This window comes from Bradyrhizobium sp. CB3481 (assembly GCF_029714305.1).
GTDB lineage: Bacteria > Pseudomonadota > Alphaproteobacteria > Rhizobiales > Xanthobacteraceae > Bradyrhizobium.
Genome location: NZ_CP121647.1, coordinates 6231484 through 6289154 on the forward strand (window position 1 = coordinate 6231484; position 57671 = coordinate 6289154).

The following is a 57671-nucleotide window of genomic DNA, read 5'->3' on the forward strand; positions in this document are numbered from 1 at the left end:
TCGGTGAAATTCCAGTTCAACACGATGCGCTTGCCTTCGGCCTTCGGGCCGTTGAGGCGGACGCCGAGCACGTCCCAGAGCTGCTCGGTGCGCAGCGCAGCGAGCGTCTCGCGCGGCATTGTCGAGCGCGGCGGCGTCTTCGGCATGCCCTGCCGCAATTCCTGCGCGCCGAACAGATAGGCGTTGCGCCAGGTCGCACTCTCCGAGGCATAGCCGAGCTGCTCGAACGTATCGGCCAGCATCGCGCGCGCGGCCTGGTTGTCCGGTTCGGCGAACACCAAATGGCTCAGCGCTTGAGCGACAAAGCGGAATTCGCCCTTGGCAAAATCCGCGCGTGCCCGGGCGAGAATCGCGTCCGCGCCACCCATATACTCGACATATTTCTTGCCTGACTCCAGCGGCGGCAGCCGATCGAGGTTAACGGGATTGGCGTCGTACCAGCCGAGATATTTCTGGTAGATCGCCTTCACATTGTGCCTGATGTGACCGTAATAGCCGCGGCCGTGCCAGGCGCCCTCGAGGCTTTCGGGCAGCCGGATGGTCTCCGCGATTTCGCTCGCCGTCAGCCCGTGGTTCATGAGGCGGATGGTCTGGTCATGCGCGAATTTATAGAGATCGCGCTGCTGGCGGATCATGGTGTCGATCCGCTCCTGCCCCCAGACCGGCCAATGATGCTGACCGCACATCGCATCCGCCTTGCCGCCCCACATCTGCAAGGCCTCGCCGAGATATTTCGACCACGCCAGCGCATCGCGTACGTCGGCACCGCGGAACGGCAGCAGATTGTGGAAATTATGCGTGCAGTTTTCCGCCAGATTGAGCAGCTTGTAGCGGGCGATAAAGAAATGCATCTCCGCCGGCGCTTCGCTGTTCGGCGCCATCTGGAATTCGAACTCGACGCCGTCGATCGTCCGCCTGTCGCCGGTCGTCATGATCAGATCGGTCGGTCGCACCAGCGCGACCCCTCCCGCCGCCATGGTCTTGCCGAGCCCGCAATCGACCTGGCCGCGCACGCCCTTGGCCAGGAACGGCCCGAACTGATATTGCGCGCGCCGCAGCATCGCAGGGCCGGCGATGATGTTTTCGGAGACCGCGTGCTCCATGAACAGGTTGGGCGCGATGATCGGCACCGTGCCGCCGGCTAGCAGCTCATCGCCGAGCACGCCGCGCGCGCCACCCCAATGGTCGGTGTGGGTATGGGTGAAGATGACGGCCGTCACCGGCCGTTCGCCACGATGCTGGAAATAGAGCTCCATCGCGGCCCGCGCGCCTTCGATCGAGGTCAGCGTATCCACCACGATGACGCCGCGCTCGCCCTCGATCAGCGTCATGTTGGCGATGTCGAGCCCGCGGACCTGGTAGACGCCGGGCAACACCTCGAACAGCCCATGATGCATGTTGAGCCGCGACTGCCGCCACAGGCTAGGATCGACCGTCGGCGGCGCCGCTTCCGCCGACAGGAAGCCGTAGGGCTCGAGGCTCCAGACCGTCCTGCCCTGCGGCGAAACGATCTTCGCGTTTTCCACCGTGCCGAGGAAGCCGCGCGCCGCGTCGTCGAAATCGCGCGTGTCGGAGAACGGCAGCGCCTTCAGTGTCGCGGCGTGCTGCGCAACGACGGGAGCAGTCGCTTCCTTCGGCATTTCCTTTGATGCTTCGATCGGGGCTGCCTGGTTCATTGTCGTGTACTCCTTGCACGGAAAACCAAAATCGCCAGATCAGCGAAAGGCGATCCCCTCGAACTGGCCACTGTTGCGCCAGCCCTCGATATATTTGAAATAGGCCATCGGCCCCGCGGGGTAGCCGACATTGAGCTTGGCCGCCGGACCTGGCTCGCGCCCTTCATTGTTATAGTAGCCGGGCGTGCAATCGGGCGAGCCGATCATGCGGCCAGCGCCGGTCATCAGCAATTCGACCCACTGGTTCTCGGCTTCCTTGCTGACTTCGATTTCCTTGAACCCGTTCGCCTGCGCATGCCGCACCATCAGCGCGATCGTCTTTGCGGCATCGGTGAGATTGTGCGGAACGTTGGAGATGAGATTGGCGCCCTGCGCCGGCTGCACGAAGAACGCGTTCGGGAAACCGTGGACATGAACGCCGTGCTTGCTGCGCATGCCCGACGCCCAATGGTCCGACAGCTTGACGCCGCCGCGGCCGACGAGATCGAAGCCGGCGCGCCGCCTGTATTCGGTGCCGACCTCGAAGCCCGATGCGTAGATGATGCAATCGAGTGGATATTCCCTGCCCGCGACGACGATACCGTTCGCGGTGATGCGCTCGACGCCCTTGCCGTCGGTATCGACCAGATGCGTGCCCGGCGTGTTGAAGGCTTGCAGGTAAGCGTCGTGGAAGCAGGGCCGCTTGCAGAGCTGGCGATACCAGGCCTTGAGCTTGGCCGCGGTTTCGCGGTCCTGCACGATGGCGTCGCACCGCGCGCGGATTTCCTCCATCTTCTCGAAATCGGAATCCTCGAACGCCGCCAGCATGTTTTGTGGGGTGCGCTGCTCACGTGGCAGGTCCAAGACCTTGGCGCGGATGCGCCGCGACAGATCGGTCCAGCCATCCTGCACCAGATCCTCTTCCGCCGAGCCGCCGGCCTGGTTCGCGGTGAAATTCTCCAGCCAGCGCTGCTGCCAGCCCGATGTCGCGATCCCCGCAAACCATTCTGGATCGATCGGCGCATTGGCTCTGACGTCGACCGAGGACGGCGTGCGCTGGAAGACGTAGAGCTCCCTGCAGGCGCGCGCGAGGTGCGGCACGCACTGCACGGACGTGGCGCCGGTCCCGATGATGCCGACGCGCTTGTCGGCGAGCTTCTCCATCAGCGCGCCCGACGGATCACCGCCGGTGTAATCATAGTCCCAGCGGCTGGTGTGGAACGAGTGCCCCTTGAACGACTCGATGCCGGCAATGCCCGGAAGTTTTGGCACGTGCAGCGGCCCGGTGCCCATGCCGACGAACTGCGCGGTAAAATCATCGCCGCGGCTGGTGCGGATGCGCCAGCACGATCTTGCTTCGTCCCAATCGAGGCTCACCACCTCGGTATGAAACAGCGCGTTGTCGTAGAGGCCGTATTGCCGGCCGATGCGCTGGCAGTGCGCGAGGATTTCCGGCGCATGCGCGTATTTCTCCGACGGCATGTGCCCGGTTTCCTCGAGCAGCGGCATGTAGACCATCGACGCGGTATCGCATTGCGCACCCGGATAGCGATTCCAGTACCAGGTGCCACCGAAATCGCCGCCCTTTTCGATGATGCGGACATCCTTCACACCGGCTTCCGAGAGCCGCGCTGCGGTAACCAGCCCGGCAAAGCCGCCGCCGACGAAGGCGAAGGTGACGTGATCAGTCTTCGGCTCACGCGGAGCAACGGGCGTATAGGGATCATCGAGATAATGCGCGAGCTGCCCCGCGACGCGCAGATACTGATCGTTGCCGTCGGGACGCAGCCGCTTGTTGCGCTCCTCGAGGTATTTTTGCCGCAGCCGCTCCTTGTCAATCGAGGGTCTTTGCGAGGCCGGGGCTTGTTCGGTCATTGTCATCAGGAGCGCCTTTCGGGAAATTTCGAGAGTGCTGTCATCAGCGCCGCTCAAGCGGCATCATGCCGCGCCGGCTTGCGGTTGCCAACATCTCAGGCAAGCCGATGTCGCTCGCGGATCTCGCAGCGCCGATTAAGGATCGCGACCGCGGGCATGGCGCTGCAGTGAGGCGGCGCTAGTTCAGCGCCCAGAGATAGGCCAATGTCGCCGCAATCCCGAGAGCCGTCCTGACCGCGTGCAGGCCTCCCCACTTCACGATCAGCGCGCGCGATTGCGGGCCGGCATCATCGTCGGCAATTGCCTTCAACGCCTGGTTTGTCGGCATGATGCCGAGCAGCGTATACGGCCAGTTGGCGAGAATCAGCACCGCGCCGACGATCCAGCGCCAATCCCAGGTCGCCCAGGCCGCGATCAGACCGAGCACGCCCGAAATCACCGCGCCAGTCGCTTGCATCTGAAGGCCCCGGTCGTAGCTCGGTTTCCACTGCTTCAGGAGGGCCCGATCATCGAGACCGAGCCGCGCCGGCTGCTCGGCGAAACCGACATAGAACGCGGCCCCGGCGAACGCAGCGGCGACGATCATCGCAAGCTGTCCTGCAAACATGGCCCACTCCTATGGTTCGTCTATACGGGACGACAATGTGCCTTTAACGGCAGGGCTCTATCGTGGTTTCCGGGAGCCCGGCGCGGAGAGCCGAAGTGAATCTATCAGCTCCACCACCGTCATTGCGAGCGAAGCGAAGCAATCCATCTCTCCGCGCGGGGATAGATGGATTGCTTCGTCGCTTCGCTCCTCGCAATAATGGCCGGGAAAGCGGTCGCCCTACTTCTTCACCTTGCTGGCATCCATCTTGACGGACTGATCCAGCATCTTGGTCGAGAACGCCGTGTTCACGTCAAACGGCTTTTCCATGCCGAGATAGGTCTGCACCAGCTCGTAATCCTTCTTCATGCGCTCGGCATCGATCCAGCCTAGCGCCTTGGTCGTGGTGAATTCGTCCGTCATCAGGAACTTGATGCGCTCCCACTGGCGCTGCTGGTTTTCCTTGTCGAGGCCGGAGGCCTGGTCGAGCAGCGCCTTCAGGCAGGGCTCAACGTCGGCGACGCAGGCGGCATAGGCCTTCTGGCTGATCTTGACGAATTCCTCGACCAGCTTCGGGTTCTTCGCCAGATACGCGCCGTTGACGATCAGCGAGTTGCCGTAGGGATTGAGGCCGATGTCCTTCCAGTTGATGTAGCCGAGATCGCCGCCGAACTCGATCACCTTGAGGTCGTGCTCGTTGTAGAAATCGCTGATGATATCCACCGTGTGGGCCTTCAGCGCCGCGATCTTGGCGGTCGGGCCGACATTGACGAAATTCACGGAGTCGGGCGCGATGCCGGCGGCCTTGGCAAAGGCCGGCCACATCACCCGCGAGGCATCGCCGGGCGGATTGCCGATCTTGTGGTTCGGAAAATCCTTCGGCCCGTTCACGCCGTAGCTCTTCAGCCAGTAGAAGGTCTGCCCGGTGTTGGCGTAGATGCTCATCAAAGCCACGACGTCGGCGCCCTTGCTCTTGGCCACCAGGGCGGTTGCGAGATCGGCGATACCGAACGGCGAGCCGCCGGAGCCGACCTTCAGCGAGGAGACGCCGGAGCCCTTGCCGACCTCGATCGTGAGATCGATCCCGGCTTTCTCATACCAGCCCTGCGACTTGGCGTAATAGAACGGCGAATGGTCCGCCGTCGGCGTCCAGTTCAGGATCAGGTTGACGGCCTCGCCCGCCATAGAAGGCGCAGCCGGTAGGGCAAGCGCAAGTGCCAGTCCCGCAATTCGCAAAGCCTTCATTGCACCCTCCTCGTTCTGCAACCGATCTTGTCGCCGCGCATCCGTGACGCTACCAATGCAACTCAGGACAAGACGAGTTGTCAACTATTTGGTTGGAAATGCCCAAAAAACGATCCGATGCCTCAAAGCCGCAGCGGCGCGATCCGGCCGCCACCCGCAGGAAACTATTGACGGCGGCGCGGCGGGAATTTGCCAGTAGCGGCCTTGCCGGGGCCCGGGTCGACGAGATCGCCGCGCGCGCAGGCGTCAACAAGCAGCTCGTCTATCACTATTTCGGCGACAAGGACGCGCTCTATCTGGCCGTGCTGGAATGGGTTTATGAGGAAATCCGCGCCCAGGAACGCAAACTCAACCTCGAGGGATTGCCGCCGGAACAGGCCATCAAGAAGCTGATCGAAAGTTCCTTCGATCACCTTGCTGCGCATCCCGACTTCATCGTGCTGCTGAACGACGAAAACCGCGGCGGTGCCCGCCATGTGCGCGGCTCGCGCAAGCTGGAAGCCATGCATTCGCCGCTGGTCAGCATGGTCTCCACCATCCTCTCCGAGGGCGTCAAGGCCGGAATATTCCGCAAAGGGATCAATCCGGTGCATCTCTATATCTCGATCGCCGGGCTGAGCTACTTCTACTTCTCCAACACGCCGACGCTATCGGCGATCTTCGGCAAGGATCTGTCGAGCAAGGCTGCCCGGCAGGCCCGCCGCAAGCATGTGGTCGATCTGGTGATGCATTCGCTGCGCCCCTAATCAACCAGATGGTTGATTGTCGGAGGAGCCCGCGATAGATTGGCGTCACGCGGCCGGGAACTCAGGCCCCACGCGAAAGGAGCCCCAACGGTGTTCAGCGGAGATGGCGGATCGGCACGATCTTTCGCGATCATCCTGATCGTGCATCTCGCCGTGATCGTGCTCTGGCAGGTGCTGGTCGGTGCCTTCCAGGTGCCGAAATTCATCCTGCCCTCGCCGCTTGCGACCATCAAGACGCTGGCCTCGCCAAGCTATGCCTGGCTTTCCAATCTCGCGGTGACGGCGGCCGAAATTCTCGGCGGCTTCTGCCTCGGCGCACTGGTCGGCGTCGCGCTGGCCGTCATATTCACCTGGTCGCCGCTGGTCAGCCTGTTGCTGCTGCCGCTGTTCGTAACGCTGAACATGATTCCGAAGGTGGCGCTCGGGCCGCTGTTCATCGTCTGGTTCTCCTACGGCATCTTTCCTAACATCCTGATCGCGTTTTCGATCTGCTTCTTTCCGATCCTGCTGACGACCGCGCGCGGCCTGAGCGAGGTCGAGCCTGATCTACTGGATCTCGTGAAATCGCTGCGTGGCTCGCGCTGGACGCTGTTCCGGAAGATCCAGTTGCCGGGCGCGCTGCCTTACGTGTTTTCGGGAATGAAGGTCGGCGCGATCCTGGCGGTTGCCGGCGCCATCGTCGGCGAGTTCATCGCCTCCGAGCGGGGGCTCGGCTATCTCATGATCCAGGTGCAGTCGTCGCTGGATACGCCCGCGATGGTGATGGCGGTGGTGCTGCTGACGCTACTCGGCGTGGCGCTATATGGCCTCGTGCTCGGCCTCGAGCGGATGTTCGTCGTTCGCGACATCCGCCTGCAATAAGACAGGGAATGAACATGCTCTTGAGCCGCGAAAACCTGCCGCAGACGATTGCCGATGTCACCGCACTCGACGACTTGCTCTGCCGCCCGAGCCAGGCACTGATCGATGATCTCCGCAAGGTCGACGGCGACATCATGATCCTGGGTGTTGCCGGCAAGATGGGACCGACGCTGGCGGGCCTCGCCAAAGCGGCCGCGCCAGAGCGCCGCGTGATCGGCGTCGCCCGCTTCAGCGACCCCACCGTAAAGGACTGGCTGCAGGCGCGCGGCGTCGAGACCGTCAATTGCGACCTGCTCGATGAAGCCGCCATCAAGGCGCTGCCGAAGGTTGCGAACATCGTGTTCATGGCGGGCCGCAAATTCGGCGCCGAGGGTGATCTGTCGCTAACCTGGGCGATGAATTCGCACGTTCCTGCCCTGGTCGCGCAGGCCTTTTCATCTTCGCGCATCGTCGCCTTCTCGACCGGCTGCGTCTATCCCTTCGTGCCGGTGGACGGCAAGGGCTCGACCGAAGATATGCCTCCCAATCCGCCCGGCGAATACGCGCAATCCTGCGTCGGGCGCGAGCGCATGTTCGAATATTTCTCGAAGAAGTATTCCACTCCCGGGCGGCTGTTCCGGCTCAATTACGCGATCGACATGCGCTACGGTGTGCTGCACGACATCGCGAGCAAGGTGCTGCAGGGCAAGCCGATCGATGTCAGCCTCGGCCATGTCAATTTCATCTGGCAGGGCGATGCGTCGGCGCAGGCGCTGCGCTGCCTCGCTTATTGCGATACCCCGACCTCGCCGATCAATGTCAGCGGCCATGAAATCCTCGCCGTGCGCGATCTCGCGGCGAAATTCGGTCAGCGCTTTGGCCGTGCGCCCGTGATCGTCGGCAATGAAGAGCCGACGGCCTGGCTAACTGACACATCCCGGGCGGTGAAACTGTTCGGCCTTCCTGTTGTCGATACGGAGCAGCTCATCAGCTGGACCGCCGACTGGGTTGCGCGCTCCATGCCGAGCCTCGGCAAGCCCACCAAGTACGAGGTGCGTGATGGCCGCTATTGAGCCGATCGACATCGTCGAGCTCGGTATCGCCGATGCGCAGGCCGGGCTTGTGCTGTCGACCGAGGCGGGCTGGAACCAGAACGAGGCCGACTGGCGCGTTTTCCTTAGCCACGGAATCGTGTTCGGCGTGCGCGATAGCGGCCGGCTGGTCGCGACCGCAGCGCTATTGCCCTATTCCGCCGGCAACGCCTGGATCAGCATGGTGCTGGTGACGGCGGACTCTCGCCGCCGCGGCATCGCGACGAAGCTCGTCGATGCCTGCCTCGACGCGGCGAAACGGCGCGGCCTGACGACCTGGCTGGATGCAACGCCGGCCGGCGCCACCGTCTATGGTCCACTCGGCTTCATGCCGACCCTGCAATTGCGGCGGCTGCGGCTGGAGCAGCCGCAGACCGACAAGGCGACGCGACCATTATCGGCGGGCAGCCTCGATGCCCTGGCCACGCGCGATAGCCGGGCCATGGGGTTCGACCGCAGCACGTTGCTGTCGGAATTTGCAGCTCGCCCCCGTTCCCGCATTGTGTCTGGCGAGCGAGCCATGGCCCTCGTCCGCGATGGGCGCGCCGCGCGGCACATCGGTCCGGTGCTGGCCGATCGCGCCGATCAGGCGTTAGGACTGGTGGATGCCATCGTCCGCTCCGAGAGCGGGCCCTGGCTGATCGATGCCGTCCACGCTCAGGACGAATTTTTAGAAGGGCTCGTCCACGCCGGCTGGAACATCGAGCGGCCGTTCCAGCGCATGCGCTTTGGCAAAGCGGCCGCCGCGCCCGCACAACTGCCGTTCGCCGTCGCCGGTCCGGAATTTGGATAGGAAGCGCCATGCATCACAGCGAAATCAATGCCGAGGTCCGCAAGCTGATTGCCGATGGCACCGTACTGCCGGCACATCCGCTCGCGCTTGACGCCAATCGCAAGCTCGATGCCAGGCATCAGCGGGCACTGACGCGCTACTACCTCGATGCCGGCGCCGGCGGGCTGGCCGTCGGCGTTCACACCACGCAATTCGCGATCCGCGACGTCGGCCTGTATCGCCCGGTGCTGGAGCTCGCAGCGGAGACGGCAGCTTCGTGGACCAAGCGGCCGGTCGCGATGGTGGCAGGATTGGCCGGCCCGACCCAGCAGGCCATCGCGGAAGCGCAAGCGGCGCGCAGCATCGGCTATCACGCCGGCCTGCTCAGCCTCGCCGCGATGAAATCGGCATCCGAGGACGAGATCATCGCCCATTGCGAGGCGGTCGCGGGCACAATCCCCCTCGTCGGCTTTTACCTGCAGCCAGCCGTCGGCGGCGTCATCCTCAGTGCCGATTTCTGGCGCCGCTTTGCTACCATCGACAACGTCATCGCCATCAAGATTGCGCCGTTCAACCGCTATCGGACGCTGGATGTGCTGCGCGGCGTTTCGGCGGCCGGCGCGCTCGACCGCGTCGCGCTCTATACCGGCAATGACGATCACATCCTGCTCGACCTCACGCTGCCGTTCGATCTGCGCGACAAGGGCGTCACCACCCGCGCCTATTTCAAGGGCGGTCTCCTCGGCCACTGGTCGGTGTGGACGGCGAGCGCGATCAAGCAGTTCGAGATGTGCAAGGCCGCGCGCGGCAGGGACACCGTTCCCGCTGATCTCCTGGCGCTCGACGCCCGCGTCACCGACTGCAACAGCGCATTCTTCGATGTCGCCAATAATTTTCACGGCTGCATCGCCGGCTGCCATGAAGTGCTGCGGCGACAGGGGCTGATGCAGGGCCTCTGGTGCCTCGACCCTGACGAAGGGCTGAGCCCCGGCCAGATGCGAGCGATCGATCGCGTCTGCCGCGAGCATGCCGATCTCTCCGACGACGCCTTCGTGAAGGCGAACTTGCAGAAATGGCTGGCATGAGCGCGGAGGAGCCCTTCATCAGCCTAAGAGGCGTCCGCAAGGTCTATCGCTCCAAGGGCGCCGAATTCCTCGCCGTCTCCGACGTCACGATGGACATCAGCGAAGGCGAATTAGTGTCGCTGGTGGGTCCGTCCGGCTGCGGCAAGACCACCGTGCTGAAGATTTTGGCTGGGCTGCATGCGGCCGATGGCGGCACCATCAAGATCGGCAATTCAAAAACGCCGTTCGACCCGGCCCGCGACATCGGCATGGTGTTCCAGCAGGCCTTGCTGCTGAAATGGCGCACCATTTTGGACAATGTGTTGCTGCCGGCCGAAATCGTCGGCCTGCCGATGAACGCGGCGCGAAGCCGCGCCCGTGACCTGCTCAACCTGGTCGGCCTTGCCGGCTACGAAGACAAATACCCGCAGCAACTGTCCGGCGGCATGCAGCAGCGCACGGCGATCGCGCGCGCTTTCATCCATGATCCAAAACTGATCCTGATGGACGAGCCGTTCGGCGCCCTCGACGCGCTGACGCGCGAACAGATGAACCTCGAAATGCTCAGGATCTGGCGCGAGAGTGGCAAGACTATTTTGTTCGTGACGCACTCGATCCAGGAGGCGGTGTTTCTCGCCTCCCATTGCGCCGTGCTGACCGCCGGCCCGGCGCGGATGGCCGAATATTTCCCGATCGAGCTACCGTTCCCGCGGGCGCTGCCGATCAAGACCACCGATGAATTCGGCGCCTATGCGCGCCGGATCTATGCACGGCTGGGATTGAGCCCGAGCGCGTAGGCGCATAGCGCGGGCGCCTTGTCAGCCCGCTGCATACGCCCATGCAAGGAAACGCCTGTGGCCCACGCCGCGTCCGTAGTACGACGCCGGGAGACGGGCGCGTCCGCGGCCGCGTGGAGAGCCCGACAGAATGTCCGCCGAAATAGCGAAACCAGCCGCCCCTATCGACGGCCTGCCGCCCGACCTCAGACGCTGGGCGGTCGCGGCGATCTTTACCGCGCTGGCGATGGCTTCGCTGGATACGGCGATCGCCAATATTGCGCTTCCGGCGATTGCGGCCGATCTCCACGTCAGCCCGGCGGATGTGGTCTGGGTGGTCAACATCTATCAGATCGCCCTGGTCGCGACGCTGCTGCCGCTTGGCGCGCTCGGCGAGATCGTCGGCCATGAGCGTATCTATATCGGCGGCCTCGTGTTGTTCACGCTGGCCTCGCTCGGCTGCGCGCTGGCGTGGTCGCTACCCAGCCTGACGGCGGCCCGCGCGCTGCAAGGCCTTGGCGCCAGCGGCATCATGAGCGTGAACGCCGCGCTGGTTCGCTTCGTCTATCCGACCCACATGCTGGGCCGCGGCTTCGGTCACAACGCGCTCGTGGTCGGAACGGCCTTCACGTTCGGTCCGAGCATTGCTTCCGCCATCCTCGCGGTCGGGACGTGGCCGTGGCTGTTCGCGATCAACATCCCGTTCGGGGTGATTGCGATCTGGATCGGCCTGAAGACGCTGCCGAAGACGCCGCGCGCAAAGCACGCCTTCGATTTTGCGAGCGCGGGCCTGACAACAAGCTGCCTCGGGCTGTTCATCATCGGCATTGGCGGCGCAGCCCATCAGGTCCCGCCCGCCCTGGTCGGGCTGACGCTCGGCGTGGCACTGGTTCTGGGCTGGATCATCGCCCGCGGGCATGCGGATCACCCGGCGCCGATGTTGCCGATCGATCTGTTCCGGCGGCCGATGTTCGCGCTGTCGGCGGCCACATCGGTCTGCGCCTTCGCCGTACAGGGGCTGGCCTTCGTCTCGCTGCCTTTTTACTTCGAGGATGTGCTGCACCGCTCGCAGGTCGAGACCGGCTTCTTCATGACGCCCTGGCCGCTAGTGGTGGCGGTCATGGCGCCGATCGGCGGCCGGCTTTCCGATCGCTATCCCGTCGGCATCCTCGGCGGCCTGGGCCTGGTATTGCTCGGCATCGGCATGGTCCTGCTGGCGACGCTGCCGCCGGATCCGAGCGTCGCCAATATCGTCTGGCGCACGGTGATCTGCGGCATCGGATTCGGCTTCTTCCAGACGCCTAATTTACGGGCACTGATGTCGAGCGCACCACCGCATCGTAGCGGCAGCGCCAGCGGCATCGTTGCGACCGCGCGGCTGACTGGACAGACCCTCGGCGCGGCGCTGGCCGCCCTGTGCTTTGCACTCGCTGGTCACGACGGCGCGACGGTAGCGTTGGCACTGGGGGCCGGCTTTGCCGCGGTGGGGAGCCTGATGAGCTTCCTTCGTCTGGCGGTGGGTAAAGATCGAGCATGACAGCCATGCAACGGGCGCGTGCCCACGCAACACCGGCCATTTGCATTTCTTCCCATCGATCACCACGCTTTTTCTTGATTTGAACTATTCCAGGTTGCGAGCCATCTTCCCGCGCGCAGCTCACTCGGTGGATTGAGCTAACAGGGGATACGCGATGGCAAACCTCACCATTAACGGCAAAACAATAATCGTGGATGTCGAAGACGACACGCCGCTGCTTTGGGCAATCAGGGAGAACGTCGGACTGACCGGCACCAAATATGGATGCGGCATTGCACAATGCGGCGCCTGCACAGTTCATATCGACGGGGTCGCAATGCGCTCCTGCGGCGTCACCGTCAGCGAGGCGGTCGGCAAGCAGATCACCACCATCGAAGGACTCGCCACTGGCGGCGCCCTGCACAAGGTGCAGCAGGCCTGGATCGCCAACGATGTCCCGCAATGCGGCTATTGCCAGGCCGGCATGATCATGGCGGTTGCGGCGCTTCTGAAGGAGAAGCCGAAGCCGACCGACAAGGACATCGACGAAGCCATCACCAATATCTGCCGATGCGGGACATTCCAGCAGGTCCGCGCGGCGATCCACGACGCCGCAAGCGCTTGAGGGGGATGTCATGAACAAGCACGTCATGCCCAAACTCAATCGCCGCGCCTTCGTGATCGGCACCGCCGCCGCCGGCGCCGGCCTCGCCATCGGCCTCGACATCCCCTTCGGCGGACCGCAGGTCGTCCGCGCCGCCGACGGCTCGCCGGAGGTCAACGTCTGGGTCGTGATCCGGCCCGACAACACGACCGTCATTCGCGTCGCCCGCTCCGAGATGGGCCAGGGCACCCTCACCGGCCTCGCCCAGCTCGTCGCCGAGGAGCTCGAATGCGACTGGTCCAAGGTCGTCACCGAATATCCGACGCCGGGTCAGAGTGTCGCACGCAAGCGGGCCTGGGGCGACTTCTCGACCGGCGGCAGCCGCGGCATCCGCACCAGCCAGGAGTATGTCCGCAAAGGCGGCGCCACCGCGCGCATGATGCTGGTGCAGGCCGCCGCGAACGAATGGAAGGTGCCGGTGACGGAGTGCACCGCATCCAACAGCGTCATCACCCATACGCCGTCGGGCAAGACCACCACCTACGGCCAAGTGGTTGAAGCCGCCGCCAAGCTCACGCCGCCGGCGGACGCCGACGTCAAGCTGAAGGACCCGAAGGACTGGAAGATCGCCGGCAAGGGCGTCAAGCGGCTCGACACCGTCGACAAGACGACCGGCGCGATGATCTATGGCGCCGACGTCAAGCTGCCCGGCATGCTCAACGCCGCGATCAAGGACGCGCCGGTGTTCGGCAGCAAGCTGAAGAGCTATGACGAGGCCAAGATATCAGGCATGAAGGGCGTGAAGAAGGTGATGAAGGTCGGCGACAGCGCGGTCGCCGTCGTCGCCGATACCTGGTGGCACGCCAAGACCGCACTCGACGCGCTGCCGATCGTCTGGGATGAAGGCGAGAACGCAAAAGTCTCCAGCGAGTCGATCGCCAAATGGCTGGCCGAAGGTCTCGATAACAATCAGCCGGCCTATATCGGCAACCAGAACGGCGATGCCAAGGCCGCGATTGCCTCGGCCGTCAAGAAGGTCGAAGCGGTCTACAACTATCCCTACCAGAACCACGCCACGATGGAGCCGCTGAACGCCACGGCGCTCTACACGCCTGATAAATGCGAGGTCTGGTGCGGCACGCAGAACGGCGAAGCGGCGTTCGCCGCCACGCTCGAAGCATCGGGATTGCCGGCCGAAAAATGCGAGGTGCACAAGCTCATCCTTGGCGGCGGTTTCGGCCGCCGCGGCATGACCGACTATGTCCGCCAGGCGGTCTTGATCGCCAAGGAGATGCCGGGCACGCCGGTCAAGCTGTTGTGGTCGCGCGAAGAGGATATGGCGCAAGGCAAATTCCATCCGGTCACGCAGTGCAAGCTGACCGGCGCCTTCGATGCCGACAACAATCTCACGGCACTGCATGTGCGATTGTCGGGACAATCGATCCTCTACACCGTGCGTCCCGCGGCGCTGGTGAACGGGATGGATCCCGCTGCCTTCCAGGGCCTCAGCCCGTCCGGCGATGCGGCGATCGGCTACTCCGTGCCGAACCTGTTGGTCGAGCATTCCATGCGCAATCCGCACGTTCCGCCCGGCTTCTGGCGCGGCGTCAACGTGAACCAGAACGCGATCTACATGGAATGCTTCATGGATGAGCTGGCGCATTCGGTGGGCCAGGATCCGGTGGAATTCCGCCGCAAGCTGATGAGCAAGCATCCGAAGCATCTCGCGGTGCTCAATGCCGTCGCCGAGAAGATCGGCTGGGGCAAGCCGGCGCCGCAAGGCGTCTATCGCGGCATTGCCCAGGTGATGGGCTATGGCAGCTATGTCGCGGGTGCCGCGGAAATCTCCGTGACCGACGGCAGCAAGATCAAGGTGCATCGCATCGTCGCCTCGACCGATCCCGGCTACATCGTCAATCCGGCGCAGGTCGAACGGCAGATCGCCGGCTCCTTCGTCTACGGCCTGTCCGCCCTGTTCTACGGCGGCTGCACGGTGAAGGACGGCAAGATGGAGCAGGCCAATTTCGACACCTACAATTCCATGCGCATCGCCGAGATGCCGAAGGTGGAATGCGTAATGGTGCCGAGCGGCGGTTTCTGGGGCGGCGTCGGCGAGCCGACCATCGGCGTCGCCGCGCCCGCGGTGCTTAACGCCTACTTCGCGGCGACTGGCAAGCGCATCCGTTCGGTCCCCTTGCGGGACCAGAACATCACGTTCGCCTGACAGTGAGAGACGGCGGCCTCGGTTCGGGGCCGCCGCTTCCCTTCTTCCGGATGTTGCCATGGTCGCCACGCGCCTGATGACGCGCAGAGATGTCGTTCGCGGCATCGCCGCGTCTGCGGCTGCAGCATTGCCCTGCCCTTCATTTGCGCAAGGAACGGCGCGTGTCGTCGTGATCGGCGGCGGCTTCGGCGGCGCGAGCTGCGCGCGAGCGCTGCGGCAGCTTGATCAGGCGCTTCAGGTAAGCCTGATCGAGCCAAATCAAACCTTTACCGCCTGCCCGCTCAGCAACGAGGTGATCGCGGGCATGCGGGAGATGCCGGCACAGCAATTTACCTACGATAGAATCGCTGCCGCGGGAGTAACCGTCATTGCCCAAGCCGGCGCCAAGGTCGACGCGCAGGCGCGCACCGTCGGTTTGGCCGACGGGACTTCGCTTCCCTATGATCGCCTGGTGCTGTCGCCCGGCATTGATCTTCGCTTCGACGCCCTGCCCGGCTACGACGAAGCCGCTTCCGCCAAAATGCCCCATGCGTGGAAGGCCGGCGAACAGACGATGCTGCTACGCCGGCAGCTCGAAGCCATGGAGGACGGCGGCACGGTGGTGATCGCGGTCCCTGCGGCGCCGCTGCGCTGTCCACCAGCGCCCTACGAACGCGCCAGCCTCATCGCGCATTATTTGAAAGCCAGGAAGCCGCGCTCAAAAGTCCTGATCCTCGATGCCAAGGACGGCTTTTCGCAGCAGAGACTGTTCGAGGCGGCCTGGAAGGAGCTCTATCCCGACATGATCGAACGGATCGCATTGTCGCAAGGCGGCAGGGTGACTTCGGTGGAGACCGCGACCAGCACCATCGTCACCGATTTCGGCAATTATGTCGCCAATGTCGCGAGCGTAATCCCGTCGCAAAAGGCCGGGCGTATCGCCGAACTCGCCGGCGCCGCCGACAACACCGGCTGGTGCCCGATCGATCCGACGAACTTTGCCTCAAAGCTCGTCCCCAATGTTCACGTCATCGGCGACGCCTGCATTGCCGGGCAAATTCCGAAGGCGGCGTCCGCTGCAAGTGCACAAGGCAAGGCCTGCGCGGCCGCGATCGTCGCCATGCTGTCAGGCAAGGCACCCGAGACGCCGCGGCTGAGCGGCGCCTGCTACAACACCGTCGCGCCGGGTTATGCCTTCTCGCTGTCGGGCGTCTATCAGCCGAAGGACGGCCAGTTCGCCGAAGTAGAAGGCGCGACCAGCCCGGTCAACGCGCCGCGCGAGGTGCGCCAGCGCGAGGCGCAAGGCGCTGAAGACTGGTTCAAAGCGATTACGGTGGAAACGTTTGGCTAGAGCAAGGATCTATATCGGGATGTGGTTGGCCGGCATGGCGCTTGCGCTGCCCGGCCCGGCCGGCGCGCAGGCGCTGCAGCCCTATGCCGTCACGGGCGATGCCATTCTGGAGCCGCTCACGAATGCGCGAGGCGATGCAACACGCGGGCGCGCCCTTGTGGTCGAGCGTTCCAGCACTTGCATCCTCTGCCACTCTGGCCCATTTCCCGAACAGAAATTCCAGGGCGACCTGGCGCCCGACCTTTCCGGTTCCGGCAGCCGCGCCTCGGAGGGCCAGCTCCGGCTCCGCCTGGTGGACGCGTCCCGCCTCAACGCCGCGACTATCATGCCGTCCTACTACCGCACGGACGGCCTTGATCGCGTCGGCACGCCGTGGCGCGGCAAGCCGATCCTGTCAGCGGAACAGATCGAGGATATCGTGGCGTATCTCGTGACGCTGCGCGAATAGGAAGAAACGATGCAGCAACCAGTCCATTCATCCCGCCGCCAGTTCCTCGGTCTCGCCGGTGGAGCCGCCGCGCTTGGCGCCCTCCCGACGGTCACCGTGCGTCCCGCGGAGGCAACGCCGGCCATGCTGGCCGCGGCGATCCAAAGCGTCACAGGCGGCGCGGCGGTGCGCACCGGTAAGGTCAAGCTCGACATCCCGCCGCTGGTCGAGAATGGCAACACGGTGCCGATGACGGTCACCGTCGCGCACCCGATGGCGCCGGAGGATCATGTCCGCAGCATTCACGTCTTCAACGAAAAGAATCCGCAGCCCAATATCGGCAATTTCCATCTCGGCCCGCATAACGGCCGCGCCCAGGTCTCGACCCGCATCCGCCTTGCCGACAGCCAGAAGATCGTCGCCATCGCGAAACTCTCGGACGGCACGTTCTGGTCGGCCAGTGTCGATGTCGTGGTGACGCTCGCCGCCTGCACCGAGGAGTTGATCTGATGGCTTCCGCACTCATCAACGTTCCACCGAAAGCCAAACGCGGCGACATTATCGAGATCAAGACGCTGATGTCGCACATCATGGAAACCGGCTATCGCCATACGGCATCAGGCGAAGTCGTGCCGCGCAACATCATCACCAGCTTTACCTGCCGCTTCAACGGCGCCGAGATCTTTCGCGTCGACCTGTTTCCGGCGATATCAGCCAACCCCTTCATGACCTTCTTCACCACCGCGACCGAGAGCGGCAAGTTCGAGTTCGAATGGATCGGCGACCAGGGATTTTCCGAGCACGCATCCGCATCGATTATCGTCGAATGAGACTTGCCGGCGCCATAGCCGCCGCGCTGCTTGCCGCAAGCACGGTCTTCGCCGCCGAAATCCCGCAAGGCCAGCGACGCTCCGGCTACGATTTCATGAAGCCGGACACAAAGGCGATGCAGGACGACGATACTGCCAATCCCGGCATGCTCTGGGTGCTCGACGGCGAGACACTGTGGAAGCGCAAGCTGGGCGCCGCCAACAAGGCCTGCGCCGATTGCCATGACGATGCGCGCACCAGCATGAGGGGCGTGGCCGCGCGCTACCCCGCCTTCGACAAGATAGCCGGCCGCCCGGTCGACCTGGAGCAGCGCATCAATTCCTGCCGCAGCAATCACCAGCAGGCGGCGCCGCTCGCCTTCGAAAGCCGCGAGCTGCTGGCACTCACCGCCTTCATCGCCCGCCAGTCGCAGGGCGCACCGATCGAGGCCGGCAGCGACCCGCAGCTCGCGCCGTTCGTCGCCAAAGGGCGCGAGCTCTATCTGCAGCGGCAGGGCCAGCTCAATCTCGCCTGCACCAATTGCCATGACGACAATTGGGACAAGCACCTGGCCGGCTCCGCGATCACGCAAGGGCATGCAACCGGCTATCCGCTCTACCGGCTGGAATGGCAGTCGCTGGGCTCGCTGCAGCGGCGCCTGCGCGCCTGCATCACCGGCATCCGCGCGCAGGCCTATGATTACGGCGCGCCGGAACTGGTGGAGCTGGAATTGTACCTGATGTCCCGGGCGCGGGGGATGCCGATGGAAGCGCCGGCGGTGAGGCCTTAACGGGTCGCCTCACCGCGACGCCCGGAGACAAAATCACGAAAACAACCCCATGCACAGTAGAAGGGCCCGGCCGGTAGCACGCGCGCTGCTTGTCGGGACACAAGATGTAGTGTCGTCCCGGCGCCTTACCGCTCCGCGAACGCCTTCTCGACCACGAACTGGGCCGGCTCGCCGTGATTGCCTTCGACAAAGCCGCGGCCGTTCAATAGCGCGCGGGTGTCGGCGACCAGCGCCGGGCTGCCGCAGATCATGACGCGGTCATGGGCGGGCTCGAGCGCGGGCAGACCGATATCGGCAAACAGCTTGCCCGAGGTGATCAGGTCGGTGATGCGGCCGCGGTTGCGGAAGGGGTCGCGGGTCACGGTCGGGTAATAGATCAGCTGGTTGCGGATATAGTCGCCGATCAGTTCGTCGTTCGGCAGCTTTTCGGTGATCATTTCGCCATAGGCGAGTTCGGCGACGCGGCGGCAGCCGTGCAGCAGCACCACCTTCTCGAACCGCTCATAGGTCTCGGGGTCCTTGATCACGGAAAGGAACGGGGCAAGCCCGGTGCCGGTGCCGATCAGATAGAGGTTGCGGCCGTCTTCGAGGTTGTCGATGATGAGCGTGCCGGTCGCCTTGCGGCTGACGATGATCTCGTCGCCCTGCTTGAGGTGCTGTAGGCGCGAGGTCAGCGGGCCGTCCGGCACCTTGATCGAGAAGAATTCGAGCCGGTCCTCGTAATTGGCGCTGGCGACCGAATAGGCGCGGAGCAGCGGCTTCTCGCCGACCTTGAGCCCGATCATCGTGAATTCGCCGTTGCGGAAGCGGAACGAGGGATCGCGCGTGGTGGTGAAGCTGAACAGCGTATCGGTCCAGTGATGGACGCTCAGCACGCTTTCCTGGTTGAAATTGCTCATCGCACCGCTGCCTGACCTCAAGCCGGTTGACCGGCGACATCATTTGTATACGATCGTTCGTATACGAATGAATAATCCAGCTTGATCCGATCGTCAAGCCGGGCAGAATGTCGCCCGAAGGCATTGAAGCAAAAGGAAAAACCATGGCCCACGACGCACCCCAGGCGACCGGTCCGAGCAAGCTGGTGATCCGCAATATCGGGCTGATGCTGTCGGGGGCGCTGGAGAAGCCGATCCTGGACGGCGATACGATCGTGGCCGAGAACGGCAAAATCACAGCGATCGGCCGCTTCAAGGACGTCAACACCGAGGGCGCCACCACGATCGTCGACGCCAACGGCACGACTATCGCGCCGGGCCTGATCGACAGCCATGTCCACCCCGTCGCCGGCGACTGGACGCCGCGGCAGAACCAGATCAACTGGATCGACAGCTATCTGCATGGCGGCGTCACCACCATGATCTCGGCCGGCGAGGTCCACATGCCCGGCCGCCCCCGCGACGTCGTCGGCCTCAAGGCGATGGCGATCTTCGCGCAGCGCGCGTTCTGGACGCTGCGCCCCGGCGGGGTGAAGGTTCATGCCGGCGCGCCGGTGATCGAATGCGAGATGGTGGAGGACGATTTCAAGGAAATGGCCGCGGCCGGCGTCAAGCTGCTCGGCGAAGTCGGGCTTGGCGGCGTCAAGGACGGCCCGACCGCGCGCAAGATGGTGGGCTGGGCGCGCAAATACGGCATCCAGAGCACGATCCACACCGGCGGTCCCTCGATCCCCGGCTCCGGCCTGATCGACAAGGACGTGGTGCTGGAAGCCGACACCGATGTGGTCGGTCACATCAATGGCGGCCACACCGCCCTGCCCGACGACCAGATCCGTTGCATCTGCGAGGGTTGCAAGCGCGGGCTCGAGCTGGTTCACAACGGCAATGAGCGTTCGGCGCTGTTCACGCTGCGCACCGCCCGCGAGATGGGCGATCTGCACCGCGTCATCCTCGGCACCGACGCGCCGGCCGGCTCCGGCGTGCAGCCGCTCGGCATCCTGCGCATGGTCTCGATGCTGTCCTCGCTCGGCGAGCTGCCGGCCGAACTCGCCTTTTGCCTGGCGACCGGCAATACCGCGCGGATGCGCGAGCTCGACTGCGGCCTCATCGAGGTCGGCCGCTCCGCCGATTTCGTCCTCATGGACAAGGCGCAGCACTCACCCGGCAAGAACATCCTGGAAAGCGTCCAGCTCGGCGACCTCCCCGGCATCGGCATGACCATCATCGACGGTATCGTCCGCACCCAGCGCAGCCGCAATACGCCGCCCGCCGGGAAAGTGCCGGAGATCGTCAGCGGGCATTGATAGCTGCTTGGTCATTCGAATAAGTGCTGCTCGGCAAGCCGCCGGCTGACGTACCTATCAATTGGCGCCAGTTCCTTGTGATACGGGCTCCATGCTGATGCACGCTGACGATGGAGGTATCGGCACGTCGGCTCGTGGGGGTAGACCCGACGTAGCTCAGCGCGACTTCAACGCCGGCTTTTGACCCCAAAGCCGACGTCTCAGGGGACAGATTTTAGATTTCTGACCGTAATGGTCTCGCCGATCTCGAAGCTCATCAGGTCTTCGCCGACAACAAGCGGTCCGGCATACGTCTCGCGAGTTGCCGCGATCAGATCGTCAACGTTCGGTGCCGTCACGGAGTCACTGGCGAGCATGACCAGATGCGTGAATACGGCGAGTTTAGGCCGCGTCTTCGCGAACACGCGTCCAGCTTCCTGTGGCGAGGTGTGATGATTGACGATGCGCTGGATGTCGGCTTGACCCAGAAGCCTCGGCGGCGCCATTGCGACCTCATGTACCAGCAAGTCAGCGCCCTCGCCGTTGCGGAGCACGTTTGCGTTATAGCGAGTATCGCCGGAGATGACGGCCATGCGGCCGCGGTATTCGATACGATAGCCATATGCCGGCTTGATGGCGTCGCCATGATCGACCGTGAAAGCTATGACGCGCAGATCGCCGGTCTGATAGACGACGCCATCCTCCGCAAACTCGTTCACCGTGATCGCGACATGCTCGCGTGCCAGCTTCTCATCCTCGACGCGGATCTCGATGTCGTGGGCGTAGGCCGCTTCGAGGTGGTGCATCAGTTTGGCTGTGCCAACCGGGCCGATCACGTTGAACGGGCGCTGGCGGTTGCCGAAATATGAGCTCAGCCAGCCCGTCAGCCAGAGGTCAGGAATGCCGACCGTGTGATCGGAATGAAAATGCGTGAGCAACAGCGCATCGAGCCGACCGATGGGAACGCCGAGCTGAAACAAGCGGATAGCGGCGCCGCGGCCGGCATCGATCAGGATCGTATGCTCGCCCGCCTCGATTAGCGTGCTCGGGCCAAAGCGATCGGGGCGGGGGATTGGCGTCCCCGTCCCGAGCAGCGTCACGCGAAAATCCGATGGCACTATTGCTGGACCTTCATGCCGGCTACGACATCGTGCCAGTGCGCGACCTGATCGCCAACCAGCCGGCCGAATTGCTCAGGCGTGCCGCCCGCCGGCTCGGCACCGATCTTTGCCAGCGCCTCGCGCACCGAGGGTTTCTGCAGTGCCTTGTTGATCGCAGCATTGAGCCGCGCAACTGTTTCCTTCGGAGTGCCATGCCTGACGGCGAAGCCGGTCCAGTCCTCGACGACCAGCGAAGGGTAGCCGGCTTCGACAATAGTCGGCACATCAGGCAGGATCGGCACACGCTTCGGACCGGTAACCGCGAGCGCCCGCAGCTTCCCGCTCTTGATCAGATCAACCACCGGCAACATGGTGATGAACATGAAGGCGTTGGTGCCGTTGAGCAGGTCGCCGATCGCCTGCGGGAATTGCGCGTAGGGAACGTGCTGGGCGCGCGTGCCTGTCTGCAGCTTGAATTGCTCGCCGATCAGATGCGCGGGCGTGCCGAACCCGCCCGAAGAGAACGTCAGCTTGTCGGGCTGGCTTTTCAGCAGCGTCACCAGCTCCGCCACTGTCTTCGCTGGCACCGACGGATTCACCACCAGAACGTTGTAGGAAACCGTCGTCTTGATGACCGGGTCGAAATCCCGGCCGAGATCGAACGAGATGTTAGGCACCAGCGACGGCGCCGCAACCGACGGCACCGACATCGCATAGAGGCTGTTGCCGTCCGCCGGCTGGGTGAGGACGTCGGTCGCCGCGATGGTGGTGACACCGCCCGGCCGGTTCTCGACAATCACCCGCCAGCCTTCCGATTCCGCCAATTCCTTCGATACGATGCGGCTGATGATGTCAGGCGGCGTGCTGGCCGAAAACGGCGCCACGAAGCGTACCGTGCCGGTCGGAAAGGATGTCTGCGCGGATGCTTGCAGGCTCGAGGCGAGCAGGGCCAGCGTCGCGAGCGACAATGAGGTCGTGCGGTGAAACAGGCGGGATCTCATGGAAGTCTCCATCAACGATGAAAATCTCGATTCCAAGTCGCAACCTGCAGGCACCCTACCTTTGAACGTGACGGTGGCGTTTTGCCAGAAGAATCGACGTGCATTCCGCATTGTGGAACGGTACATTCCACAATGTGAAACGAGGCGAGCAGGCAATGGCAGGTCCGAAAGTCATCAAGAGCCTGGAGCGGGGCCTTCTCGTTTTGCAGGCCTTGCAAATGCAGCCCGACTCGTCGCTGCACGAACTGCATGTCTTCACCAACATCTCCAAGCCGAGCCTGCTCCGTATCCTCCACACGCTGGCCCGGTCCGGCTTGGTCACGCGACGGCTTGCCGACGGCCGCTATCGCATCGGCGCGACGCTTTCGCATGCGCCTTCGCGTCGAGAACATCGCGACCGCATCGCGGAAGCCGCGGCTCCGATCCTGGAGCGACTGTGCGAGCGGGTTTCCTGGCCCTCCGACCTGATGGTGCCGGCGGGTGACCACATGGAAATTCGGGAGACAACGCGGGCGCGAAGCCCGATCTTGTTGCAGCAGGAGCGCATCGGGTTGCCGGTTAACTGGCTGCATTCGGCAGTCGGCCGCGCCTATCTCGCGTATTGTCCCGTCAAGGAGCGACAGCGCATTGTCGATCTGTTGCGCAGCTCCAGCAAGCCTGAGGATCGGTTGGCGCGAGAGCCGGCGCGCTTGAGCAGCATCCTCGCCGAGGTTCGCACGCGCGGCTATGGCACCCGCGACGCCACGCATACCGGAGGTTACTATGGTGGTCCCCTGCATGCGGATGGTCTGTTTTCGATCGCGGTTCCCCTGCGCGATGGGCAGCGGGTCCTCGGCGCGATCAACATGCTCTGGCTAAAGACCGCCTTTTCCATCGAGGCCTTTGCGGCCCGGCATCTCGGCGAGCTTCAGGACGCGGCGAAAGAAATTGTCAGTTCAGTCCGAAGTCGGAGAAGACGCTGATGTCGGCTTGTGCTGCGGTGCGCGAGTCCGGATGCGGCCCGTTTGAGACATGCCGACCGGCCCTGGCGATGTCCGTTCACCAGGGTAGACCGGAAGTCTTCGTCGGACGATGAAAACGACGCTTTTGAGACCCACACCCGACGTTCCGGCGGAATCAGTCCATAGCGGGCACTGAGTGATGCTCGTGCGTAATGCGCCAGTTGCCATCGACTTTGCGCAATCCCACAGTGAGCCTGAAAAGAAAACCGTCCTTGTCCATGGGGTTGCTGGACGAATCGGGTCCACACCACACGATGGCTACTGCGAAGGCGACCTCTCCGCCCGCAGTAATGGCGAGTTCTCGGAAGTCAAAGGCTGTGCCGGGTTTGTGGTAGCGAAAAAACAGGTCCCACGTCTGGGCGTACGCTTCAACGCCTCTGCATTGAAGCGGCGGCGGCAGATCGAACATCACCATTTCTTGATCATGATGCGCGAGGATCGTGGGAAGATCGTGACGGCGGACAGCGTCTGCCCAGCCCTCAAGCAGGGCTTTGATCAGGGCTTCTTCGGCATTGGCCTGTTCAGGCATAGTTTGGTCTCCTTGTTGCGACCCTAGGACGCATAGAGGTCCGCCAATCCGACATCGTCTGTGAGCTTTTTTCCTACAGTTGTGAGCTTTGATCCGGTTTGCGCGGCGCGGGGGAGGTCGAGAGTCGAGCGTAGACCGGAAGTCGCCAGCTAAGGCTCAGATCGGCGCTTTTGACCCATCTCGGACATTTCACCCGCTTCATCCAAAATTGAGCATTCGGCCTGATTTCGGTTGACACATCTCTTCTATACAACCATGTGACCGGAGCCGTTTTTGACCCGGGCGGACATCCGACGCAATGCTATCTGGCGATGCCGAGCGGTAAGGAATGCAGATGTCACCTGGTAGAACGAACCGTGCCTTTTCTCGTTTCTGCATTGCAGTGGTTGCCTGGTCCCTCGCAGCGCCGTTGGTTGCCGCAGCCGCGCAGCAGGCGCCGCTCGATCCGGCAGCCTATTTCATCTCCGGGGTAGCTCCGGGCACGCGCTTACAGGGAGTCATCAGTCACGCGCGCCAGGAGTTCCGCGGCTCCGACATCGACATGGACGGTACTGTTAGCCAAGCCGACGCTCGCATTCAGGACGAGGCGTTGCCGGTGGGCGTCTGGCGCCCGGTGCTTGAGGAGTTGGCGCGTTATGATCTCGACTTTGATGGCATAGTCACTCGTGACGAGATCCTTATGGGCGTGAGCCGGCGTATTCGGCGCCATGCCTATATTTTTCCGAGCGGGGGGGGGGATTCCGAGGAATCTTTAAAGCAGCGCATCGAGCAAGATGTCGTGCGACTTGCGCGGGCCGATCGCAATGGCGACGGCCGGATCGAATGGGACGAGATGCTGGCATTCGCCCGTCAAACGCCGGTCCCACCTAACAGCCTCGGCGGTTCGATTATGAGCACGATCCTTTCCATGGATGAAGATCGTGATGGGTCAGTTACGGGCGAAGAGTTCGATAGAGCCATTGAGCGCATCTTCCGACTGGTCGATACAGATCGGGACAACATCTTGTCCAAGGAGGAGATCGACACCTTTCGAGGACGCAAGTAGCTGACTGGACACGATATCCGGAAGTGGCCCAAAGCGTCAGTCTGCTCGGTGCAATGCCATGTCCGGAGCTGGGGGGTAAGCCGACCAGCCGGTCGAACGCCCGGACTTCTCAGTTTGACCCATTGCGATTCTAGCTGCTACGCCGACCGCTTTTCCGCGCAAAGAGGATCAGGAGAGGATAGGTCAGAGCGAGAATGAAGATAATGTCGAACAAGTAGAGCAAAAGCGTGAATTCTCGACCAAACGATGCACTGGCCCCGAAAAGAGTAAATGTTCGCGCGGAGGAGAATAGTATCGGCAGGTTGAGGGCAACTGCGATCGAATGGCCGACCCAACTGTCTCCGCAGGTGAACCTCTGCAGTCCCTCGGTCCAACCGCACCCAGTTGATCTCATTAGAATGGGATAAGCGACAAACTCTAGGAGTGCCACGATAACGGCACCTCCCAAGATGCATAAGCAAATCAGGCACACACCTCGAAAAGCCTTGAGCATTACCGCCCTTGCCATCCACTAAGAGTACCAATGTTGATATCGACATGCGACCATGGCGAGTTGGCTTTCGAAGCGAGATCGAGATGCTGGTAAACGGACCCTTTCACGGGTTGAGCTTCCGCATGTGGCCCTCAGCCGAACTGCCTTTGAGCCGCCTCAAAGGCCGCTCTCAGAGGAGAACCGGACCTGACGAGATGAGCGGCCGGACCGCCGCTTGTGACCCAATTCGGACGTTTCCTTGTACCTTAGTCTTGCACTAGCCACCCGCCTGCAAGTCTATGGTTGCGCTTCGCCTGAACATCCAGTGTAGTTTGCACACCAAGGCCCTAAGGATAGGCCTAAGGGCCGAAACGCCCAAAGGAGCAGCGATGACAAAGATCAACAGGAGATCAGCGCTATCACTGGGTTTTGCAACCGCTGCCGTGCTCGCGGCGGGAACATCAGCCTCCGCACAAACTAAGCTACCACAAGGCGTAAGCATCCAACCTTGGGGTAAGCGCGAGTCGATGATCCCGAGCTACAAAACAGTCTCGATGCGCGATGTCGTTTATCAGCCAGGCGCAAAGACTTCCAACCCGTCCATGCCCAATGACATGGTTTGCCACGTACCCGAGGGCGAACTCCGGGTGAAGCAAACCGAGGGCATGGAATTTGTTGCGAAGAAGGGTGATGTTTGGACTTGCAAGAAAGGCATCGGCGAAGATCTCGAAAATGTCGGTTCAACGGTCGCGATCATGCGTATCGTCGACCTGCTACCGGCATGATTATCCGCGCATCCCGAGTCAGGGATTGAGGTTCGCCGATACGCAGGATTGCGGTAACTTGGGCTGCCCGAATGATCGTCGCAGCTAGCGCTCTCGGGGCTGCGACGACCGAGCAGTGGCGACTTCCGCTCGTGGCCCATCAGCGAAGTGGCCGCAGCTCTCATTGAGGTCTGCTCAGTGGGGCATAGCGGACTAGAATTGCTCAGGTTGAGTTCTTCGCCTGCTGACCCAAAGCGGAATTCGCTGACGAGTTCGGAATAGTTTCCCGATACAGCTTCTTCTTCGCTATCTCCTTAAGGTTGAGATAATCAATCCACGCTATTGTCTCGCCTATGTCCTTCGAGATGATAACAGTCGGCAGCAAGTGCAATGTCAGGTTACTTCCTCACTGCCTGCCTATTCGTTGTAGCCTTGGGTTACGAGGTGTCGTTTCGCCGATCCTGGAATCTATCACGGAACTCTGATCTGCTTGGCCCGGCCCAGAAGCTCGCAGTTCTGCGGCGTGCGTGTTGGCCGGCAGGCTGCGGGCTGATCTGCATGCTGTTGGGGTTGATTGTCTCTCACTTTGTTCAAGACAAGCTTGTTCTCTCTGTGACGGACAGTTTCATGATGGTTAGTTCTTCTTTTTTCACCGGATCGATTATTGGCGCTATGGCCGGGACGCTGAATCGGGTTTGAAGCGCCGCAATCAACGCAAAGCGAAAAAGCGCATCAGGCTGTGGCCTCCGACAAACTGCCATGACTTTGGCATGGTCCTGTTGATTTCCGGTTGTGGCCCTCAGCCGAACTGCCGTTGAGCGGCCGCAAGGGCCGCTCTCAGAGGAAAACCGGACCTGACGAGATGGGCGGCCGGACCGCCGCTTGTGACCCATAGCGGACGGAACGCCAGATTTTACCTATGCAGTTAAAGGTTGATTGAAAGTTTTCATGCCAACTTGCTCACCCGCGCAGGGGGAAGCTGCTGCAGTCGGATCAACCACACGCGAAGCTTATTGGGGTCACACAGAGATGTACGTTTTCAGAGAATTCAACGACGCACATAAGGGGCTGGTGTACCGCTCGATGGTCTTGCATCACATAGCAGTCGCCGCGGTGTGGGGAGGAGCGCTCTTCTCGCTCAATGACGCGCGCGCCGCTCTAATAACGACGCTGGTCGTCTTACTTGCGGTGCACATCATTTATATCGTCAATTTGACAATCTCTTACGATCTTGCCCTTACTGCTAAGCAGTACTTTGCAACATTGTGCATGCTTCTTGTTGTGGGGTTGACGTTACTCTTTGCCTATTTCCGGTCTTCCACCGGAGTCTTCGGCTGGGATACCTTTAAGCCAATTTTTCTTTGGCTGGCGCTTGCCACGTTCCTCGCCGTTTACATTGATTTTGCAGTCGTATCCCTACTGCGATCCGTCGTAAAAACGAAAACCGCGTAGCAGACATTCTGTCGGCGGTTTGAACGGTTTTAGAAAAAGGCGCAACCCGTTGCCGACGTGCGTGACGAGCGCGCAGATGTCCGGTTTATGCGGTCGAGCGGACCAGCACCCGATGGATTGGCGGGGACGCCTGGTTGACCCAAAGCCGAAGTGGACAGTTCGCCTTGCGCCGTGCGAGTGCGTCTGCTTAGTCAGCGACGTCCAACAAAGGAATGGGGATGCGCGGTGATGACAACAGCCGAGGAACAGCGCCTGCCGTTTCGCAGAATCCACGTCGCCGGTGCGCCGGGCGGGGGAACTACGACCATCGGTCGTGCACTCGCCACCCATCTTGCGATACCGCACTTCGACGCCGACGATTTCTATTGGATTCCCACAAACCCGCCTTACCGACAGCCTCGCCCTCGGCAAGATCGTGTCCGACTGATGCAAGAGCTATTTCTGGATCGTGACGCCTGGGTATTTAGCTCCGGTAAGATCCAGGCCTGGGCGCCTGAGATCGTGCCGTCGATCAACCTCATTGCATTCCTAGATGTGCCCACGGGGATTAGGCTAGAGCGCCTCCGACTGCGTCAAGAGCGGCAGTTCGGGCCAAGCGTCGTTGCTCCGAACGGGTGGAACCACGCCAACACGCTGGAGCTATATGCGACTGCTGCGTGATACGACGATGGCACCGCAAACGCGCGCACCCGATCGAGCCACGAAGAATGGTTTAGCACGTTGACGTGCCCCATCCTCCGCATCGATGCAACTCGCCCTATCCAAGACATTGTCTTCGAGATTTGTGCTCATGTGCCGCCGCTATAGGCGAGGCGGCCGTAGTCCGCATGTGGCCCTCAGCCGAACTGCTTATGAGCGGCCGCCACGGCCCCTTTCGGAGGAGAAGCGGACCTGACGAGCTGAGCGGTTGGACCGCCGCTTGTGACCCAAAGTCGCCTTTGCCCCCCAGCGCCGCTCGTGGTCCAGCATTCCGCTATAGTAGCCTTTTCATTGTCGAATATCGGCCAATGGAGCACACGATGCCAAATAGCAAGGAGATCGAGGCGACGTCGCACAACCCGCGGCCGCAGGGCTATGTGCTTGGTGTCGGAGAAGGTGAGCACCTGATCCATTTCCGTGATGGCGGCAACATCTTCATCAAGGTCGACCACGTAGAGGGGTCCAACCATCTTGGACTGGGTACGCAGCAGCTACCCAAGGGCTCTGGCATTCCGGTTCACCGACACCTCGACAGGGAAGAAGCGTTTTACGTTCTGGAAGGCAGTGGCACGGTCACACTCAACGATGTGCCTCATCATTGCGAAAGAGGTGGAACGATTTTCATACCCAGGAACACATGGCATGGCTTCAGTAGTCCAGATCAAGAACTGGTTCTCCTGTGGGTCATGGTGCCGCCGGGCCTCGACGGTTTCTTTCGCGAAACCTGCAGCCGACCCGGCGAACCGCGAAAAGAATTGACGCGGAAGCAAATCAACGCGATCGCTCTCAAATATGGGCAAGAATTCAGGTAGGCGCGCTGTTTCCGGGCGCAGTGACCCATCACATGCGCGTGGGGCGCGTGTGAAAAGTCACATTCAGCCTCGAAAGCGATGAACGAATTACCGCGCATCGCGACCAATGCGGGCTGGCCTGATGGCCGCTGTCCACATCTTCGAGGAAAATTTTGAAAAATTCGCTGCAAGTCGCCGGCGGGGTCGTCGGCGCGGTCACCGGCTTTGTCGCAACGCTGTTGTTGCTCGAGCTGGCCAGCTTCGGCAATCGGGCCGATCCGATCGCATCAGGCATGCTGGCGCTATTGGTGTTTGCGCCATGCGGCGCGATCGGCGGCCTGCTGCTTGGCACGGCGCTGGCAAGACGGCTGCGCGGCGGAGAAAACGGCGACGGACTCTTGCGCAACAGCCTGAACGCATTTGCGGTTTTGATCACGCTCTGCGCCTTGGGAGGCACCGCCTATTATGTCTATGCCGTCACGACGGCGACGCCCTGGCTCAATCCGAACGCGCCGAACCCGCTGCTCGTGTTTGAGGTTCGACTGCCGCCAGGTGCCGCACTGCCCAATTCTCCCCGAGACATCGCGGCCGAGCTGCAGACCGATCTCAACACCATGCCGGGCGAGATACGCCCCGATCTGTTCCGCCGCGATGACGACAGGCCGGTCATCGCGGGCCATGTCGAACTCGCCTTCCGCACCGCGCATCGGCAACTGCAAATCAGGATCAAGGGCCAGCCCGACCGGCTCTATCTCATCGGCCTCTCGGCAAAGGCACCGCATTCGCGGGAGCTCGGGCCGTGGCAGGCCAACAGCGACGGCAGCGAAATCCGTTACCGTGCCAGATGGCCGGGGCAGAGTTGATCACCGCCTGCCACAAGAGAAGCTGGCATCTCTCAGACTGTGCGCCTGTTCACACTTGCGATGATCGCAACGAGGTAGATCTTTAGCTGCCGATGCCCAGCGCTGATTTGGATACGCACCGCAGCGATCCGTCTATTGTTGCGTGATTACACTCACACTCGGTCTTGCCGGCTGGAATGGAACCCGCGTGTGGCGACTTTGCGGCGAACATGCGGCATGATACGCTGCGCGTGCTGGAAAGATTGTTTGCCTAACGCTGGAATTGCAACAGCTCGAGGAAATCAATCCGAACCATGGCCCAGATCCGAGACATCAAGTCGGGCCGCGGTGGTGAGCAACCACGCGAGCCAATGCCGCGGCGTCTTGCCGCCATCGTGGCAGGCGACATCTCCGGCTACAGCCGCCTGATGCAAATCGACGAGGAAGGAACGCACAAGCGCGTCAAGCGGCTCGAGCGCGAAGTCATCGAACCCACTATCAAAGAACACCACGGCAGGCTCGTCAAAACCACGGGCGACGGCTTCATCGCCATCTTCGACAGCCCCGTCGAAGCCGTGCGGGCCAGCATCGTGATCCAGCAAAACCTGGTCGGCCGCAACACATCGCTGCCCAAGCATCACTGGATCGAATATCGGATCGGCGTCAATCTCGGCGACGTCATCATCGAAACCGATGACGTCTATGGCGACGGCGTCAATATCGCGACGCGACTCGAAGGCATAGCCCAGGCCGGCGAAGTCTACATTTCCGGCGGCATCTACGAACAGATCAAGCATAAGCTGGTTTGCGGATACGAGTCGCTCGGTGATCGAAAGGTCAAGAACATCACCGATCCCGTGCGCGTCTATCGCGTGCTTCCCGATCCGGCGGCACTGCAACAACGTCGGAACTGGCGCGAACGTCTCCTGCTCTTCCTGCTCGGCCTTGCACTATTGATTATCGCCGGCGGCGTTGTCTGGTACCTCGTCTGGCAACCGCGCAAGTCAGTGAATCAGGCGTCAGCTCCCGTTTCATCGCCTGCAGAGGTGCCGAAGTCGCCTGTCACGAAATCACCAGCGCAGCCGCCCCAGCCCTCTCGCTCTCCTCCCGCGGCGCCAACTCAACAACAGGCAACGCCTCGTCCGGAGGTGTCTCCAGCACAGAAACAAGCGGCACCGCTTGCGCCGCCCGCATCGCCGGCAGCTCCCGCAACTCCTCCGACGACGCAGGCCGCCGCGCCTATTCCAGAACCCGAGACGATTTCCCTGCGCGGTGGCAGCTTCATGATGGGCAGCAATGAAGACATCTCCGAAAAGCCGGTCCGTCAGGTGATGATCAAGCCGTTTGCAATGGGGAAGTTTCCTGTCTCGGTGCGGGAATGGAATGCCTGCGCCGCCGCAAAGGCATGTGGATTCACAGCAACCGGAAAGGACGATGCACCCGTTACAAACGTCAGTTGGACCGACGCCAGGCAATATGTGACATGGCTCGCGCAAGCCACGCGAAAACAATATCGCCTGCCGAGCGAAGCCGAATGGGAATACGCCGCGCGCGGCGGCACACAAACCAGGTACTGGTGGGGCGATCAGTTTCAGACCGGCATGGTCAATTGCAAGAACTGCAGCGATATCCCGGTCAGCGACCAGCCGGCCAAGGTCGGCAGCCTGAAGCCAAATCCTTTTGGACTGTTTGATATGGGCGGCAGCGTCGACCAATGGGTCGAGGATTGCTGGCACAAGAATTATCAGGGCGCGCCGGCAGACGGGTCAGCGTGGACCGAGAATGATTGTTCCTCGCACGTCATCCGTTCCGGATCCTGGAGGAAAGACTCCAATTACGCCCGGACGGCAAATCGCGGTAGCTACGACACCAACGTGCGATATCCCACGCACGGGTTCCGCGTTGCGCTATCTCCTTGAGGAAATTGCGAGGCAGTCATGAAGGCGTTGCAGTGGATCGCTCTATCGGCAGCGCTCGCTTGCCTGCCGTTCGCCGCCTACGCCCAGGGAAAGCCCGCCCACAAGGATGCCCTTCTGTATTTCGTGTGGCCGCAGAACGGCGCCGTCATCAAAGGCGGATTCTGGTGCCGCTTTGGTCTGCGCAACATGGGCGTTACACACGCCGGCGACAATTACCCGAACGCCGGCCATCATCACCTTCTGATCGACGTCAATGAGCCGCTCAATCCCAATGAGGAGATTCCGCAGGACAAATCGCACCTCCATTTTGGCGCCGGCCAGACCGAAGCCCGGATCGAGCTCCCACCCGGCAAGCATACGCTCCAGCTCGTGCTGGGCGACGCCGGCCACTATCCGTTCAATCCTCCGGTGGTCTCGCAGAAAATTACCATCACGATCAGATAGAGCGGCGCGCACTGTACCGGGATGAATTCTTGCTTCGAACTACCTGTTCTCCGTAATCGGCTGATTGGTGGTCCAGTCGAAGGTGCCCTGGTCGCGCTCGTCGACCGCGTGCTTCCAGCCCATCTCCTCCGAGCGCCGCTTGAAGTTCAGCCCCTCCGGCGAATGCCGGGTGATGCCGTCGAACACGGTGGCGATCATCTGCGTGCCCATCAGGCCCATATTATAGAGCGCCTGGTTGACCATCAGCTTCTGCATCATCAGCTGGTTCTGCGGCACGGTGGCGATGCGATGCGCCAGCGCATCGACCTCCTCGTCCAGCCTATCAGCCGGGACGGCTTTCAGCACGAGGCCGAGCGCCGCGGCTTCAATGCCGGTGATCTTATCGCCGGTGAACAGCATCCGCTTGGCCTTTTCGGCCCCGAGCCGATAGACCCACATCGCCGTGGTCGGGCAGCCCCAGACCCGGACCGGCGGATAACCGATGCGGGCGTCTTCCGCCATCACGATCATGTCCGAGCAGAGCGCGATGTCCGAGCCGCCGGCGACCGCAAAGCCCTGCACCTTGCAGATGACGGGACGCTTCGAGCGGAACAGGCTCATGAACTTGGTGGTGTTGTCGGACATGGCCGAGTAATCCTTCATCGGATCCCACGGCATTTCCTGGGTGTAGCGGTTGGCCTTATCGCCCGAGGCATAGGCGGTCAGGTCGTAGCCGGCGCAGAAGGCGCGGCCGGCGCCCGCCAATACAATGACATGCGCGCCCGGATCATTGTCGGCGCGCGAGACCGCATCCGCAAGTGCGGCGGGCAGCTCGTCGTCGATCGCATTCATCACTTCCGGCCGGTTCAGCGTGATACGCGCGATGCGGCCGTCGCGCTCGTAAAGGACTTTGGCCATGGCGGCCTCCCTCTTGATCGGATTTAGATCTTGGCGAAATCGCCGTGGCGGCCACGGCCGGCGGCAAAGCGCGCGGCGCCGGCGGCGCCTTCCTTGAAGATGGCTTCGACGCCGTTGGTCCATTCCTGCCGGAGCGCATCGCGGACCGGCAGGCCATAGGTCTCGACCACGGAGCGGCGATCGGCCCGCACGGCGGCCTGCGGGAACCGCGCGATCTCCCGCGCCATCGCTTCCGCCGCGGCACGCGCACCACCGGTCTCGACCACCTGTTCGCACATGCCGATGCGCAGCGCCTCATCCGCCGCGACCTTGCGGCCGGTCAAAATGATTTCCATCGCGCGTCCCTGCCCGACCAGCCGCGCCAGCCGCACGCTGCCGCCGTCCAGCAGCGGAATTCCCCAGCGCCGGCAATAGACGCCGAAATAGGCGCTATCGGCCATCACGCGGATATCGCACCACAGCGCCAGCTCCATGCCGCCGGCAACCGCAGGTCCTTCCACCGCGGCGATCACCGGCTTGGACAGCTCCAACCGTGTCGGCCCGAGCGGGCCGCGCGGTGCCGGATTGGCGCCGGTCGGAAACGCCAGGCCGTCGACGACATGGCGCTGAAAGGCTTCGCGATCCGAAAGCGTGCTGGCGAATTTGAGATCCCAGCCGGCGCAGAACGCGCCACCCTCGCCCCACAGCACGGCGACGCTGGCTGAAGCGTCGGCGTCGAATTCCTTGAGAGCTGCCGCCAGCGCGTCCGCGCTGTCGGGGTCCATCGCATTGCGCGCCTCGGCAAACCGGCTGTGAATGACGGTCCACACAGCGCCCTGCTTCTCGATCCGAACCATGTCGCCACCTCCCTTACTGTTTCTTGGTACGTGAGACCTTTCTGCCCTTTGACGCGGCGCCATCGGATAAGCATTGCGCCAGCATCATGCGAAGCAGCGCCTGCGCGCCCGTATCGAGAAAATCGAGCCGGCCCGCGATCTGCAGCACCAGCGCGCCGATCATCTGGCTGGTGAGCAACGCCACCCATGGCCGAACCTCCGCGGGCTTGAGGCCGCGGACTTCGGTCAGCGGCACCGCGATGCGTTCCAACACCTTCCAGAGCGCCTGGTTGAGCTCGTCATCCGACGGCTTGCCGACGCCCTGCCGCTTGAGGCCACGAAAGGCGTAGAGGCCGAGATTTATCTCGAAGCGATGGTCGAGGTAGTAGCCCAGGAAGGCGCCGCAGGCCGCCTCGACCTGCGCTTCCGGCGTCGGCGCGGCCGCGACAGCCGCGGCGACGAAAGCATCGAGTGCTGCGAGCGACTGCTTCAGCAGCTCGGCATAGATCGCCTCCTTGCTGTCGAACAGCGGATAGATCGCCCCCGTGGTGCAGCCGGCACGAAGTGCGATGCCGCGCATGGTGGCGCCTTCAAGCCCCTGCTCGGCGAATTCGTCGCGCGCGGCGCGCAGCAAAAGCTCGCGCTTGGCGCCCTTCACGACGTCCGACCAGTCTTTTGGCGAAGCTGCGGGTTTGTTCATGATAACGATGTTATCAAACCATTCCGTGTGCGGTCAACCGTAACAATATTTCCGCTCGTCTCCCGGTCTCAGGCTCCAGGACGAGCGATCTCCGCATCCGGCCGTTGAATTCGCCGAAGGTTCCGATGCAGCGCACAGCCGCGTCGGACGCGCGGCTGGGCGCCGACGCGTCGTTATTTCGCCTCGCCTTGTTGCGATGTATTGTCGATCGGCAAACCCCGGCCGGCGGCACTCGCGAGAGAAGGTCTAGCGCCCGGTGATTTCCTGCCGCCAGCGTGCCGCTGCGCCGTGTTGCTGACCATGAGGCAAACAGGGAGGCAGTACGATGAACATTCGGCCCGACCCCACGTTTCACGCTTCGCCAAAACTTGCCATGGAAGCTCCGCCGGAGAGCTTCGCCTACACCGTGCTGCTCAGCCCGGACGCTTCGAAGCCGGACGCGCTTGCCGTGATCGACGTCAAGCCGGGCTCTTCGAGCTATGGCAAAGTCGTTCACACCGTGACGATGCCCAACAAGGGCGACGAGTTTCACCATTTCGGCTGGAACGCCTGCTCGTCGTCGCTGTCGCCGCTGACCGGACACGCCTTCCTCGAACGCCGCTACCTCATCATTCCCGGCATGCGCTCGTCCCGCATCTACATTGTCGACACCAAGCCCGATCCCACCAAGGCGGCCATTCACAAGATCATCGAGCCCGAGGAGATTTTCCGGAAGACCGGATATTCGCGGCCGCACACCGTTCATTGCGGCCCGGAGGGCATCTATATCTCCACGCTCGGCGGCGCCGGCAAGAACGGCACTGACGGACCGCCCGGCGTCTTCATCATGGATTGCGAGACGTTCGAGGTACTCGGACGGTGGGAGCTCGATCGCGGTCCGCAAACCCTGCACTATGATTTCTGGTGGAATCTGCCACGCGACTACATGGTGACGAGCGAGTGGGCGTTGCCGCCGCAGTTCGAGAACGGCATCGTGCCGGAGGATCTGCTGTCCAACAAATACGGCCATCGCATCCACTTCTGGGATCTGCGCGCCCGCCGCAACGTCCAGACCATCGATCTCGGCGCAAACCACCAGATGGCGCTGGAGGTGCGTCCCGCGCACGATCCGGCACGCGAATACGGCTTCCTCGGCGTCGTCGTCGACACCACCAATCTCGAAGGCTCGATCTGGACCTGGTGGCGCGAGGGCGGCAAGTTTCACATCGAGAAAACGGCAACGATCCCGCCCGAGCCGGCGGAGAAGGACCAACTGCCGCCGCTGCTGCAGGGCTTCGGCGCCGTGCCGCCGCTTGTAACCGACATCGACCTGTCGATGGACGACAAGTTCCTTTACGTCGCCTGCTGGGCCACCGGCGAGATGCGGCAATATGATGTGCGCGACCCGCGCAAGCCGAAGCTCGCCGGCTCGGTGCATATCGGCGGCATCGCGCGACGCACGCCGCATCCAAACGGCAAGGCGTTTGGCGGCGGTCCGCAGATGGTCGAGATCAGCCGTGACGGCAAGCGGGTGTACTGGACCAACTCGCTATATTCGACGTGGGATGACCAGTTCTATCCCGGTGGCGTTCCCGGCGCGCAGGTGATGGCCAATGCGTCGCCGGACGGCGGCCTCGAACTGGCGAAAGACTACTGGGTGAGTTTCCCCGACGGTTACCGCGCGCATCAGATCCGGCTCGACGGCGGCGACTGTTCGACGGATTCGTTCTGCTATCCATCGGCCTGACGTTGAGCGCAGCCGACTGGACACCGGCCTGGCTCTGGCTGGCCGTGATCGCGAGCGGCCTCTATCACGGCGTCAACCCGGGAATGGGCTGGCCGCTCGCCGTTTCCGCCGGACTGATGGAAAGGAGCCCGCGGGCGCTGGCATCGGCGCTGTTGCCGCTCGCGGCCGGCCATCTGCTGGCGATGCTGCTGGTGCTGCTTCCCTTCGCGCTGCTGATAGCCCTCGTCGAATGGCAGCGCATCATCCAGATCAGCGCCGGCCTGCTCGTCATCGGATTTGGCCTCTATAGGTTGGCCAACCGGCGCCATCCAAAAGCGCTGGCGCGGATCTCGCCGGCGCAACTGGGGCTGTGGTCGTTCGCGGTGGCGCTCGCGCATGGCGCGGCGCTGATGCTGGTGCCGATCTATCTCGGGCTTTGCCGGGAAACCGATCTCGACCGCGGCCATGCGGCTGCCGGCACGCTCATCAACGCCAATCTCAGCATGGCCGTGCTGGTCGCCATCGTCCACGCCGCCGCGATGATCGCCGCCGGCGGATGCTGCGCCTGGCTCGCTTACCGCTATCTCGGTCTCAAATTCATTTCGCAGAGCTGGTTCAATCTGGATACCATCTGGGCAGTCAGCCTGATCCTGGTGGGCGCGATCGCGCTGGTGCTCAGCCTGATCTAGCTAGCGCGTGATAATTTTTGGTTAGATGAATTTAGCCGCAGCCGCGCTTCACCTCTCCCGCTTGCGGGGAGGTCGGCGCGAAGCGCCGGGTGGGGGCTCTCTCCACTCGGGCAGTGTCGCCCGCAGAGGCACCCCCACCCCAGCCCTCCCCCGCAAGCGGGAGAGGGAGCGCAGCTTCTTCGCGGTCGCAATCAAGTCTACGTCAAGCTCTAGCGCGGACCTTCACCGCAGCTTGTCGAGCAGTGCGATTAGCGTCTCGCGTTCCTTGGCATCCAGCGGGGCCAGCGTCTCGCGCGTGATCGCGAGCGCGTTCGGCGCGGCCTTCTCGGCGAGCTGCTGGCCAGCGCGCGTGAGGCTCACCAGCAGGCGGCGGCCGTCGTCGGGGTCGGGGCCGGTCTCGGTCAGCCCGCGCGCGGTGAGACGGTCGATCACGCCCTTGATGGTGGCGACGTCCATCGCCGTCAGCCGCCCGAGCAGGTTCTGCGAGCACGGCCCGGTCTCGGCAAGCTTCGAGACGGCCGCCCATTGCGTCGGCGTCAGGTTGATGCCGATTTCGCGGGCGAAGATGGTGGCATGGCGCTGCCAGACCTGGCGCAGGATGAAGCCGATCTGCTCGTCGAGAATGTAGGACGGCCGCGGCGGCTTGACCGATCGTTTCGGCGAAACACCCCTTCCCATCGATTCCGCCCCCCTTGCGCCCGGCTATAGCGACAGATGCGCGTCGCGGATGTCCGGCCGCGCATCGAGTTCGGCCATCGTGCCACCGAAACAGATCTTGCCACGCTCGATGATGTAGGCGCGGTCCGAGATCAGCCGCGCGAAATGCAGGTTCTGCTCGGAGACCACGATGCTGACGCCTTCCTTCTTCATGGCGAGGATGGCGTCGACCATCTGCTCGACGATTTTTGGCGACAGCCCTTCGGAGGGCTCATCGAGCAGCACGAGCGATGGATTGCCCATCAGGGTCCGCGCGATGGTCAGCATCTGCTGCTCGCCACCGCTCATCCGCCCGCCCGGGCGGCTCCGCATCTCGCCGAGATTGGGAAACAGCGTGAACAGCTTCTCGCGGGTCCAGTGCGGCGCGTTCGGCCGTTTCGGCTGGCGGCCGACTTCGAGATTTTCCTCGACCGTCAGATCGGTGAAGATGCGCCGCTCTTCCGGCACATAGCCGAGCCCGCCGCGCACGATCGCATGCGTCGGTTCGCGCGAGAGGTCCTTGCCCTCGAACACGATCTTTCCCGAGCGGTTCTCGACCAGGCCGACGATGGAACGGAACGTGGTCGACTTGCCGGCGCCGTTGCGGCCGAGCAGCGCCACCACCTCGCCCTCGCCGACTTCGAGCGCGATATCGAACAGGATATGCGCCGGGCCGTAAAAGCTGTTGAGATCGGCGACCTGCAGCTTCATGCGCCGGCTCCCTCGCGGTGACGTGCATCGTAGACCAGGCCCTCGCCGAGATAGATCGCGCGCACCTCGCGGTTGCCCCGCACTTCCTCCGGCGAGCCCTCCGCGATCAGGCTGCCGCGGTTCAAGACCAGGATGCGGTCGGCATGTTCGAACACCACGTCCATGTCGTGTTCGGTGAAGAGCACGCCGATCGACTGTTCGCGGGCAATGCGCGCGGTGAGCCGCATCAGTTCGATCCGCTCGCGCGGCGCCATTCCCGCGGTCGGTTCATCCATCAGCAGCAGCTTTGGCTGGTTGGCGAGCGCAATCGCAAGCTCGAGCCGCTTGAGATCGCCGTAGGCCAGTTCGCCGCAGGGCCGCTCGGCATAGGCGTCCATGCCGACGAGATCGAGCAGCCGCCCCGCCTCGGCGCGCGCGTAAGCCGCGGTCGAACCCCAGAGATTGAACAACTGCCGGCCATAGGACACCAGCGCGACCTGCACGTTCTCGCGCACCGTCATGGTCGGAAATGTTGCCGTGATCTGGAACGTGCGCCCGACACCGAGCCGCCAGATCGCACGTGGTTTCCGCCCGACGGTATCTTCGCCGAGTAGCGTGATGCGGCCGCTATCCGGCATGTTCTGGCCGTTGAGCATGTCAAAGCAGGTGCTCTTGCCCGCGCCATTGGGCCCGATCAGCGCCAGGATTTCGCCTGCCCGCAATTCGAACGACACGCTGCGCACGGCATGGACGCCGCCATAGGATTTGCTGAGGTTCTCGACCGACAGCAATGTAGGGACCATGCTCATTCGGCCACCTCCACGCGGGAGGTCACAAGCGCGGATTTCGGATCAGACGGCCGGTGGCGATTCCGAAGCGTCTCCAGCGTGCCGACGATGCCTTTCGGGAATGCCACCACCATCAACACGATGAAGCCGCCCAATACCAGCTTGGAGAGATCGGTCTGGCTGACGAGCCAGATGTTGGCCGCCTTGAACACGATGGCACCGATCACGGCGCCCGAAACCGTCTCGACGCCGCCGAGCAGTACCATGACCAGCGCATCCACCGACAGCGAGATGCCGACACTGTCTGGGAACACGCTGCCCTTCAGATAGGCGAACAGCGCACCGCCAATCCCTGCGGCGGTGCCCGCGATCACGAACGCCGTCCACTGCACGCGCTTGCCATTGATCCCGATCGCCTCGCTGCGCAGCGGCGAGTCCCGCGTCGCGCGCAGTGCGAAGCCGAAGGGAGAGAACACGATCACGCGCAGCACAGTCACTACGAGCGCCGCAATGCCGAGCGACAGCCAGTAGAAGCTGGTCGGGCTCGCTGCCCATTTGTCAGGCCAGACGCCGAGGATGCCGTTGTCGCCACCGGTCACGCTCACCCACTGGAACGCGATCGACCAGACGATCTGCGCAAAGGCCAGCGTCAGCATCGCGAAATAGACGCCGGAGAGTTGCACCGCGAAGAAGCCGAACAAGGCCGCACCCAACAGGCCCAGCACCGGGCCTGATAGCAGCGAGACGATCATCGGCAATCCCGCCGCCTTGGCGAGGAACGCGACGCCATAGGCGCCGAGCCCGAAATAGGCGGCGTGGCCGAACGAGGCGAGCCCGCCGACCGACATCAGGAAATGCAGGCTGGCGGCGAAGATCACGTAGATGGCGATCTCCGATCCAACGGTAAGCGCATAATTGCCGGCGAACAGCGGCAGCACGGCCGCAAGCACGAGTGCGCCGATCGACATCATCCGCTCAACGGAAGTCAACGGCCGCCATGGATTGACCGTCAGCCCCGGCGTGCGCCGCGCGGCGCCTTCCGGCTTGCCGAACAGGCCCCAGGGACGCACGATCAGCACCACCGCCATCACCAGGAACACCAGGATGATGGAGATCTTCGGGAAGATCAAAATGCCGAAGGCGTTGAGTTCGGACACCAGCACGGCGGCCACGAAGGCGCCGATGATGCTGCCGAGCCCGCCGATCACGACGACTACGAACACTTCGACGATGATGCGCAGATCCAGCGCGTGGTGTACGGCATCGCGCGGGATCTGCAGCGCGCCGCCGAGCGCGGCGAGGAAGACGCCGAGTGCGAACACGCTGGTGAACAGCCACTTCTGATTGACGCCGAGCGCCGCCACCATGTCGCGGTCCTGCGTCGCCGCGCGCACCAAGACGCCCCAGCGGGTGCGCTGGAACAACAGCCAGAGCACGCCGAGCACGACCGGGCTGAGCGCAATCAGGAACAGGTCGTAGCTCGGGATGTTCTGGCCGAAGAAATCAACCGCGCCCTTGAAGCCCGGCGCGCGGCGGCCGAGCAGATCGTCCGGCCCCCAGATCAGCACCACGATATCCTGGACCATCAGCGTGAGGCCGAAGGTTGCCAGCAACTGAAACAACTCCGGCGCATGATAGATCCGCCGCAGCAGCACCATCTCCACCAGCACGCCGACGGCGGCAACCACCAGCGCCGCGACGACGATGCCGCTCCAGAAGCCGAGCGCGCCGGAGAAGCGCTCGGTCAGCGTGAACGCGACATAGGCGCCGAGCATGTAGAACGCGCCATGGGCAAAATTCACGATCCGCGTCACGCCGAAGATGATCGACAGCCCTGATGCCACCAGAAACAGCGACGCTGCGCTGGCGAGACCGGTCAGGAACTGAACGAAGTAAAAGGCCATTGGCGGTCCGGGTTGTGGTTTGCCTCGCCCACTTGTGGGAAAGGGCCGAAGTTCGTAGGGCGGGTTAGCGCAGCGTAACCCGCCATTTGTCCGCGCGAAGTGGTGGGTTACGCCTGCGGCTAACCCACCCTACGCACCGGGTGCGGGCGAGACAGTAGCGCCTCAATCCTTCGGACGAAGCTTTTCCACTTCTGCATCACTCGGCAGATAATCCGAGCCTTTGCGATAGGCCGAACCCGTCATCACGCCCTTGCCGTCCTTCAGCGCCGTTTTGCCGACAAAGGCCCCTAACGTCGACTGGTGATCGATCTTGCGGAAGGTGATCTCGCCGAATGGCGAGGGCATCGATAGGCCCTCGGTCGCCGCGATCAGCTTCTCCGGATCGGTGGAATTGGCCTTCGCCAGGATCGCCGCCGCCGCCTTGATGGTCTGATAGCCGACGATCGAGCCGAGACGCGGATAGTCGTTGTACTTGGCCTGGTAGGCCTTCAGGAACTTGTCGTGGTCAGGCGTCTTGATGTCGTACCAGGGATAGCCCGTGACGATCCATCCCTCGGGCGTCTCGTCCTTCAGGGGATCGAGATACTCCGGCTCGCCAGTGAGGAACGAGACGACGGCGCGGTTCTTGAACAGGCCTCGCGTATTGCCTTCGCGCACGAGCTTGACGAGGTCGGCACCGAAGGTGACGTTGAGGATCGCTTCCGGGTTGGCAGCGGCAACCGCCTGCACCACGGGGCCCGCGTCGATCTTGCCCTGCGGCGGCCACTGCTCGTCGACCCACTGGATATCAGGCCGCTTTGCCGACATCAGCTTCTTGAACACCGCGACCGCCGACTGGCCGTATTCATAGTTCGGCGCAATCGTCGCCCAGCGCTTGGCCGGAAGTTTCGCGGCTTCTTCCACCAGCATCGCCGCCTGCATGTAGTTGGAGGGGCGCAGGCGGAACGTGTAGCGGTTGCCCTTCGACCAGGTGATGGCGTCGGTCAGGGGCTCAGCCGCCAGGAAGAACACTTTCTTCTGGTTGGCGAAGTCGGAGACCGCAAGGCCGATATTGGACAGGAACGTGCCGGCCAGCATCGCGACGTTCTCGCTCGACACCAGTTCGTTGGCTGCGGTCTGCGCGTCCGCCGGCTTGCCACCGTCATCCTTGGAGATGACGACGAGCTTCTTGCCGTTGATGCCGCCGGCGGCATTGACCTCTTCGACCGCGAGCTGCCAACCCTTGCGATAGGGCTCAGTGAAAGCTGGCAACAGCGAATAGCTGTTGATCTCGCCGATCTTGATTTCACTCTGCGCCATGGCGTTGCCGGCCATGCCGGCCACCACGATTGCCAGTCCCGCGCCCAGTAAGTGTCTCCGTCGCATCCCGACCTCCAATTTATTGTGAACTATCGCAAACCGTCTTCGCCTTTGACTTCAGAAACCGTGAGGCCGCCGACGCGCGGCAACGGCCGGCCGCTATCGGTGACCGCCACCGCGACCATGATCTCGTTGGCGCGCGGCGCGTCGTTGATCTGCACTTCCATGCCGTCGAAATGGCTGCGCACGAAGGCTGCGTCCTTGTGGCCGAGTGGAATGTCCAGTGTCGTCCCGGGGCCGCTGCGCTTCTTCGATGAGGGGATCAATGCCGCGCCCTTGCTCAGGACTTTCCGTACCGGCGCGCCCATCTTGGGATGCAGGATCGCCGCCGCGTGCTCGAGTTCGCCATTCTCGCCGACCGCTGCCGCCTTGCCGTAGCTGTGTGCCTTGGCGCCGTCGATGCCGAGCGCGGCAACCGCCTTCTTCGAAAGGAGGTCACCGAGTTCCTCGCCGATCTCGATCAGGGGTGAGAGGTCCTCGACATACCTGCCGGCAAACGGATTTTCGATGACGGCGATGGCCGCGGCCCGCCGGGTCGGCGGCGCAACCTTCTGTCCCATCTCGAGGTGGGTCTCCTCGACCACCGTGACGATCTTGCGAATGATCGCGCTCATGCTACTCGCCTCGCTTCCGATCCATCATGCGCTGCTTCTTCTACCGCGCTTCCGTGAAACGCCGGCAACGTCCCTGCCCTGATCCCTGTTGAGCCCACCACGGCGGTCTCGCCTAGTAGACGCAAGGCCGCACCTTCGATCAATCCTGCCGCAAGCAATTGCTGTGCCCGGCTCACCCCGGCGCGCAGCGCCTCGTCGATCTCGCTTTCCTGGAGCATGCCGACGTCACGGGTGACGAGGCGCGGGCCGAGGTCGTTGTCGGGCTGCAATTCGTTGGCCGGACAGCGGGCGATCGCGGGATGACCGGGCAAGTCGACGGCATTGGCGATGATGGTGGCGGCAGCATCAGCCTGCGACGCCGTTCGCGCCAATACGGTAACAGCGTCGGCGATGCCAAGCGAAAAGCTGCGGCCATGCCGTCCGCTGGTCGCAATGCCGCGCGCCGGATCATCGGCATCGATACGGATGGTTTGCATCACGCCATAATGGTCCGGCCGATCCATCAGCCCAATGGTAAACTGTTCGCCACCGATCAAATGCAGCGCGATGTCGCCGCCATTGTTGGCGTAGGCACGATCAAGCCGCGCCGCGCCCAGCATCGCGCCAAGAATTTCTTCCGCGACGCTGCCTGCTACCGCCGCCATCGGCGTGATGAAGTGATCGGCCGCAAACGGCGCGACTGCCGCATGCATGCGGCGCGCAACGACACCGTTCAGGACACATCGGGCGGGATCGGCGGCCTTTCGAAGCTCGACCAACTCGTCGCAGAGTTCATCGAGCAGGCCGGTGAAGCGCCGCGCTGCAGCTTCATAAGCCGCGCGCACCTCGTTCTCACTTCCCTTTGCCTCGATGATCAGGTCGATCGGACCGTCCTGCAAATGCAGCCGCTTGCCGTCCGGAAGAAGCGCGATTTGCGGGAGCCGTTTCATGCGCGCCGCCCCGGAATGAATGGCATCGGGCGGGTTTCGGTATTGTCCCGCAGCGACGCCAGCGGGCGGACGTGATCCATGTGGCCGCCTAGCGCGGCGTAATCGGACAGTTTCAGTGTGAACTCGATCGGCGCCACCAGCGCCGGCGTCGGCACATAGCCGAACGCGCCGGCCGGCATCTGCGTAACGTCGACCATGAAGGTGATGCCGCCGCCCGGCCAGACGTAGACCGGCGCACCGCCGCTGGTCACCCGCGTCAGCGCATCCTTGACCGAGCGCGTCAGCCGGACCGGGTTGTCGGTGACGCCGGCGCGCAGCGAGCCGCCGGCGCCGCCCATGAACAGCACCGTGCACAGTGCCGGCTCGCAATTCTCCTGGATACGTTCGACCGAAAACTGCAGATCGGGCGGTATCTGCTTCTCGACCGGCCGGAGCGCCTCGTCGAGCTCGTAATAGGCGGCGTGCTCGCCCGTGGTCGAAACCATCAGCATGGTCAGGCCGGGCCGCGCCTCCTTCGGATTGAACGGCCCAAGCACCGACAGCGGATCGGAAATATTGGTGCCGCCCCACCCGGTTCCTGGATCGGCGACCTGGAAGTAACGGCCGGGCGTCGAGCGCCGCCCCTTCATCTTGATCCCGGTATCGGGAATATCGAGCAGCTTGCCGGCCTGGTGTTCCGAGAGCACGCCGGTGATGTGGTCGTCGACGACCACGACCTCATCCACCTTGCCGTGCCATTGCTTGGCGAACATGCCGATGGTCGCCGAGCCGCAGCCTACGCGCATACGCTCCTCGGCCACGCCGTTAACGATCGGCGGGCGGCCGGCCTGCACCACGACCGTAGCGCCGCCATCGATCGTCAGTTCCACCGCCTTGCAGTTGGAGAGGTCCATCAGCGCATCGCAGGTGACGCGGCCTTCCTTCTTGGAGCCGCCGGTCAGATGATGCACGCCGCCGAGCGACAGCATCTGCGAGCCGTATTCGCTCGTCGTCACATGGCCGATCGCCTCGCCTTCCGCACGCACCGTTGCCGTTTCGGGCCCGAGATAGCGGTCGGTGTCGATCTTCACCTTGACGCCGCAATAGCTGAAAATGCCTTCGGTCACGACCGTGACCATATCGACGCCTTCGACTTCCGACGACACGATAAAGGGCGCGGGCTTGTAGTCGGGATAAGTCGTGCCGGCACCGATCGCGGTGACGAACACGCTGGGCTCATGGACGAGCTTGCCGTCCCAATCACCGCCGGCCTGGAACGGCACCAGCCTCCCGCCATGCGACACCGTTCGCTCCAGCACGATGTGCGGATCGACCCGCACCAGCTCGCCATTGTTGTTGGCATAACGATCGCACGCGCCAGCCGCGCCCGGCTTGATGTAGCACATCACCGGACAGGCATCGCAGCGGATCTTGTCGCCACCGGCGGCGGCCATCGTATCTGTCATGAACAGACCTGCGATCGAGAAGGCGCCGGTCGTGCTCCGCCTCCTCGCGGACCCGACCGTTTGTTCGTATACGAACGATGTTGCGCGCGGACGGAAATCCTGTCAAGCGGCCCGGCGGGCGAAAATCCCCGCTTGCCGCATAATACCGCATTTGCCTCGCTCTTTGTTCATAAAGCAGGCAGCGCGCTGCGGCGCGAGACGGCGCGGCTTGCACGTTTGTACACAAACGGTATCTTTCGAAAGCCCAGAGCAAAGTTTGCAATGCAGCGAGGGGCTTGAGGGAGCATGACGCAAAGCACGATGCGCCTGACCGTCAACGGCAAGACTCATGACGTCGATGCCGCACCCGATACCGCATTGCTGTATGTGCTGCGCAACGACCTCGCGCTGAACGGACCGAAATACGGTTGCGGGCTCGGTGAATGCGGTGCCTGCGCGGTGCTGATCGACGGCGTCGCCGCGCGCTCCTGCGTGATCCCGATCGAAGGCTGCGCCGGACGCGACATCGTGACGCTCGAAGGCCTCGGCACGCGTGAGCATCCTGATCCGGTGCAGCAGGCCTTCATCAGCGAACAGGCGGCGCAATGCGGCTACTGCCTCAACGGCATGATCATCACGACGAAGGCGCTGTTGCTGCGCTCCCCTCACCCCTCCGAAGACGAGGTGCTCGAAGCGCTGCGTCATCACCTTTGCCGCTGCGGCGCGCATGTCGAAATCATGCGCGCCGCAATGCGCGCGGCCGGCCATGCGGTTGAGGTGCAGGCGTGATGGCTGCGCCTCACACGCCCGAGCGGTTACAGGGCACGCTGAGCGTCGTTCGGCGCGCTTCGCCGGTCGAAGCCGTTACGTTCGAAACCTTCATCAAGATCACATCGGACGGATCGGTCACCGCCTATAATGGCCATGTCGATCTCGGCACCGGCATTCGCACCGCGCTCGGCCAGATCGTCGCGGAAGAGCTTGACGTGTCGTTTGCGCGCGTCGTGGTCGTGCTCGGCGATACGGCGCTCGTCCCCAATCAAGGCGCGACGATCGCGAGCGAGACGATCCAGATCACGGCTGTGCCGCTGCGCAAGGCTGCGGCCCAGGCGCGGCAGTTCCTCGTCAAGCGCGCGGCCGAGCGGCTGGAGCTTGCGCTCGAAGACCTCGTCATCGAAGACGGCCTGATCCGCGGAAAGGACAATCGCAGTGTCAGCTATGGCGAACTGATCGCGGGCGAAACCATCCAGCTTGAACTGGCAGACGATGTTCCGGTGAAATCCCCCGATGCCTACAGCATCGTCGGGCAGTCGGTGCCGCGCGTCGATTTGCCGGCAAAGGCCACCGGCGAGCTGGTCTATGTGCACGACGTACGCATCCCCGGCATGCTGCACGGCCGCGTCGTCCGTCCGCCCTATGCCGGCGTCGATGTCGGCGACTTCATCGGCAACAGTTTGATCGCGATCGATGAGAGTTCGGTCAGCGATATTCCCGGGCTCGTCGCCGTCGTAAGGCACGGCGATTTCGTCGGCGTCGTCGCCGAGCGCGAGGAGAACGCAATCAAGGCTGCCGCGCAGCTCAAGGTGAGCTGGAAACCGACACCGACCCTCCCCGATCTCAAGGACATCGAAACCGCGTTGCGCGCCAATCCCGCGACGCCGCGCAAGCTGATCGACAAGGGTGATGTCGAGGCCGCGATTGCCGGTGCGGCCAAGCCGATGCCGCGCACCTACATTTGGCCCTACCAGATGCATGCCTCGATCGGCCCATCCTGCGCGGTCGCGGACTACCAGGAGGATCTGACGCGGGTCTGGTCCGGCACGCAAAACCCGCATCATCTGCGCACCGATCTGGCGCGGCTGATCCGCCGGCGCGAAGCCGAGATCGAGGTGATCCGGCTGGAAGCCGCCGGCTGCTACGGCCGAAATTGCGCCGACGACGTCTCCGCCGATGCGGTGCTGCTCTCGCGCGCCGTCGGCCGCCCCGTCCGCGTGCAATTGACGCGCGAGCAGGAGCACGCCTGGGAGCCGAAGGGCACCGCCCAGTTGATGGACGTCAATGGCGGACTGAATGCCGACGGCAGTGTCGCCGGGTATGATTTTGCGACGCGCTATCCTTCGAACGGCGCGCCGACGCTGGCGCTGCTGTTGACCGGCGCCGTGCCGCACACGCCCGCGGTGTTCGAGATGGGCGATCGCACCGCGATCCCGCCTTACGACTACGAAAATCTGCGCGTGGTCGCGAACGACATGCCGCCGATCGTGCGCGCGTCGTGGCTGCGCGGCGTCTCGGCGCTGCCGAACACCTTTGCACATGAATCCTGGATCGACGAATGCGCCAGCGAAACCGGCGTCGACCCGATCGAATACCGCCTGCGCTATCTGAAGGACCCGCGCGCTATCGACCTCGTCAATGCGGTGGCCGAGCGCGCCGGCTGGAAGCCGCGGCCGGTTCGCGAGGACAAGCAGGCCGAAGACGACATTGTGCGCGGGCGCGGCTTTGCCTATGCGCTCTATGTGCACAGCAAGTTTCCGGGCTATGGCGCGGCGTGGTCGGCATGGATCGCCGACGTCGCGGTCAACAAGGCGACCGGCGATGTCAGCGTGACGCGCGTCGTGGCGGGTCAGGATTCCGGCCTGATGATCAATCCGGATGGCGTCCGCCACCAGATCCACGGCAACGTCATCCAGTCGACCAGCCGCGCGCTGATGGAGGAAGTCTCGTTCGACCGCACCTCCGTGACGGCGCGCGAATGGGGCGCCTACCCCATCATCAGGTTTCCCGAGGTGCCCAAGATCGACGTCTTGATGCTGCCGCGGCAGGACCAACCGCCGCTCGGCGTCGGCGAGTCCGCCTCCGTTCCCAGCGCGGCGGCGATCGCCAATGCGATCTATGATGCGACCGGTGTGCGTTTTCGCGAATTGCCGTTCACGCCGGAGCGCATCTTGCGCGGGCTGCGCGGCGAGGAGCAGGCAGCGCCGGAGGCATTGCCCGCACCGCCGCCTCAACCCGCTGCTGCGCGCGCATGGCCAAATCCGTTCGCCATACGCGGCAATGTGTTTGCAACCGCCGCCGCCCTGTGCGCCGCGGCCATCGGAATCGGCGCCGCCACGCTACCGCGCGCCATCGCGCCGATTGCGCGGCCGGATGCCTCGGTCTATTCGGCCGCCACCATCGCCCGCGGCCAGCAACTCGCCGCGCTCGGCGATTGCGCGGTGTGCCATACCTCGGCGAGCGGCTTTCTCAACGCCGGCGGACGACCGCTGCCGACGCCGTTCGGGACTATCTATTCCACCAACATCACGCCCGATGTCGAGACCGGCATCGGCGCGTGGTCCTATCCTGCCTTCGAGCGCGCGATGCGCGAGGGCATCCATCGCGACGGGCGGCAGCTCTATCCGGCGTTTCCGTACACCCATTTCGCGAAAACGACCGATGCCGACATGCAGGCGCTCTATGCCTACCTGATGGCGCAGCCGGCCGTGCGCGCGGAGACGCCGCCGAATGCGCTGGCATTTCCGTTCAACCAGCGTCCGTTGATGGCGGGCTGGAACGCGCTGTTCCACAAAACAGGCACATTCCAGCCTGACCCGGCGAAATCAGAGGCATGGAATCGCGGCGCCTATCTGGTCGAAGGGCTCGGCCATTGCAGCGCCTGCCATTCGCCGCGCAACGCGCTCGGCGCGGAAATCGCTGGTTCCCACCTTGCCGGCGGCTTCGCGGAAGGCTGGGAAGCGCCGGCGCTGACCTCGCTGTCGCAGGCGCCGATCCCATGGAGCGAGGACGAGCTTTTCGCTTATTTGCGAACCGGCGAATCGCGCTTTCACGGCGTCGCGGCCGGGCCGATGGCGCCGGTCGTGAAGGAACTCGCGCCGCTGCCGGATTCCGATATCCGTGCCATGGCAGTCTATCTCGCTTCCTTCAACGCAACCGCGATGGACCGGGCGGCACAGGAGGCGCTCGCTGCGCGGCTCGAATCCGCGACCGGCACCCGCGCCTCGGCGGCCTCCGGCATCGGCGCCCGGATCTACCAGGGCGCCTGCGCCGTGTGCCACGAGGTCGGCGGTGCGCCGCTGTTCGGCAGCCGGCCGTCGCTGGCGCTGAACAGCAACCTGCACAGCACCGCGCCCGACAATCTGATCCAGGTCATCCTGCACGGCATCAGCAAACCGGCCATCACCGACCTCGGCTATATGCCGGCCTTCAGGGACAGCCTGACCGACGGCCAGATCGCGGAGCTCGTCACCTATCTCAGGCAACAATTTGCTCCGGGCAAGCCGGTCTGGAAGGATATTCATGCTGCGATTAACCGTATCCGGCGGGAACAGGCCCGCTGAGCTGCCATGCCGGGGTCAAAATCCCCTAGTTGGGCGGCTTTCGGCACGGTAGAGTTCCGCCATGGCAGTTACCGATATTGCATCCCGAACCTATAATCACGGCTGGCGGCTCGATCCGATCGTGCGCAGCCTGCTCGATACGGATTTCTACAAGCTCTTGATGCTGCAGATGATCCGGGACCTCTACCCGGCTCAGCGCGTCACCTTCTCGGTCATCAACCGCTCCAAGCACGTCCGCCTTGCCGAGATCATCGACGAGGGCGAACTGCGCGCGCAGCTCGATCATGCGCGGACCATCCGCTTCACCAAGAAGGAGATGATCTGGCTCGCCGGTAACACGTTCTACGGCAAGACCCAGATGTTCTCGCCGGACTTCATCAACTGGCTGGCGAACTTCCGCCTGCCCGAATACGAGCTCAACAAGGTCGACGGCCAGTACGAGCTGCACTTCCATGGTCCCTGGACCCACACGACGATGTGGGAGATCCCGGCGCTTGCGATCATGAACGAGTTGCGCTCGCGCCAGGCGACCAAGGGCCAGGGCCGCTTCGTGCTCGACGTGCTCTATGCGCGCGCCAAGGCGAAGCTGTGGGCCAAGGTCGAGCGGCTGCGCAAGCTCGAAGGCTTGCGGTTATCGGACTTCGGCACCCGCCGCCGCCACGGCCACCTCTGGCAACGCTGGTGCGTCGAGGCGGTCAAGGAGGGCCTCGGTCCTTCCTTCACCGGCACGTCCAACGTGCTGCTCGCGATGGACAACGATCTCGAAGCGATCGGCACCAATGCGCATGAGCTGCCGATGGTCGCCGCAGCACTGGCCAACTCGGACGAAGAGCTGCGCTGGGCGCCCTATCGCATCCTCGATCAATGGCGCCACACCTACGGCGGCAACCTTTTGATCGCCCTGCCCGACGCCTTCGGCACCAAGACATTCCTGCGCGACGCGCCCGAATGGGTCGCCGATTGGACCGGCTTTCGACCGGACAGCGCGCCGCCGATCGCGGCGGGCGAGGACATCATCAAATGGTGGAAGCAGAAGGGCCGCGATCCCAAGGACAAGCTGCTGGTGTTCTCCGACGGCATGGATGTCGACTCGATCGAGGAGACCTATCGTCACTTCGCCGGGCGCGTCCGCATTTCGTTCGGCTGGGGTACCAACCTCACCAATGATTTCGTCGGCTGCGCGCCTGATGGTTCCGCCGATCTCGATCCGATCTCGCTGGTCTGCAAGGTGACGTCGGTCGACGGCCGGCCGGCGGTCAAGCTGTCGGATAACCCTGAAAAGGCGACCGGCAGCCCATCCGAGGTCGAACGTTATCTGCGCGTGTTCGGCGATGCCGGCCGCGTCCGCACGCCCGTGCACGTCTGAGCCACCCAATTCCTTCCACCTGTTGACCTGACGAGTCCCGCATGCCCGCACCCAAGCCGCCTGCCTTCGAGACCCTCAGCCTGCATGCCGGCCAGCGGCCGGATCCTGCGACCGGCGCGCGCGCCGTCCCGATCTACCAGACCACCTCCTACGTGTTCCAGGATTCCGATCACGCCGCGGCGCTGTTCAACCTGGAGCGCGCCGGCCACATCTATACCCGCATCTCCAACCCGACGACGGCCGTGCTCGAAGAACGGCTGGCTGCGCTCGAAGCCGGCGTCGGCGCGATCTGCACGGCGAGCGGCATGGCTGCGCTGCATCTGGCCATCGCGACGATCCTCAATGCCGGCGATCATATCGTCGCCTCCTCTTCGCTCTATGGCGGCACGATCAACCTGCTGGCCCACACGCTGCCCCGCTTCGGCATCACGACGACCTTCGTCAAGCCGCGCGCGCTCGACGAATTCCGCGCCGCGATCAGGCCCAACACGCGCCTCGTGATCGGCGAGACCATCGGCAATCCCGGACTTGAGGTGCTGGATATTCCGGAGGTCGCCCGGATCGCGCATGACGCCAGGATTCCGCTTTTGATCGACAACACTTTTGCGACACCGTTCCTCAGCCGCCCGATCGAGCTCGGCGCCGATCTCGTGATGAACTCGGCGACCAAATGGATCGGCGGCCACGGCATTGCGATCGGCGGCGTCATCGTCGATGGCGGCCGGTTCGACTGGCACGCCTCAGGCAAATTCCCGCAGCTCACCGAACCCTATGCCGGCTATCACGGCATCGTCTTCGACGAGCAGTTCGGCCAAGCCGCCTTCATCATGCGCGCGCGCACCGAAGGCCTGCGCGACTTCGGCGCCTGCCTGTCGCCGACCAATGCGTTCCAGCTGCTGCAGGGCGTCGAGACGCTGGGCGTGCGCATGGAGCGTCACATGAGCAACACGCTAGCGGTGCTGGAAGCGCTGACTTCCAACAAAGCGGTCGACTGGGTGCTGCATCCGGCGCTGGAAAATCATCCCGATTATCAGCTCGCGAAGCGGTTGCTGCCGCGCGGCGCGGGATCGATTGTCTCGTTCGGCATCAAGGGTGGACGGGCCGCGGGCAAGAAGTTCATTGAATCCCTGCGCATGATCAGCCATCTCGCCAATGTCGGCGACGCCAAGACGCTGGTGATTCACCCGGCGAGCACCACGCATCAACAGATGGACGCAGACCAGCTCAAGGCCGCCGGGATCGGCGAGGAGCTGGTGCGGCTGTCGGTCGGCATCGAAACCGTGTCCGACATCATCGACGATCTCGGCCAGGCGCTCCGCGCATCGCAGAAGGTTTGATCCATGCAGCTTTCCGTCAATGGCGTTGATACCTTTGTCGCGACCGGCGGCCGGCCGTTCGATCCGTCGCTACCCACGGTGGTGATGCTGCATGGCGCGGGCTTCGACCACTCCACCTGGGCGCTGCATAGCCGCTGGTTCGCCCACCACGGCTATTCCGTGCTGGCGCCCGATTTGCCCGGCCATGGCCGTTCGGGCGGCGAGCCACTGCCGACGATTGCCGACATGGCGGACTGGACGGCCGCGCTGCTCGACGCGGTGCATGCGCCGAAGGCGAAGCTCATCGGGCATTCGATGGGATCGCTGATCGCGCTGGAGACCTCGGGGCGGCATCCGGACAAGGTTTCCGGCCTCTGCCTGATCGGCACGGCCGCGACGATGACGGTGGGCCCCGATCTGCTCAAGGCCGCCGAGATCAACAACCCCGATGCGATCGACATGGTCTCGATCTGGGGCCTCGGCTTCAAGGCCGAGCTCGGCGGCAGCCTCGCGCCGGGACTGTGGATGCACCAGGGCGCGCAGCGCGTGCTGCAGCAGACCCGGCCGGGCGTGCTCTACAACGATCTCAACGCCTGCAACACCTATCAGAACGCGCTAGCAGCCGCCGCGCAGGTCAAGGTGCCCGCGACCTTCATCCTCGGCGAGCGTGACATGATGACGCCGGCGAAGGCCGGCAAGACTCTCGCCGCGGCGACGCCGAATTCGCGCACGATCGTGGTGCCCGGCGCCGGCCACATGATCATGACTGAGGCGCCCGACGAGTTGCTGGCGGCGCTCAGGCAGTAGCGGCGAAACGCACCGGTCTCGTGACCCGCCCCCTCGAGGGGCGGGTGAAGCAGCAGCGTCACTGCCGCGCCGGCTTCCGCTCCACCGGGTGAATATCGATCGCCCGCAGCCGTCCCAGTCGCAACACGTCCATCGACAGCGTGCGGCCGATGCGGTCGCGGTCGAGGGCGCGGATCAAATCGTCGACGCCGTTGATGTTGGCGCCATCGAGCCTGATCACGACATCGCCCGGCAACAGGCCCGCCTTCGCAGCCGGACTGTCCGGCTCGATCTGCGCCAGCAATGCGCCCATCGTGTTGTCGACGCCGGCGACCACCGCATGCCGACGCGGGACCGGCGCAGTCTGGCCGGCGACGCCGATATAGGCGCGGCGGACATAGCCGTGGCGGATGATTTCCGACAGCACGAACTGCGCGGTGTTGCTGGCGACCGCAAAGCAGATGCCCTGCGCGCCGCTGATGATCGCGGTGTTGATGCCGATCACCTCCGCGGCCGACGACACCAGCGGCCCGCCGGAATTGCCGGGATTGAGCGCGGCATCGGTCTGGATCACGTCCTCGATGGTGCGCCCGCTGACTGAGCGGATCGAGCGTCCCAGCGCCGACACCACGCCGGCGGTCACCGTCGATTCGAATCCGAGCGGATTGCCGATCGCGACCACGAGCTGGCCGCGGCGCAGGCTCTTGGAGTTGCCGAGCGAGGCGTAGGCGAGATCGCGCGCACCGTCGGCGCGCAGCAGCGCCAGATCGGTGTCGGGATCGACGCCGAGCACATGCGCATCGCTGACAAAACCCTCGGTGTCGCGCAGGCGAATCTCTTTCGCCGCGCCGACCACATGGCTGTTGGTCAGCACAAGGCCGTCGGGCGAGATCACGATGCCCGAGCCTAGCCCGCCACGCTCACGCGCGTTCCGCACTTTCGGTCCGGTTTCGACGCGCACGACGGCGGGACCGACGCGCTCGGTCACGTCGATCACGGCATTGGAATAGGCATCGAGCAAAACCCGATCAGCGGGGGCAGGCTCGGCCGTTCGCGATGGCGCGACGTCATCGGCGATATCTGAGGTAAAATCCAACATGGCGAGAATCCTTCGGCTTTCTCAGATGGTGGCCGGGAACCGCCTGCGCAAGGTGGGGGCGCAATGGCCGCAGAGCTGGGCCGTCCACGCTCTAACCCCTCATGGTGAGGAGCGCGAAGCGCGTCTCCGGACGATGCTTCGCATCGCCGGGAGAACCATGAGGCCCCGTCTGTGGCCTGCATCCTTCGAGACGCCCGCGTTGCGGGCTCCTCAGGATGAGGGGTGGAAGCGGCTATGACGCCCTGAATTAGGGCAGCCGTCTCAGCTTGCCACCGCGTTCCTTCACCGGATCCAGCAGCGACCAGTCGCCCTCGGGCAGCACATGGCCCTTCGGGAACGGCGCGCGCAGCTCAATTCCGAGCGAGCGCAGCACGCGGTCGTCGCGGTAGTAGCATTGCAGCACGACGCGGACGAGCGTTGCCGCCGCGGCGCCGCCGGTGGCGCGGAACTCCTTTGCGACTTCATCGCGCCTCGCTGCGTCGAGCTCGGCTAGCGACTTGCCGGCAAGGCGGGCGAGACGATCCAGCGCGGCACGCACCAGCAACGTGTCGCGGCCGAGCGTCGCCAGCATGTCGGCCTGAATTGCGGGATCGTCGGCGCCCGGGACTTTGTATTCGTCGCTGGCGGGAACGATCATCGCCGCGATCGTGCGGAGATCGCTGCGCTGGGCGGCGGTCAGTTCATTGCTTGTGGACATGGCAGTCTCAGTCGAAGAGGTTGGCAAGGCGTTGCTTCATCTGGTCGGCGATGAAGAGCGCGATCGCCTGGATGGTCGAGGTCGGGTTGACGCCGCCGGAGGTGACGAACACGCTGCCATCGACGATGAATAGATTCTTCACATCGTGCGAGCGGCCCCATTCGTTGACCACGGAGCGCGCCGGATCGGTGCCCATCCGCGCGGTGCCGAGCAGGTGCCAGCCGCCCCAAGGGATCGGATCGTTGATGCAGATATCGGTGGCGCCGGCAGCCTCGAGGATCTCCCGGCCGCGCGCCAACCCGTGGTCCATCATCTTCCGGCTGTTCGCGCTGATCGTATAGTCGATCTTCGGCGCGGGAATGCCGTGGCTATCCCTGAGCACGGGATCGAGCGTGACGCGGTTGTGCTCCTCAGGCAGGTCCTCGCAGATCGCCGACACCGCGAGGCGATGGCCGTTCAACCGGCGGAACACGCGGTGATGATCCTCGCCCCATGGCAGAATGCCCTTCTGCTCGCTGGCGACCGCTTCGAACACGGGCCCTGCACCGCGGGTGAACTGGATGCCGTAGCCGCGGACGAAGCCGCGCGACAGGTCGGTGTCATAAAACTCCTTGCTCCACAGGCAGGTCGGCGGCGCTCGGTTACTGTCGGTCGGCTCTTTCACAAAACCGTAGATCTGCGCATAGGGATGAAACATCAGGTTTTTGCCGACCAGGCCGGATGAATTGGCGAGGCCGTTCGGGAAGCGGCCGGACACCGAGTTCAGCAGCAGCCGCGGCGTGCCGACGCCGTTGCAGGCGATGATGACGACCTCGGCCGGCTGAAACTGCTCGACGCCCTGCTCGTCGTAATAGACGACGCCGGAGGCCATGCCGTGCTCATTGGTCAGGATCTCGCGCACGCGGCAATGGGTCTTGAGTTCGACGCCGGCGCGGATCGCCTGCGGCCAATAGGTGATGTCGGTCGAGGCCTTGGCGCCCTGCGCGCAGGCCGGCGTGCAATGGCCGAGATTGATGCAGCGCGCCCTGCCCTCGTAATCCATTGTCGCGACCGTGGTATCCGACGGCCACCAGTGCCAGCCGAGCTTGTTCATCGCCTTGCCGATCAGCGGACCGGAGAGACCGAGCGGCTGCGGCGGCATCGGCGGGTATGTCAGCGGCGAGCGCGGATCGCCCGATAGGCCGGAGACGCCCATGATCCGGTCGTTCTCTTCGAAGAACGGGATCAGCGCGTCGTAATCGATCGGCCAGTCGTCGGCGACGCCGTCCAGCGTCTTCACCTTGAAATCGGAAGGATGCAGCCGCGGCCAGTGCGCGGTGTACATCACCGTCGAGCCGCCGACGCCGTTGAAGTTCACGACCTTGATCGGCGAGTTGTCGTCGTTGATTGGGTAATCCTCGGGCCGGGCCCGGACGTTCGGGCTGGTCGACCACTCGCCATAAAACTTCGCCTCCCAGTCGCGCCCTGTGCTCGGATATTCCGACGGCTTCATCCAGCCGCCCTGATCGAGGCAGAGGATATGCATCTTGGTTTCGGCCAAACTCCACGCCACCGCCGCGCCGGACGCGCCGGCGCCGATGATGAGGACGTCAACGGGATCGTGTTTGTTCATTATTGGTCTCAACTCTCTCAGCCGTCATTGCGAGCGTAGCGAAGCAATCCATGCCTCCGCAAGCCGTGAGATGGATTGCTTCGCTTCGCTCGCAATGACGGGGATAGGTTCGGGCAAAATCACGCTAATGACTCGTAGAGGTCTTTCCATCCCGGATTCAGCGCTTCAATCAAAGCCAGCTTTTTGACCCGGCTGCCCGCCTTGATCTGCTTTTCGCGGGTGATCGCGTCGATCATCGTCTCGTGAAGCTCGTACCACACCAGCACCTTGCATCCATACTTTCTTGAGAAGCCGCTCACCAGTCCCTCTCGATGCTCGAAAGCCCGCTTTGGCAGATTAGACGTGACACCAGTGTATAACGTACCGTGACGACGGCTCGCCATGATGTACACGCAAGGTTGCTTCATCGGCGTTCCTCAGACGGCTCCACTGTCATTGCGAGGAGCGCAGCGACGAAGCAATCCATATCTCCGCAAGTGGCGAGATGGATTGCTTCGCTTCGCTCGCAATGACGCGGATAGTTCAACTCACAATCCTCACCGGCAGCGAGCGGATGCCGCGGATGAAATTCGAATAGAGGCGCTGCGGCGGCCCCATGATTTCGAAGCGAAGGTCGC

54 protein-coding genes and 1 pseudogene (2 of these 55 only partly in view) are annotated in these 57671 nt (G+C 63.5%); 30 read left to right on the forward strand and 25 right to left on the reverse strand.

The window, feature by feature from the left end; translation table 11 throughout:
- The 4 genes from QA643_RS30305 to QA643_RS30320 all read right to left on the reverse strand — a co-directional run.
- Positions 1-1676, reverse strand: the 5' portion of a protein-coding gene (locus QA643_RS30305; protein ID WP_283029328.1) for an alkyl sulfatase dimerization domain-containing protein. 271 nt of this gene lie to the left of the window's left edge; 1676 of the gene's 1947 nt are visible here — the first part of the coding sequence; its start codon is at positions 1674-1676; the stop codon falls past the left edge of the window.
- A gap of 39 nt (positions 1677-1715) precedes the next feature.
- On the reverse strand, positions 1716-3536 hold the full coding sequence (locus tag QA643_RS30310; RefSeq protein ID WP_283029329.1) for an NAD(P)/FAD-dependent oxidoreductase: 1821 nt from the start codon (positions 3534-3536) through the stop codon (positions 1716-1718).
- A 172-nt stretch (positions 3537-3708) separates the two neighbouring features.
- Positions 3709-4137 (reverse strand): DUF1772 domain-containing protein, encoded by a 429-nt coding sequence (locus QA643_RS30315; RefSeq protein WP_283029330.1) that lies wholly within the window; start codon positions 4135-4137, stop codon positions 3709-3711.
- A 219-nt stretch (positions 4138-4356) separates the two neighbouring features.
- Positions 4357-5361, reverse strand: coding sequence for an ABC transporter substrate-binding protein (locus QA643_RS30320; protein WP_283029331.1), 1005 nt, complete (start codon positions 5359-5361; stop codon positions 4357-4359).
- Positions 5362-5459: 98 nt separating this feature from the next.
- Between QA643_RS30320 and QA643_RS30325 the strand changes: the two genes are divergently transcribed.
- The 14 genes from QA643_RS30325 to soxA all read left to right on the forward strand — a co-directional run bounded on the left by QA643_RS30325 (position 5460) and on the right by soxA (position 18351).
- A complete protein-coding gene (locus QA643_RS30325) occupies positions 5460-6107 on the forward strand; it encodes a TetR/AcrR family transcriptional regulator (protein ID WP_283029332.1) in 648 nt (215 codons plus the stop codon).
- A 90-nt stretch (positions 6108-6197) separates the two neighbouring features.
- Positions 6198-6968, forward strand: coding sequence for an ABC transporter permease (locus QA643_RS30330; protein ID WP_283029333.1), 771 nt, complete (start codon positions 6198-6200; stop codon positions 6966-6968).
- Between the two features lie 14 nt (positions 6969-6982).
- Positions 6983-8020 carry an NAD(P)-dependent oxidoreductase gene (locus QA643_RS30335; RefSeq protein ID WP_349253303.1) on the forward strand — a complete coding sequence of 346 codons (1038 nt, stop codon included), beginning with the start codon at positions 6983-6985 and terminating at the stop codon, positions 8018-8020.
- The gene (locus QA643_RS30340) at positions 8007-8831 is read left to right on the forward strand and encodes a GNAT family N-acetyltransferase (RefSeq protein WP_283029335.1); all 825 of its coding nucleotides are present in this window, start codon (positions 8007-8009) and stop codon (positions 8829-8831) included. The genes QA643_RS30335 and QA643_RS30340 overlap by 14 nt, the downstream gene beginning before the upstream one ends.
- Positions 8832-8839: 8 nt before the next feature.
- Positions 8840-9895, forward strand: a complete 1056-nt coding sequence (locus QA643_RS30345; protein ID WP_283029336.1) for a dihydrodipicolinate synthase family protein — start codon at positions 8840-8842, stop codon at positions 9893-9895.
- Entirely contained in the window at positions 9883-10671 is a 789-nt protein-coding gene (locus QA643_RS30350; protein ID WP_283029337.1) for an ABC transporter ATP-binding protein, read from the forward strand. The genes QA643_RS30345 and QA643_RS30350 overlap by 13 nt, the downstream gene beginning before the upstream one ends.
- Positions 10672-10801: 130 nt before the next feature.
- A complete protein-coding gene (locus QA643_RS30355) occupies positions 10802-12187 on the forward strand; it encodes an MFS transporter (protein WP_283029338.1) in 1386 nt (461 codons plus the stop codon).
- Positions 12188-12341: 154 nt separating this feature from the next.
- Positions 12342-12791 (forward strand): (2Fe-2S)-binding protein, encoded by a 450-nt coding sequence (locus tag QA643_RS30360; RefSeq protein WP_283029339.1) that lies wholly within the window; start codon positions 12342-12344, stop codon positions 12789-12791.
- 10 nt (positions 12792-12801) lie between these two features.
- Entirely contained in the window at positions 12802-14994 is a 2193-nt protein-coding gene (locus tag QA643_RS30365; RefSeq protein ID WP_283029340.1) for a molybdopterin cofactor-binding domain-containing protein, read from the forward strand.
- A 58-nt stretch (positions 14995-15052) separates the two neighbouring features.
- Positions 15053-16324: an NAD(P)/FAD-dependent oxidoreductase gene (locus tag QA643_RS30370; RefSeq protein ID WP_283029341.1), complete on the forward strand. Its 1272-nt coding sequence runs from the start codon at positions 15053-15055 to the stop codon at positions 16322-16324.
- A 34-nt stretch (positions 16325-16358) separates the two neighbouring features.
- Positions 16359-16772, forward strand: a complete 414-nt coding sequence (gene soxX, locus QA643_RS30375) for a sulfur oxidation c-type cytochrome SoxX (RefSeq protein ID WP_283034977.1) — start codon at positions 16359-16361, stop codon at positions 16770-16772.
- A 9-nt stretch (positions 16773-16781) separates the two neighbouring features.
- Positions 16782-17261, forward strand: coding sequence for a SoxY-related AACIE arm protein (locus tag QA643_RS30380; protein WP_283029342.1), 480 nt, complete (start codon positions 16782-16784; stop codon positions 17259-17261).
- Positions 17261-17581, forward strand: coding sequence for a thiosulfate oxidation carrier complex protein SoxZ (soxZ, locus tag QA643_RS30385; RefSeq protein ID WP_283029343.1), 321 nt, complete (start codon positions 17261-17263; stop codon positions 17579-17581). The genes QA643_RS30380 and soxZ overlap by 1 nt, the downstream gene beginning before the upstream one ends.
- Positions 17578-18351 carry a sulfur oxidation c-type cytochrome SoxA gene (gene soxA, locus QA643_RS30390; RefSeq protein ID WP_283029344.1) on the forward strand — a complete coding sequence of 258 codons (774 nt, stop codon included), beginning with the start codon at positions 17578-17580 and terminating at the stop codon, positions 18349-18351. The genes soxZ and soxA overlap by 4 nt, the downstream gene beginning before the upstream one ends.
- 125 nt (positions 18352-18476) lie before the next feature.
- On the opposite strand, the gene QA643_RS30395 is transcribed toward soxA, so the two are convergent.
- On the reverse strand, positions 18477-19250 hold the full coding sequence (locus QA643_RS30395; protein WP_283029345.1) for a ferredoxin--NADP reductase: 774 nt from the start codon (positions 19248-19250) through the stop codon (positions 18477-18479).
- Between the two features lie 143 nt (positions 19251-19393).
- Between QA643_RS30395 and QA643_RS30400 the strand changes: the two genes are divergently transcribed.
- Positions 19394-20593, forward strand: a complete 1200-nt coding sequence (locus QA643_RS30400; protein ID WP_283029346.1) for an amidohydrolase family protein — start codon at positions 19394-19396, stop codon at positions 20591-20593.
- Between the two features lie 16 nt (positions 20594-20609).
- Here QA643_RS30400 and QA643_RS30405 read toward each other — a convergent pair.
- From QA643_RS30405 to QA643_RS30415, 3 genes and pseudogenes are all read right to left on the reverse strand, one after another.
- Positions 20610-20714, reverse strand: a pseudogene (locus tag QA643_RS30405) (IS5/IS1182 family transposase); the annotation flags it as partial.
- 79 nt (positions 20715-20793) lie between these two features.
- A complete protein-coding gene (locus QA643_RS30410; RefSeq protein ID WP_283029347.1) occupies positions 20794-21672 on the reverse strand; it encodes an MBL fold metallo-hydrolase in 879 nt (292 codons plus the stop codon).
- Between the two features lie 17 nt (positions 21673-21689).
- Complete coding sequence (locus QA643_RS30415; protein ID WP_283029348.1) at positions 21690-22673, reverse strand: tripartite tricarboxylate transporter substrate binding protein; 984 nt, start codon at positions 22671-22673, stop codon at positions 21690-21692.
- Between the two features lie 134 nt (positions 22674-22807).
- Here QA643_RS30415 and QA643_RS30420 point away from each other — a divergent pair, with 134 nt between their 5' ends.
- Positions 22808-23635, forward strand: coding sequence for an IclR family transcriptional regulator C-terminal domain-containing protein (locus QA643_RS30420; RefSeq protein WP_283029350.1), 828 nt, complete (start codon positions 22808-22810; stop codon positions 23633-23635).
- Positions 23636-23789: 154 nt separating this feature from the next.
- Here QA643_RS30420 and QA643_RS30425 read toward each other — a convergent pair whose 3' ends face one another.
- Complete coding sequence (locus QA643_RS30425) at positions 23790-24203, reverse strand: nuclear transport factor 2 family protein (protein ID WP_283029351.1); 414 nt, start codon at positions 24201-24203, stop codon at positions 23790-23792.
- Between the two features lie 328 nt (positions 24204-24531).
- On the opposite strand from QA643_RS30425, the gene QA643_RS30430 reads away from it, so the two are divergent.
- The 7 genes from QA643_RS30430 (at position 24532) to QA643_RS30460 (ending at position 32631) form a co-directional block, all read left to right on the forward strand.
- Positions 24532-25248 (forward strand): hypothetical protein, encoded by a 717-nt coding sequence (locus QA643_RS30430; protein ID WP_283029352.1) that lies wholly within the window; start codon positions 24532-24534, stop codon positions 25246-25248.
- Positions 25249-26109: 861 nt separating this feature from the next.
- A complete protein-coding gene (locus tag QA643_RS30435) occupies positions 26110-26505 on the forward strand; it encodes a hypothetical protein (protein ID WP_283029353.1) in 396 nt (131 codons plus the stop codon).
- 915 nt (positions 26506-27420) lie between these two features.
- Positions 27421-27936 carry a hypothetical protein gene (locus QA643_RS30440; protein ID WP_283029354.1) on the forward strand — a complete coding sequence of 172 codons (516 nt, stop codon included), beginning with the start codon at positions 27421-27423 and terminating at the stop codon, positions 27934-27936.
- Between the two features lie 1019 nt (positions 27937-28955).
- On the forward strand, positions 28956-29447 hold the full coding sequence (locus QA643_RS30445) for a cupin domain-containing protein (RefSeq protein ID WP_283029355.1): 492 nt from the start codon (positions 28956-28958) through the stop codon (positions 29445-29447).
- A gap of 152 nt (positions 29448-29599) precedes the next feature.
- Complete coding sequence (locus QA643_RS30450; protein ID WP_283029356.1) at positions 29600-30289, forward strand: hypothetical protein; 690 nt, start codon at positions 29600-29602, stop codon at positions 30287-30289.
- Between the two features lie 293 nt (positions 30290-30582).
- Positions 30583-32187: an SUMF1/EgtB/PvdO family nonheme iron enzyme gene (locus tag QA643_RS30455; protein ID WP_283029357.1), complete on the forward strand. Its 1605-nt coding sequence runs from the start codon at positions 30583-30585 to the stop codon at positions 32185-32187.
- Positions 32188-32205: 18 nt separating this feature from the next.
- Positions 32206-32631 (forward strand): DUF4399 domain-containing protein, encoded by a 426-nt coding sequence (locus QA643_RS30460; RefSeq protein WP_283029358.1) that lies wholly within the window; start codon positions 32206-32208, stop codon positions 32629-32631.
- 39 nt (positions 32632-32670) lie between these two features.
- Here the strand turns inward: QA643_RS30460 and QA643_RS30465 are convergent, their stop codons facing one another.
- Genes QA643_RS30465 through QA643_RS30475 form a run of 3 tightly spaced genes read right to left on the reverse strand, consistent with a single transcriptional unit; the run spans position 32671 to position 35043 of the window.
- On the reverse strand, positions 32671-33528 hold the full coding sequence (locus QA643_RS30465) for a crotonase/enoyl-CoA hydratase family protein (RefSeq protein ID WP_283029359.1): 858 nt from the start codon (positions 33526-33528) through the stop codon (positions 32671-32673).
- Positions 33529-33551: 23 nt separating this feature from the next.
- On the reverse strand, positions 33552-34364 hold the full coding sequence (locus QA643_RS30470) for a crotonase/enoyl-CoA hydratase family protein (RefSeq protein WP_283029360.1): 813 nt from the start codon (positions 34362-34364) through the stop codon (positions 33552-33554).
- Positions 34365-34377: 13 nt separating this feature from the next.
- Positions 34378-35043: a TetR/AcrR family transcriptional regulator gene (locus QA643_RS30475; protein WP_283029361.1), complete on the reverse strand. Its 666-nt coding sequence runs from the start codon at positions 35041-35043 to the stop codon at positions 34378-34380.
- A gap of 325 nt (positions 35044-35368) precedes the next feature.
- Between QA643_RS30475 and QA643_RS30480 the strand changes: the two genes are divergently transcribed.
- Positions 35369-36769 (forward strand): selenium-binding protein SBP56-related protein, encoded by a 1401-nt coding sequence (locus QA643_RS30480; protein ID WP_283029362.1) that lies wholly within the window; start codon positions 35369-35371, stop codon positions 36767-36769.
- 2 nt (positions 36770-36771) lie between these two features.
- Complete coding sequence (locus QA643_RS30485; RefSeq protein ID WP_283029363.1) at positions 36772-37437, forward strand: hypothetical protein; 666 nt, start codon at positions 36772-36774, stop codon at positions 37435-37437.
- A gap of 222 nt (positions 37438-37659) precedes the next feature.
- Here the strand turns inward: QA643_RS30485 and QA643_RS30490 are convergent, their stop codons facing one another.
- From QA643_RS30490 to QA643_RS30525, 8 genes are all read right to left on the reverse strand, one after another.
- The gene (locus tag QA643_RS30490) at positions 37660-38115 is read right to left on the reverse strand and encodes a MarR family winged helix-turn-helix transcriptional regulator (RefSeq protein ID WP_283029364.1); all 456 of its coding nucleotides are present in this window, start codon (positions 38113-38115) and stop codon (positions 37660-37662) included.
- Positions 38116-38139: 24 nt separating this feature from the next.
- Positions 38140-38844 (reverse strand): ABC transporter ATP-binding protein, encoded by a 705-nt coding sequence (locus QA643_RS30495; RefSeq protein ID WP_283029365.1) that lies wholly within the window; start codon positions 38842-38844, stop codon positions 38140-38142.
- On the reverse strand, positions 38841-39632 hold the full coding sequence (locus tag QA643_RS30500) for an ABC transporter ATP-binding protein (protein ID WP_283029366.1): 792 nt from the start codon (positions 39630-39632) through the stop codon (positions 38841-38843). Before QA643_RS30500 ends, QA643_RS30495 begins: the two co-directional genes overlap by 4 nt.
- Positions 39629-41515 carry an ABC transporter permease gene (locus tag QA643_RS30505; protein WP_283029367.1) on the reverse strand — a complete coding sequence of 629 codons (1887 nt, stop codon included), beginning with the start codon at positions 41513-41515 and terminating at the stop codon, positions 39629-39631. The genes QA643_RS30500 and QA643_RS30505 overlap by 4 nt, the downstream gene beginning before the upstream one ends.
- A 162-nt stretch (positions 41516-41677) precedes the next feature.
- The gene (locus QA643_RS30510) at positions 41678-42880 is read right to left on the reverse strand and encodes an ABC transporter substrate-binding protein (protein ID WP_283029368.1); all 1203 of its coding nucleotides are present in this window, start codon (positions 42878-42880) and stop codon (positions 41678-41680) included.
- 23 nt (positions 42881-42903) lie between these two features.
- Positions 42904-43488, reverse strand: coding sequence for an amino acid synthesis family protein (locus tag QA643_RS30515; RefSeq protein WP_283029369.1), 585 nt, complete (start codon positions 43486-43488; stop codon positions 42904-42906).
- Positions 43485-44417 carry a UPF0280 family protein gene (locus QA643_RS30520; protein WP_283029370.1) on the reverse strand — a complete coding sequence of 311 codons (933 nt, stop codon included), beginning with the start codon at positions 44415-44417 and terminating at the stop codon, positions 43485-43487. The genes QA643_RS30515 and QA643_RS30520 overlap by 4 nt, the downstream gene beginning before the upstream one ends.
- Positions 44414-45862: a 6-hydroxynicotinate reductase gene (locus QA643_RS30525; RefSeq protein WP_283029371.1), complete on the reverse strand. Its 1449-nt coding sequence runs from the start codon at positions 45860-45862 to the stop codon at positions 44414-44416. Before QA643_RS30525 ends, QA643_RS30520 begins: the two co-directional genes overlap by 4 nt.
- A gap of 285 nt (positions 45863-46147) precedes the next feature.
- On the opposite strand from QA643_RS30525, the gene QA643_RS30530 reads away from it, so the two are divergent.
- The 5 genes from QA643_RS30530 to QA643_RS30550 all read left to right on the forward strand — a co-directional run bounded on the left by QA643_RS30530 (position 46148) and on the right by QA643_RS30550 (position 53667).
- Entirely contained in the window at positions 46148-46630 is a 483-nt protein-coding gene (locus tag QA643_RS30530; RefSeq protein WP_283029372.1) for a (2Fe-2S)-binding protein, read from the forward strand.
- Positions 46630-50178: a molybdopterin cofactor-binding domain-containing protein gene (locus QA643_RS30535; protein ID WP_283029373.1), complete on the forward strand. Its 3549-nt coding sequence runs from the start codon at positions 46630-46632 to the stop codon at positions 50176-50178. The genes QA643_RS30530 and QA643_RS30535 overlap by 1 nt, the downstream gene beginning before the upstream one ends.
- A gap of 61 nt (positions 50179-50239) precedes the next feature.
- Positions 50240-51544, forward strand: a complete 1305-nt coding sequence (gene pncB / locus QA643_RS30540) for a nicotinate phosphoribosyltransferase (protein ID WP_283029374.1) — start codon at positions 50240-50242, stop codon at positions 51542-51544.
- Between the two features lie 41 nt (positions 51545-51585).
- Positions 51586-52881 (forward strand): O-acetylhomoserine aminocarboxypropyltransferase, encoded by a 1296-nt coding sequence (locus QA643_RS30545; RefSeq protein WP_283029375.1) that lies wholly within the window; start codon positions 51586-51588, stop codon positions 52879-52881.
- Positions 52882-52884: 3 nt separating this feature from the next.
- Positions 52885-53667: an alpha/beta hydrolase gene (locus QA643_RS30550; protein ID WP_283029376.1), complete on the forward strand. Its 783-nt coding sequence runs from the start codon at positions 52885-52887 to the stop codon at positions 53665-53667.
- A 58-nt stretch (positions 53668-53725) separates the two neighbouring features.
- Here QA643_RS30550 and QA643_RS30555 read toward each other — a convergent pair whose 3' ends face one another.
- The 5 genes from QA643_RS30555 to QA643_RS30575 all read right to left on the reverse strand — a co-directional run.
- Positions 53726-54745, reverse strand: a complete 1020-nt coding sequence (locus QA643_RS30555; RefSeq protein ID WP_283029377.1) for a trypsin-like peptidase domain-containing protein — start codon at positions 54743-54745, stop codon at positions 53726-53728.
- 247 nt (positions 54746-54992) lie between these two features.
- Positions 54993-55442, reverse strand: a complete 450-nt coding sequence (locus QA643_RS30560; protein WP_283029378.1) for a hypothetical protein — start codon at positions 55440-55442, stop codon at positions 54993-54995.
- Between the two features lie 7 nt (positions 55443-55449).
- Positions 55450-57054, reverse strand: coding sequence for a GMC family oxidoreductase (locus tag QA643_RS30565; RefSeq protein WP_283029379.1), 1605 nt, complete (start codon positions 57052-57054; stop codon positions 55450-55452).
- Between the two features lie 119 nt (positions 57055-57173).
- Entirely contained in the window at positions 57174-57461 is a 288-nt protein-coding gene (locus tag QA643_RS30570) for a GIY-YIG nuclease family protein (protein WP_283029380.1), read from the reverse strand.
- Positions 57462-57576: 115 nt separating this feature from the next.
- A protein-coding gene (locus tag QA643_RS30575) for a cytochrome P450 (protein ID WP_283029381.1) crosses the window boundary here: on the reverse strand, positions 57577-57671 show its 3' end. It continues 1132 nt past the right edge of the window; the window shows 95 of its 1227 coding nt (coding positions 1133-1227); the start codon falls outside the window, past its right edge — the gene reads right to left on this strand; the stop codon is at positions 57577-57579.

Bases quoted from the DNA above. Each gene is read 5' to 3' on its own strand.
- QA643_RS30400 (WP_283029346.1), top strand. From the start codon at position 19,394: ATGGCCCACGACGCACCCCAGGCGACCGGTCCGAGCAAGCTGGTGATC.
- QA643_RS30310 (WP_283029329.1), bottom strand. From the start codon at position 3,536: ATGACAATGACCGAACAAGCCCCGGCCTCGCAAAGACCCTCGATTGAC.
- QA643_RS30435 (WP_283029353.1), top strand. From the start codon at position 26,110: ATGACAAAGATCAACAGGAGATCAGCGCTATCACTGGGTTTTGCAACC.
- QA643_RS30565 (WP_283029379.1), bottom strand. From the start codon at position 57,054: ATGAACAAACACGATCCCGTTGACGTCCTCATCATCGGCGCCGGCGCG.
- QA643_RS30560 (WP_283029378.1), bottom strand. From the start codon at position 55,442: ATGTCCACAAGCAATGAACTGACCGCCGCCCAGCGCAGCGATCTCCGC.
- QA643_RS30315 (WP_283029330.1), bottom strand. From the start codon at position 4,137: ATGTTTGCAGGACAGCTTGCGATGATCGTCGCCGCTGCGTTCGCCGGG.
- QA643_RS30520 (WP_283029370.1), bottom strand. From the start codon at position 44,417: ATGAAACGGCTCCCGCAAATCGCGCTTCTTCCGGACGGCAAGCGGCTG.
- QA643_RS30345 (WP_283029336.1), top strand. From the start codon at position 8,840: ATGCATCACAGCGAAATCAATGCCGAGGTCCGCAAGCTGATTGCCGAT.
- soxX (WP_283034977.1), top strand. From the start codon at position 16,359: ATGGCGCTTGCGCTGCCCGGCCCGGCCGGCGCGCAGGCGCTGCAGCCC.
- QA643_RS30525 (WP_283029371.1), bottom strand. From the start codon at position 45,862: ATGACAGATACGATGGCCGCCGCCGGTGGCGACAAGATCCGCTGCGAT.
- pncB (WP_283029374.1), top strand. From the start codon at position 50,240: ATGGCAGTTACCGATATTGCATCCCGAACCTATAATCACGGCTGGCGG.
- QA643_RS30320 (WP_283029331.1), bottom strand. From the start codon at position 5,361: ATGAAGGCTTTGCGAATTGCGGGACTGGCACTTGCGCTTGCCCTACCG.
- QA643_RS30370 (WP_283029341.1), top strand. From the start codon at position 15,053: ATGGTCGCCACGCGCCTGATGACGCGCAGAGATGTCGTTCGCGGCATC.
- QA643_RS30360 (WP_283029339.1), top strand. From the start codon at position 12,342: ATGGCAAACCTCACCATTAACGGCAAAACAATAATCGTGGATGTCGAA.
- QA643_RS30555 (WP_283029377.1), bottom strand. From the start codon at position 54,745: ATGTTGGATTTTACCTCAGATATCGCCGATGACGTCGCGCCATCGCGA.
- QA643_RS30325 (WP_283029332.1), top strand. From the start codon at position 5,460: ATGCCCAAAAAACGATCCGATGCCTCAAAGCCGCAGCGGCGCGATCCG.
- QA643_RS30460 (WP_283029358.1), top strand. From the start codon at position 32,206: ATGAAGGCGTTGCAGTGGATCGCTCTATCGGCAGCGCTCGCTTGCCTG.
- QA643_RS30335 (WP_349253303.1), top strand. From the start codon at position 6,983: ATGCTCTTGAGCCGCGAAAACCTGCCGCAGACGATTGCCGATGTCACC.
- QA643_RS30500 (WP_283029366.1), bottom strand. From the start codon at position 39,632: ATGAGCATGGTCCCTACATTGCTGTCGGTCGAGAACCTCAGCAAATCC.
- QA643_RS30550 (WP_283029376.1), top strand. From the start codon at position 52,885: ATGCAGCTTTCCGTCAATGGCGTTGATACCTTTGTCGCGACCGGCGGC.
- QA643_RS30535 (WP_283029373.1), top strand. From the start codon at position 46,630: ATGGCTGCGCCTCACACGCCCGAGCGGTTACAGGGCACGCTGAGCGTC.
- QA643_RS30530 (WP_283029372.1), top strand. From the start codon at position 46,148: ATGACGCAAAGCACGATGCGCCTGACCGTCAACGGCAAGACTCATGAC.
- QA643_RS30445 (WP_283029355.1), top strand. From the start codon at position 28,956: ATGCCAAATAGCAAGGAGATCGAGGCGACGTCGCACAACCCGCGGCCG.
- QA643_RS30490 (WP_283029364.1), bottom strand. From the start codon at position 38,115: ATGGGAAGGGGTGTTTCGCCGAAACGATCGGTCAAGCCGCCGCGGCCG.
- QA643_RS30365 (WP_283029340.1), top strand. From the start codon at position 12,802: ATGAACAAGCACGTCATGCCCAAACTCAATCGCCGCGCCTTCGTGATC.
- QA643_RS30515 (WP_283029369.1), bottom strand. From the start codon at position 43,488: ATGAGCGCGATCATTCGCAAGATCGTCACGGTGGTCGAGGAGACCCAC.
- QA643_RS30545 (WP_283029375.1), top strand. From the start codon at position 51,586: ATGCCCGCACCCAAGCCGCCTGCCTTCGAGACCCTCAGCCTGCATGCC.
- QA643_RS30425 (WP_283029351.1), bottom strand. From the start codon at position 24,203: ATGCCTGAACAGGCCAATGCCGAAGAAGCCCTGATCAAAGCCCTGCTT.
- QA643_RS30510 (WP_283029368.1), bottom strand. From the start codon at position 42,880: ATGCGACGGAGACACTTACTGGGCGCGGGACTGGCAATCGTGGTGGCC.
- QA643_RS30505 (WP_283029367.1), bottom strand. From the start codon at position 41,515: ATGGCCTTTTACTTCGTTCAGTTCCTGACCGGTCTCGCCAGCGCAGCG.
- QA643_RS30355 (WP_283029338.1), top strand. From the start codon at position 10,802: ATGTCCGCCGAAATAGCGAAACCAGCCGCCCCTATCGACGGCCTGCCG.
- QA643_RS30350 (WP_283029337.1), top strand. From the start codon at position 9,883: ATGGCTGGCATGAGCGCGGAGGAGCCCTTCATCAGCCTAAGAGGCGTC.
- QA643_RS30475 (WP_283029361.1), bottom strand. From the start codon at position 35,043: ATGAACAAACCCGCAGCTTCGCCAAAAGACTGGTCGGACGTCGTGAAG.
- QA643_RS30455 (WP_283029357.1), top strand. From the start codon at position 30,583: ATGGCCCAGATCCGAGACATCAAGTCGGGCCGCGGTGGTGAGCAACCA.
- QA643_RS30395 (WP_283029345.1), bottom strand. From the start codon at position 19,250: ATGAGCAATTTCAACCAGGAAAGCGTGCTGAGCGTCCATCACTGGACC.
- soxA (WP_283029344.1), top strand. From the start codon at position 17,578: ATGAGACTTGCCGGCGCCATAGCCGCCGCGCTGCTTGCCGCAAGCACG.
- QA643_RS30495 (WP_283029365.1), bottom strand. From the start codon at position 38,844: ATGAAGCTGCAGGTCGCCGATCTCAACAGCTTTTACGGCCCGGCGCAT.
- QA643_RS30380 (WP_283029342.1), top strand. From the start codon at position 16,782: ATGCAGCAACCAGTCCATTCATCCCGCCGCCAGTTCCTCGGTCTCGCC.
- QA643_RS30570 (WP_283029380.1), bottom strand. From the start codon at position 57,461: ATGAAGCAACCTTGCGTGTACATCATGGCGAGCCGTCGTCACGGTACG.
- soxZ (WP_283029343.1), top strand. From the start codon at position 17,261: ATGGCTTCCGCACTCATCAACGTTCCACCGAAAGCCAAACGCGGCGAC.
- QA643_RS30430 (WP_283029352.1), top strand. From the start codon at position 24,532: ATGCAGATGTCACCTGGTAGAACGAACCGTGCCTTTTCTCGTTTCTGC.
- QA643_RS30415 (WP_283029348.1), bottom strand. From the start codon at position 22,673: ATGAGATCCCGCCTGTTTCACCGCACGACCTCATTGTCGCTCGCGACG.
- QA643_RS30480 (WP_283029362.1), top strand. From the start codon at position 35,369: ATGAACATTCGGCCCGACCCCACGTTTCACGCTTCGCCAAAACTTGCC.
- QA643_RS30465 (WP_283029359.1), bottom strand. From the start codon at position 33,528: ATGGCCAAAGTCCTTTACGAGCGCGACGGCCGCATCGCGCGTATCACG.
- QA643_RS30340 (WP_283029335.1), top strand. From the start codon at position 8,007: ATGGCCGCTATTGAGCCGATCGACATCGTCGAGCTCGGTATCGCCGAT.
- QA643_RS30470 (WP_283029360.1), bottom strand. From the start codon at position 34,364: ATGGTTCGGATCGAGAAGCAGGGCGCTGTGTGGACCGTCATTCACAGC.